Raw genomic sequence first — 56212 nt, forward strand, 5'->3', positions numbered from 1 at the left:
GCAGCCGTTGGAACAGCTTGTCGAATTCGCCGTCGGAGATGATCGGCGCATCGCGCACGTAGTACCGGAACTGATGTTCGCGGACCTCCTCGGCGAGGCGTTGCCATTCGGTGCGCTCGTCGGAGGTGGCCGCGTCGGCGGCATCGCTCGCCTCCGCGGCGCGTGCGCTGTCGATCCCGGGTTCACTCACAGGTGGCACAGTAGCTCAGCCCACCGACATCCCCGCGCACCGTTCGGGCACGTCGGAACGGTCATACCGCCGATCGGGCGGCGGTCTCCTCCGGCCATTCGGCCGGCGCCGCCTCGAAGGTGCGCCCGGCATTGGCGACCACCGCGCGGCCGAGGGCGTAGTTGCCGGTGCCGCCGATGATCGCGCCGATACCGGCGGGCAGCACCCGGCCGAACATCAGCGCACCGCGTTTCGCGATGAAACCGACGATGAATTTGCGGGCCATCGGATTGTCGATCGAGCGGACCACCGGAAGTTTGTCGGCGACCGCGGAGGCCCAGTCCTTGGCGGACTGCCCCGCGCCCTTGCCGAGCAGCTGGGCGCCGCCCTCACCCAGCACCACCGCGGCGACCAGCGCCCGCCGCTGCTGCGGGGCCATCGCCGGCATTGCGTGCAGCTCCCCCACCGATACCGCGTAGAAGGCCGAGGCCTCCAGGAAGAAGACCGATTCGACACCGCTGGCGAACAGACCGACCAGCGTGCCGATGCCGGGCACGGCCGCCGACAGCCCCGCGACGGTGCCACTGGTCGTCACCGCGGCCAGATACCGCCACTGCAGGCCGCGCTCGATGTCGGCCGGCGTCCGCTCCGGATGCCGCCGCCGCAACCGGGCCACGTATTTCGCCGCCAGCGGCGCCTGCGCGCCCGTTCCGGCGCGCACCATCGTCTCCACCGACTTCTGCACTACCCGCTCGAACATCTCGCCAGGCCCCTTTCGTCGACATCGGCGACCTTACGGACCCATACCCGCCGGAAGGCCGATCGACACGGGCAGGCGCTCGCGCGTCGGGTGGCGCGTGTCACGTGTCACCGAGGCCGGGCGGAGGCGAAATTCCTCCACCTGCTGTCGCGGCCGGGCCCGGCCCACGGCAGGATGGCTCGGGTGCTGCGTAGTTTCCAGGTGACCAACCATCGATCCCTCGCCGAACCCCAGGAACTCCGCCTGATCTCGAACCGGGCCGGGGCGCTGCCCGCTCCGGTCACCGCGATCCACGGCGCGGCCGGTAGCGGCAAATCCGGGCTCGTCGACGCGCTGGCGCATATGCGCGATGCGGTACTGCATTCGGTGACCGGCTGGGATCCGTACGCGGGACCGGTGCGCGCCCCGCACCTCGGATTCGCCGATCAGCCTTCGGAATTCGTCGCCACCTTCGTGGCCGAGGGCGTGCCCTACACCTACGGGTTCCGCCTCGACAATGCCGACGTCACCGCGGAATGGCTACATACGCACCCGCACAACCGCAAGCGGATCGTGTTCGAGCGCGAGGGTGAGCAGATCCGGATCGGGCCGATGTTCGAACCGGTGCGCTTCGGCATCACCGCGCTGGCACCGTTGGTACGGCCGAATGCGTTGCTGCTCAGCCTCGCCGGGCAGATGTATGCCGAGGCGCTGGTGCCCGCCCACCGCTGGTTCTCGGCTCAACTGGACATCCAGCGCGGCCCCGCCGACCCGCACGGCATCGCCGAACGCCTCGGCGCGCACATCTCCCGATCCGCCGATAACGCCGCCCGGTTGCTGATGCTGCTGCGTTCGGCCGAACTGGGCATCGAGGACCTGCTGCTGGCCGAGAACGACCCGATGTACGCCGACTATCTGCGTGATTTGGACGGCGAAATAGCCGGTCTGACAAAGGAATTGGACGCGTGCGCCGCCTCCCCCGCGCATGCCCGGCAGGTGCGCGAGACGCTCGGCGTGGAACCGATCGCGCTGGAGCGCGAACTGAGCAATCTGCGCGCGGCACGGGACACGCTCTACACCCGGATGGTCGCGCGCCGCGGCACCGGGCTGGGACTGGTGCACACGGGTATCGACGCGACCTTCGACATCGCCGACGAGTCGACCGCCACGCTCGCGCTGCTGCGCCTGCTGCCGACCGTCCTCGATGCCCTCGACACCGGCCGGGTACTGGCGGTCGACGATATCGACACTCATCTCACCGGCGACACCGCCGACCGGCTGATCCAGCTGTTCCAGAATCCGGAGACCAATGCCCGGGGTGCGCAACTGATCTTCACCACCCGCAATCGCGTTCTCATCGACCGCGGCAACGGCCGGTCGCAGTCGCGGCGCACCAGAGTGTGGCAGGTACGGCGCACGCCCGCCGGCACCAGCGAGCTCACCTCGAACTGAGGTCGCGCCGACCACAGCCGCGGCACCCGGCAGGTGACCGCGCACTCCGGACCGGTGCGACCCGGGTGTCCAGTTTGTCCGCCTAGCATGGAGGCATGCTGCTGCAGATCGTGTTCATCGTGTTGATCGCCGGCGCGCTGGTCGCGCTGTTGATGAACTTCCGGCGCGGCCGCGGCGGGTTCGGCGGCCTCCAGCGCGCCCAGCTGGAGGCCGGGACCCTGCGCATCACCGGTGTGAGCCCGCGTCCGGCCGGCCAGGGCGAGCAGTTCGTTACGATCACCGGCACGCTGTCCGGCCCGAGTGTCCCCGGCGAAACCGTGTACGGCCGTTTCGCCTGGGACGTCAACCAGTGGCCGTTCCCCGGCGAAGACCTTCCGGTGAGCTATCCGCCGGGCAAACCGCAGCACTGGCGGATCGGCCATCCGAGTCCGGGGCCGGAGGCCGGTTACTGAGCCGCCTCCTCGGCGACCGGTCCCCGGCCCGCCTCAGTCGAAGCTGAGGGAATCCGGATCGTCGGCGTAGGCGCGGGCCACCTCCGAGCACAGGTCGAGGGCGCGGCGAGCCCAGGTCAGCGGGGCGGCGGCCAGTCCACACGCCGGGGTCACCAGGATGCGGTCGGTGAGAGTGCGACGCGCGAATCCGAGGCGGTCGACGAGCCGCACACCCGGCTCGGCGAGTTCGCGCCAGGTCGGCGGCGTGGACGGGGCACTCGTCGGGATCAGGCCCAGTGCGAGATAGCTCCCCGCGTCGAGGAGCTCCCCGACCGCGTCGAGATCGCCGGTCCCGATGGTGGTCAGATCGAAACCGATTGCGGCGGCGGCAGTTCCGCGCAGGAACGACAACGGCGGCGGTGCGGCGCACGTGTGGATCAGCACGGGTCCGGGCTGCGCGGTGACGACGGTGTCGAGGATGTGCAGGGCCTCCGGTTCGGGCACCGCCCGCACGGTGTTCAGGATGCTCGCACCCCGCAAGCTGCCCTCGAGTACCGCCGTCAGCGACGGCTCGTCCAGTTGGACGACGACCTCGGCGCCCAGCCGCTTACCGACCTCGGCGGCGTGATCGCGCAACCCCTCGGCCAGCGAGTCCGAAAGATCGCGCACGGCACCGGGGTCGGTGAGCACACGATGACCGTTCGCGAGTTCGACCTGCGCCGCGAGGGTCAGCGGCCCGACCGACTGCACCTTGAGCGGGCGCCCGGCGCCGCCGAGACCCGCTGTCTCCCAGACCTCTTCGAGCGCGTCGAGATCGGTGCGGAGCAGATCGTGAGCGCGGCGGGCCACGGCGCCGGGGCGGGCGCCGAGCCGGTAGCCGCGAGTCGTGGTGTCGAACTGCATATCGACCAGCAGGGCCGAGGCCCGCCCGACCATATCCGAACCCGCGCCACGGGCCGGCAATTCGGGGAGGTGGGCGAGATCGGGCAGCTCTCCCACCAGGGTGGCGGCTGCCTCCCGGGGGTCGGTGCCCGGCCAGGAACCGACGCCCGTCGCGATCCCTCCCCGCAGGCTCGGCCGCGCGTCGGACCGGTTCTCGCTCGTCATAGTTCACCCATCTCGATCACGCTGCCGTATTCCGCGGACCGATCGTAGTGGTGATACCGGCGCGACCGGATGCATCCATGCACGGCCGGACGTACTGCTCGCCTGCGGACGACCCCGGCTCACCGCACGGAATCCGCGACCAGCTCCCCGGCGGCGTCCACGCGCTCGCGTCCGGTGCCGCTGATGGTGCCGCTGCCGACCACCCGGTCCCCCAGCGGGTCCGGCAGGTAGGCGACCACGGCCTGTCCCCGGGCCACCCCCGTCAGCGGCTCGCGCAGCCGGGCGATGAGCCCGCCGTCGACCGCCTCGACGACCGCGGGCGCGAGCCCGCCGTGTGCCCGCACCTGGACGACACAGTCGAACGGCTCGGCCGGTACCTCACCCGAGGTCCAGACCGCCCGATCCGCCCGCACGGTCCAGACGTTCAGGTCCTCGGCGGGGCCGACGTGCACGGTGCCGGAATCCGGGTCGATCTCGGTCACGTAGCGCGGACGCCCGTCGGCGGCGGGACCGGGCAGGCCGAGCCCCTTGCGCTGACCGATCGTGAAACCGTGGACACCTTCGTGTTCGGCCAGTTTCCGGCCGTCGCTGTCGACGATGGCCCCCGGGCGCACCCCGATCGACGCCCCGAGAAAGGCCCGCGTGTCGCCGGAGGGAATGAAGCAGATGTCGTGCGAGTCCGGCTTGTTCGCCACGGCCAGGCCGCGTTCGGCGGCCTCTTCGCGGATGCGCGGCTTCGGGGTGTCACCGACCGGGAACATCGCCCGGGACAGCTGTTCGGCGGTGAGGACCGCGAGCACGTACGACTGATCCTTGTCCGCGTCGACCGCCCGGCGCAGCACGCCGTCGGACAGCTGCGCGTAGTGACCGGTGACCACGGCGTCGAAGCCCAGGGCCACCGCACGATCGGCGAGCGCCGAGAACTTGATCTTCTCGTTGCAGCGCAGGCACGGGTTCGGGGTCTCGCCGGCGGCGTACGCGGCGACGAAGTCGTCGATCACGTCCTCTTTGAAGCGATCCGCGAAATCCCAGACGTAGAAAGGGATCCCGAGGACGTCGGCGGCTCGCCGGGCATCACCGGCATCCTCCTTGGAGCAGCAGCCGCGCGACCCGGTACGCAGAGTTCCGGGGGTGGCCGACAGGGCCAGGTGCACCCCGACCACCTCGTGGCCGGCGTCGACCGCACGCGCGGCGGCCACGGCGGAATCGACGCCGCCGCTCATCGCTGCCAGCACTCTCATCGCGTACCTCCTTTCGCACCGGCCAGTCCGGCCGCTTCGGCCCGTTCCACCACCGAGGGCAGAACGTCCAGCAATCTGTCGATATCCGCGCGCGTCGAGGTATGCCCCAGCGAGAAACGCAGCGACCCGCGCGCCTGTCGCGGTTCGACACCCATCGCCAACAGGACGTGGCTGGGCGCGGCCACCCCCGCATTGCACGCCGACCCGGTCGAACATTCGATTCCGGCGGCGTCGAGCAGCATCAGCAGCGAGTCGCCCTCACACCCGGGAAACGTGAAATGCGCGTTACCGGGCAACCGATGGATGCCGTCGGCACCGTTGAGCACCGCGCTCGGAATCCGTTCCCGCACACCGTCGATCAGCTGATCGCGTAGCTCGGTCAGCTCGGCGGTGCGCTGGGGCAGCTCGCGGACCGTCTCGCGCAGCGCCGCGGCCAATCCGACCGCCGCCGGCACATCCGAGGTTCCCGAACGCAGATCGCGTTCGTGGCCGCCACCGTGCAGCAGCGGCACACAGCCCACCTGCCGGCCGAGCAACAGCACGCCCGCACCGTGCGGCCCGCCCACCTTGTGCCCGGCGAAGCTGGCCGCCGCCAGGCCACTGGCGGCGAAATCGATCGGCAGCTGCGCCGCGGCCTGCACCGCGTCGCTGTGCATCGGAACATCGAATTCCTGTGCGATGGAAGCCAATTCGACGATCGGCTCGATGGTGCCGACCTCGTTGTTCGCCCACATCACACTGACCAGAGCGGTGTCGGCGGCGTGCGCGGCCAGCGCCTCGCGCAGCACGCGCGGAGAGACGGTGCCGTCGGCCTCGACGTCGAGCAGGGTGACCTGGGCGCCCTCGTGTTCCTGCAACCAGTCCACCGCGTCGAGGACCGCGTGGTGCTCGATCGCGCTCACCAGGATGCGGGTGCGGCGCGGATCGGCATCGCGGCGGGCCCAGTAGATGCCCTTGACGGCGAGGTTGTCGCTTTCCGTACCGCCCGAGGTGAACAGGATCTCCGAGGGCCGCGCCCCCAGGTCGGCGGCGATGGACTCGCGCGCTTCCTCCAGCAGCCGGCGTGCGGTCCGGCCCGAGCCGTGCAGCGACGAGGCATTACCGACCGTGCCGAGCACAGCCGTCATCGCCTCGACGGCGGCCGGGAACATGGGTGTCGTGGCCGCGTGATCGAGGTAGACCGTCTTGGGCGCCGCTGCGACCGGACCCGGGAAAGCCGACATCATGACCGATCCAGCCTATCCCACCGTTGACCTGCACACCTTGGGGGTATCCTTCCGCGTTCCGCGCACCACCGACGATTCGCCCTCGTATCGCCAACCGGACGACCCGGGTCACTATTCCCGGACCGCCGGTCCGAACCCGCTCCCCCAGGCGAGCCGATCGCGGCCCAATCCAACAGTCTACCGGTGTGCTGAATGTTTGCTGATTTCTCCGGCGGGCAGCGCCCTCGAATCCAGAGCCTCCAGAGGGCGGTAATTACCATTCGAAAAAGACTTGTTTTCAGGTGAATTCGATATGCCACCCGCGCTGCGCACGGTTTGCTATTCGGCGGTTTGCTGGCTAGGATGATTGCTGAACAATTACCGCGGCTAATGGTCGCGTGCCACGCCTGATGGTCGCGGAGTCCGATCGAATGGGGGCGATCGTGCGGTCGACCGGTTCGTGGTTGTGCTGGGGGTTATTCGCAGGGATGTGACGGTTGAGCCCGGATGCGGTGAGTCGTGCCCGGGCGCGAGGGAGAGGAGAACGGTGAGCGGCAAACTGATCACGGCAACTCCGTCGGCGACCCTGCTGGTGGAGGAGATCATCGATCGTTACGGCTCGGTCGAGCAGTTCTGCAATCTGCTTCGCCGAGATCTGGACGATCCCACCGTGCAGCTGCCGCGCATCACGCCCGCCGAATCGTCGAACGGTACCGCGAGCCGCTATCTCGCCTGGTCGGAAAGTCCGGAGCGCGCTGATCCGGCCGCCCCCGCCGCGGCGGTCGCGGTGCGGGACACCGGTCCCGCCCCGGCGCAACCGGCCGATTCCGACGACTCCGACGACTCCGACGACTCCGACCGCCGAGAGGCGGACCGGCGACGCGGACTGTGGCGTCGGTTGATGTCCTGGTTCTGACCGGTCCGGCTCGCGGGTAGTTTCCCGGCGGCATCGACGAGGTAGGTGGCAGGGTGAGGGGCGTGACCACGATCGGCCCCTCGACGCCGGCCTTCACGATCGGCGACCGTTACGCGATGTATCGAGGGCCGGTCGCCGACAGTACATTTCACCGGCACGCCGCATTTCAGATCGTCATCGCGGTGCGCGGCGAGGCCGAGATGGTGGACAGGGCCGGCGGTCGGCATCGGGCACCGGCACTGCTCGTCGCGCCCATGTGCCGCCACCGGCTGCTCGCCGCCCCGGAGTTGGTGATCTATTTCGTCGAACCGCACTGTGGATTCGCCGACCGGCTGCGGTCCCGCGCTGCTATCGCGCCCGCGCCCGACCTGGCGGGTGTGCATGCGGACGAGATCGCCGTGCACCGGCCCTCCGCCGAGTTGGATCCCCGTCTACTTCAGGCGCTGGATCTCTTGCGGGACAACAGCTTCGCCATACCCGAGCTCGCCGCGACGGTCGGGCTGTCCGCGCAGCGGTTGCGCGCACTGGCGCGTACTCAGCTGGATATGCCGCTGGCCCGGTGGCGGATATGGGCGCGACTGCGCCGGGCCGCCGCGGCGATGCAGGCCGGCCGGTCGGTGGCCGACGCCGCGGCCGCGGGCGGATTCGCCGATCAAGCGCATTTCACCCGACAACTACGCGAAATGCTGGGTCTGACACCGGCCGCCGTTCAACGGCTGCTGTGCGCCGAGTCCCGGCGCGCGACATAGATCGAGATCGATCCGGTGATCGTCGGCACCACGTCCGCCTCACGCACGTCGCGGAATCCGGCGGCGCCGATCAGCTCCGGCAGCACACCGTCGGCATTGGGTCCGGTGTCCTCGACTCCGTCGGCCAGCTGCACGATCCGAAAGGCGTTGCGCATCAACCTGGTTCGCTGCCGGCCGTAGTCGGCGATCACGAGTTTCCCACCCGGTCGCAGCACCGCGAACATCGACGCCAGAATCGCGCGCTTCATCTCGAGCGGACACTGATGCAGGACCAGACTCGACACCACGGTGTCCACCGTCGCGGCGCCGAACGATTCCACCAGCCGATCGCCCATCCCCCGTTCCCACCGCACGGCGACACCCGCCGCGTTCGCCTTGCGCCTCGCGATCGCCAGCACCTCCGGATCCGGGTCCACCCCGACGATGCGCGCCGCCGGCTCCACTCGCGCCACCAGCACGGCGGTCGACCCGGTCCCGCATCCCACATCGAGAACGATCTGGCCCGGCTGCGGCGCCGCATACATCACGGCCAGCGCCCGCCACAGGCGCTCACGGGTCGAAGCGATCACGAAGTCGTAGAACCGGGTCGGCGCGAACCGTCCCAGCGCCGGAGTGAAGGGTGCGTCGGGCATGTGTTCAGCATCGGCCGCGGACCGTCCTACGGTCTTGAACGAACCGCTCGCCGGGCCCGCACCGATCTCGATGCGGGCCGGCCTCGCGGCGTCGAGTACCCCGGAAGTGACCGCTCGTTCCCCTCGGTCGATGATCGACGTGGCGGTCCGGCCGAACGACGGCCGAAGGAAGGAGCTCGGCATATGGAGGGCGCGTTCTTCCGCGTGCAGCACGGCGACACCGAGGAACTACATCCCGAACCCCGGGCGAGCAGCGGCTGGGGTGCGGATCAGATGCGCGGGCCCGCGGTCGGTGCGGCCCTGGCGCGAAAGGTCGAGCAGACGATCGAGACCCTGGGCAGACACGACCTGCAACCCGTGCGGTGGACGGTGGATCTGTTCCGGGCCGTGCGGATGAAACCCTCGGTCACCACCGCGACGGTGGTCCGCGAAGGGCCACGGTTGTGCCTGATCGATGCCGTGCTGAGTCAGGACGGCATCCCGGCCGCCCGGGCGAGCGCGCTGTTTCTGCGACCGAGCGAGGCACCGCCCGGCGAGGTGTGGTCCGGCGGCACGACCCCCACACCGCCACCGGTGGGTCGCCGGCCTCCGGAGCGCGATCCGGAGCGGCTGTACTTCACCGAGCGGGACGGCTGGGGCGAGTGGACCGACGCCTTCCGGGACGCCGACCGAAAACGGATCTGGCACTTGCCGATTCCGGTGGTCGAAGGCGAGGAACCGACCCCGTTCCAGATCGCCGCGGCCGTCGCCGATGTCACGAATCTGGTGTCCAATCTCGGCAGCGCCGGTCTGGAATTCATCAATCCGGATGTGACGATGGCGATCACCCGGCTGCCGAACGGGCCGGAGGTCGGGCTCGCGTTGACCGAACGCGTCCAGCAGGCGGGAATCGCCGTCGGCACCGCGGTGATCTTCGACCGCGACGGCGTTCTCGGCACCACCACCGTGACGGCCGTCGCCAACGCCCGTCGCGCCGTGCGCATCGACCACGGTCGCGATTGAGCAGTCCCGGCCTGCCACACCGATGCCGGGAATCCACGGAGTCGGCGCTACCGGAGATCGCGGCGTGCTCGGCGTATCGTCACGACATGCGCCTGAGCACCCGGAACCAACTCGACGGAACCGTCACCTCGGTCACCCGCGGCGAGGCCATGGCCGTGGTCCGGGTCCGGCTGTCGGGCGGGGACGAGATCACCTCGTCCATCACCCGCGACGCGGCCGACGATCTCGGCCTCACCGAGGGGTCGGTGGTCAAGGTGCTGATCAAATCCACGGAGGTCACGCTCGGTATCGAGTAGGTCGCGGTGATTCCCGCGGCGTCGCGATCGATGGAGGGAAACGCCATGGCATGGACGGCCGCCCAGCTCGATCGGATCGGAAGTTCCGAGGAGCTGCAGATCACCAGCTACTACGAGAGCGGCGCGCTGCGCCCCTGGACGACCGTCTGGGTGGTACGCGTCGACGACGATCTCTACATTCGTTCCGCCTACGGGGAATCCGGCGGGTGGTATCGGCACGCCATGCACACCCGGGGCGCCCGGGTCCGAGCCCGCGGCGTCGAGACCGACGTGACGCTGCACCCCGCCACCGACCCGGTCATCAACGACCGCGTCAGCCGGGCCTACGAGGCGAAATATCGTGATCACCCCACCGCGCTGGAGCCGATGCTCGCCCCGGCCGCCGCCAACACCACCTTGCGCATGGACGCGGTCGGTTGATTCGCGGGCACGCCGTTCGACGAATGCGGCGGCGGCTTCGGTGAGCCGAGGGCGGATCAGGATTCGCCGGCGTCGGTGAAGTAGTGTCCGTCCTCGAGATCCTCGATGAGGTTGGGGTGTACGGGTTTCCAGCCGAGCAGGGCCGCGGTGGCCGCGGCGGTGGTGGGGTTGTCCAGCTGGACCATCGGGGCGAGGAAGCCGAAGTGAGTGGGTGCTTCTTCGGGGGCGATGGAGACCACCGGGACATTCAGGTGGCGGCCGATGATCTCGGCGATCGTGCGTAGCGTGACGCCCTCGTCGTCGACGGCGTGCAGGCGACTGCCGGCGGGGGCCGATTCGAGAGCCAGCCGATACAGGTGCGCCGCGTCCAGGGTGTGACCGGCGGGCCAGCGATTCTGCCCGTCGCCGACGTAGGCCGAGACGCCCTTGGCGCGGGCCGTCGCGATGAGGGTCGGCACGAAACCGTGCCGATCGAGGCGACTGTGCACAGTCGGTGGCAGGCGGACCACGCTGGACCGGACGCCACGGTCGGCGAAGCCGACGATCGCGTTCTCGGAGTCGATGCGAGGGCCGCCCGGCAGCGAATCCGCCTCGGTACCGGTGCGCCCGAGCGCAGCCAGCAGACCGGTGCCGGAGGTCGCGACCAGCGGCTTACCCGTCCCGGCCAGTACGTCGCCGAACATCCGCACCACCCGGAGATCGGCCTCGGCCGCGCCGAGGAAATCGCCGGCGATCATGTTCTCGTGTTTGAAGGCCAGGTGGATCACGCCGTCCGCGGCGGCCACCGCCTCGGCCAGCCCGTCCGGATCGTCGAGATTCCCCCGGTACACCTGCGCCCCCGCGGCCAGTAAGGCCGCGGCGGAGGCATCCGAACGAGCCAGTCCGACGACCTCGTGCCCGGCGGCGAGCAGTTCGGGAACGACCGCCGATCCCACATGTCCCGACGCTCCGGTGACGAATACGCGCATGGAAACCTCCTGCGATGGGTGAGCCACATCCGACTGATGTCAGCGACTGACATCAGTGTAGCGCCGATGACAGCCACTGTCATCAACGACATGTGTCCGAGGACGGTCGAGTCAGGCCGACGCCGAGGCCCGGCGTTGGATTTCCGCCGTGCTCCACGCACCGATCATGCGGGCCGTCATCTCGATCGCCTCGCGGCGTTCGTCCGGTCCGACTTCCAGCGCGGAGGCCCGCAGGACGGCCGAGAAACCCGTGTTCACCAGCACGAAGGCCATGACATCGAGTTCGTGATCATCGCTGGGCCCGAGGATCTGGATGAGCAGCACCTTCACCAGCAGACGCAGGCGCGGTTCGAACTCCGGGATGCCGCTGTTGTAGAACTGCACGCCGGCGGCGAGAGCGCGCACCAGCTTCGCGTTGGCGACCAGTTCGTCGCAGATGGCGGCAAGGATTTCGGCGGTCAGTTCCTCCACCGACTCTTCCGAAAGATCCAGCCGTTCGGTGAAGCGCCGCTCGATACTTTCCAGCAGTCGTTCCAGCAATTCCTCGACGATCACCGTGCGGTCGGCGAAGTATCGATAGACGGTGCCGATACTCAGCCCGGCCTCGGCCGCGATCCGATTCGTCGAGGTGTTCTCGATGCCTCGCTCCCCGAACAACCGCCCCGCGGTGTCGAGGATGTGCTGACGGGTTTCCTTCGCACGCTCCTGCGTCGGGCGTCGACGCTGACCGACCGCCTTGGACGGCATCACCCACTCCTACCTGATATCGGCTGAAGATCGGTTGATCATCCTAGGACGCCACCCGCCCGGGATCCGGCTGTTCCACGCCCGCGCTGCCCGAATTGGCCGAGTCCACAAAATGGCAGGTCCTCCGCTATTACATTTGCGCCCTCCGGATTTCGCCGGGAGGCGGGCCGTGTGTCGGATCGGGTCGCGACCGCCGTCGGCAGCGGGATCCGGAGTACCGGCGGTTAACATCCACCCGTGGCGAAACTGAAAGTGTCGGTCGACGTACCGATTTCCCCCGACCGCGCCTGGTCGCACGCGGCGAATCTGCGCGAACTCGATCAGTGGCTGATCATGCACGAGGCCTGGCGCGGCCGCGTGCCCGAGGAGCTGACCCCGGGCACCGAGCTGGTCGGTATCGCCTCGGTGAAAGGCCTGCGAAACCGTGTGCGCTGGACCGTCCGCACGGCCGAACCGCCGCGCCGGCTGGAGCTGACCGGCGCCGGAAAGGGCGGAACGAAACTGGGATTGGACCTGCTCGTCGAGCCCAAGGACGACGGGTCGTCGGTCACCGTCGACATCGAGCTGGGCGGGCGGGCGCTGTTCGGCCCGATCGGGGCGACGGTCGCCCGGGCGCTGAAGGGCGATATCGAACGCTCACTGGATCGTTTCATCGAGCTGTACTGCTGACCGCCGGTCCCGTCATGTGCCGGCCGGCGAGCGGTCGAGCACGACGATCGGAATTGCGCGCCCGCCGGCCTTGCCGCCGATAGCACTCGTAGTCCGGCAGGCTCGTCGCGAAACCCCGCCACAGCTGCGGATATTCGGCCTCGGCCGCAATCCTTGCCCGAGCCGGTGTGATCCCGCAACAGAATCCGCGTGCCGGGCCGTCCTGGCATATGCCCGCCGATGCGCCGGTTCGTCCGGCGATACAGCCACACCTCTGCGCTGCCGTCGATCTGCGGCGTGAACCCGGCGGTTGGCTATCCGCATTCGCGGAAATATGCTAGCTGTCGTGACGAATTTGCGGATCAGCGAGGCGGCGGCGCTGCTGGGAGTCAGCGACGACACCGTGCGGCGCTGGATCGATCAGGACCGACTGCCGCAGGTGCGGCTCGACAGCGGACGCAAGGGGGTGCGCGGCGAGGACCTGGCGCAGCTGCTGCGCGCCCAGCACGCCGAGGCACGCGAGCCCGGGGTCACCGTCGCGGCGTCGGCGCGCAATCGGATGCGCGGCATCGTGACCCGCATCGTCAAGGACACGGTGATGGCGCAGGTCGAGATGCAGGCCGGACCGTTCCGGCTGGTCTCGCTGATCAGTCGCGAGTCGGTGGACGAACTCGGCCTCGAGGTGGGCAGCGTGGCCGTGGCCTCGGTCAAGTCCACCCATGTCGTGGTCGAGATTCCGGAAGGTTGACGAGCATGCGGCTCCCCCGCCACCACGGCGCCGCGACGAAGCGCCGGGCAGCGATCCGGGCGCTGACCGGGAGCAGTACCGCGCGGTTCCGCGCCGCGGATACCGTCGCCGTCGTCTCCGTGCTGGCGATGGCCGCGGCCCTGACCGGCTGCGGCTCCGGCGCTACGAAAACCACGGGATCGGGGGAAATCTCCGGCACGATAACCGTTTTCGCGGCGGCCTCGCTCACCGAAACCTTCACGACCCTCGGCCACGATTTCGAGGCCGCCCATCCCGGGACGAAGGTGATCTACAGCTTCGGCGCCAGTTCGGCACTGGCCCAGCAGATTCGGCAGGGCGCACCGGCGGACGTCTTCGCCTCCGCCGCGCCGGCCAATATGCAGCAGGTCGTCGACAGCGGCGACGTCACCGCGAACCCCGCGACCTTCGCGAGCAATCGCCTGGAAATCGCTGTGCCCCGGGGCAATCCGGGCAAGATCACTGGACTGGCGGACTTCGGCCGGCCGGAACCGCGGATCGCGCTGTGCGCGGTGCAGGTTCCGTGCGGCGCGGCCGCCGACAAGGTCTTCCAACTCGCCGGTATCACCCCGCAGCCCGACACCCGGGAGCAGGATGTGAAGGCGGCGGTGACCAAGGTGACCCTGGACGAGGTCGACGCGGCGCTCGTCTATCGGACCGATGTGCGGTCGGCGGGCGGCAAGTTGGAGGGAATCGACTTTCCCGAATCGTCGAAGGTGATCAACACCTACCCCATCGCACCGCTGGCGAAGGCGCCCAATGCCGCCGCGGCCACCGTCTTCGTCGACTTCGTCCGCTCCGACCGAGCGAAGCGGGTCTTCGCCGAGGCGGGATTCGACACACCGTGAGCAGCCGTCGACGTCCCGGCGGGGCCGCGCGATGAGCGGGCTCGCGGCGCGGCGCCGCCCGCTCGTCCTGGTGCTGCCCGCCCTCGTCGCCCTCGCATTCCTGGTGGTCCCGCCCATCGGCCTGCTGGTGCGGACACCCTGGGCGACGCTGCCGGACCGCCTGTTCTCCGCCGAAGTCGGTACCGCGCTGCGGCTTTCGCTGATCTGCGCAACCCTCGCGACCGTGATCTGTCTCCTCACCGGCGTCCCGCTGGCCTGGCTGCTGGCCCGGGCCCGGATCCCCGGACGGGCCGTGATCCGGGCGCTGGTCACGGTGCCGCTGGTGCTGCCACCCGTCGTCGGCGGCGTTGCGTTGCTGCTGGTCTTCGGCCGCCGCGGACTGCTGGGCCAGTACCTCTACGACTGGTTCGGGGTCTCGCTGCCGTTCACCACGGCCGGTGTGGTCGTCGCCGAGGCGTTCGTCGCCATGCCGTTCCTGGTCATCTCGGTCGAGGGCGCGTTGCGCGGTGCCGATACCCGCTACGAGGAGGCCGCCGCCACGCTCGGCGCCTCGCCCTGGTACACCTTTCGCCGGGTCACGCTACCGGCGATCGCGCCCGGCGTGCTCGCCGGCGGCGTGCTGTGCTGGGCGCGGGCGCTGGGGGAATTCGGCGCGACCATCACCTTTGCCGGCAACTTCCCGGGCCGCACCACCACCATGCCGCTGTCGGTGTATCTGGCCCTGGAGACCGATCCGGAGGCCGCGATCGTGCTCAGTCTGGTCCTGTTGCTGGTCTCGGTCGTCGTACTGGTGTCGTTGCGCGAGCGCTGGATTCGAGGTGCGGCGTGACGCTGCGGGCCGAACTGGAGATCCGGCGGGACCGATTCCACCTCGATATCGCGATCACCGCCGAACCGGGCGAGGTGGTGGCCCTGCTCGGACCCAACGGCGCGGGTAAGACGACCGCACTGCGGGCACTGGCCGGACTCGTGCCGCTGACCGGCGGCCGACTCGCCGTCGCCGATCAGGTGTGGAACGAGCCGCCCCGCGTCTTCGTGCCCACCGAGCATCGGCGGGTCGGCGTCGTCTTTCAGGATTATCTACTGTTCCAGCATCTTTCGGCGCTCGAGAACGTCGCCTTCGGCCTGCGCGCCCGCGGTATGCGGCGCACCGAGGCGCGTCGCCACGCGGCCGCATGGCTCGACCGGGTGGGACTGGGCGAACACCTGCGCACGATGCCGCGGGCGCTGTCGGGCGGGCAGGCGCAACGCGTGGCCCTGGCCCGCGCGCTGGCCACCGATCCGCAGGTGCTGCTGCTCGACGAACCGCTGGCCGCGCTCGACGCCGGCACCCGCCTGCAGGTGCGCGCCGACCTGGCGCACCATCTGCGCGACTACCGCGGCCACACCGTGCTGGTCACCCATGATCCGCTCGACGCCCTGGTGCTCGCCGACCGACTGGTCATCGTCGAACACGGCAATGTCGTCCAGCACGGCGCACCCGCCGAGGTGGCGCGGCGACCACGCACCGAGTACGTCGCGAACCTGTTGGGGCTCAACCTGTTTCGCGGCACCGCCGCCGGCAGGGCGGTCGAGGTGGACAACGGCGGCCGCCTCACCGTCCCCGACCCGGCGGCGGGCCGGGTGTTTCTGGCCTTCCCACCCAGCGCGGTCAGCCTGCATCCGGAACAACCGTCCGGCAGTCCCCGCAACGCCTGGCCGGTGACGGTCACCGGACTGGAACAACATGCCAATCTGACCCGGGTCCGCCTCGACGGCGCTCCGACGGTCCTCGCCGACATCACCTCGGCCGCCGTCGCCGAGCTGCGCCTCCACCCCGGCATGCGACTCTGGGCCGCGGTCAAGGCAACCGAGATCCACGTCTATCCGGCGTAGTGGCGCGACCGACCCCAGGCCTCCACCCGCCCCGTCCTCGCGCGGCCACGGCCATGGCCCCTGGTGGCTTCGTCGGATCACACAGGGCCATCTGCCGCCCGTGATCGGTGTCGAACTGATCGCGACCGAGGGTTGGCTGGGGTTCAACCCGCCGCAGTCGCTGCGCCCGCTGCTGAAGCTCGCAGACCGCTACAGCGACTGGGATGCCAACCGAACCGCCACGCCTTCGGAGCTTGCTACCGACATCGTTACCGCGGCGCAGGAGCTCCTGAACGGCTCGTGGGCCTACTGATTCACTCGGGGGCAAGCGAATAGCGACCGAAGCGACAACGCTGATGTGCTTGATGCTCACTCCGGCTCACCGCGCCGGGGTGTGCACCAAGTCGATATATTCCTGCGGCAGATCGGCATACGACAGTTTCGTGATGCTCGCGGGTCCGGAATGGTAGGAATCCTCGCCCTGGATCAGCCCGTCCGCGTCGACCGGCCACAGGATCAGCTGCCGCATCACCACCAGATAGTCGGCGGTCTCGTCGTCGACGGGTAATCCCGCCTGGGCGGCGAAGGAACCAGGGTAGATCATCTTCAGGAAGCCCTCGGTCACTACGCAGTGGTTGTCCACGACCAAGCGGTCGATGGCGAATTCCAGGATGTTGGTGCGGGTGGCGAGAAAGTCGATGTAGTACTGGCGGACTCCGTCGGTGCCCGTCGGGCCCACATCGTGGCCGTCGTGCCAGAAGTGGTAATCGGGCGCGGGCGCCAGGGTCGCCATCAGCCGATCCAGGTCGGGGGCGGCCTCGGCCTTCATATGTTCGACGACGGCACCGAGCACGACGCGGTGCCGTTCGTCGGTGGTGACGGCGAGGCGCTGTTCGAGCGTTTCCCAGGTGCGACGGGGGTCGATGACCGGCATATCCGAAACCTCTCTGCGGACGGGCGAGTTCGTCCTGCGATAGTGACTCGAACCACATCCCGTCCTCAGCCGACACCTGTCGGCGGATTCGGCCGGAAGGTCCGCCGCGCGTCGGGGGCCACTCATCCGGGCCGGCCGAAGACCTCGGCCGCGGCCAGTTCGGTGGAGGTCAGCGCCAGGCGGCGGACCATCAGGACCAGCGTGGCCATGAACCGGTCGACCGAATCGTCGAGATTCCACCCCATCTCCGATGCCAGTCGTGCCAGCCGGGCGGCGACGGTGCTGTGATGGATGTGCAGTTCGGCGGCCGTGCGGCGCAGCGATCCGAAGACACAGAACGCCTCCAGGGTCGCGACCTCCTGTTCGCCGCCGGCCGAGGTCGCAATGGCGTTGAGCCGCGCGACGCCCGGATCGTTGAGTAGGCGTTCGACCGGGAGTTCGGCCAGTAAGGCTAGTGAGCCGAGCAGTTCGGCGGCGACCGCGCGGCGACCGTAGGGCGTGGCGGAGGTGAAGCGCAGCGCCCGCCGGGCCTTCTTCCACGATGCCGGTGCGGCGTAGACGCTCATCCGCTCCCCCACCCCGATCCACGGTCCGCGGTCGCCGCCGTCGCGCGGCGCCGGATACCGGGCCACGATGGCCTCGTGCAGGCGTAGGGCCAGTTCACCACTGTCGCTGCTGTCCTGCAGGATCACCGCGGTCAGATTTCCGGCCGCTATCGAGCGCACCATCCGTCCCGGGCAGACCCGCGAAATCAGTTCCAGCGCCGCGGTATTCGTCGTCGCCGAGACCGCCAGAACCCGGATGTCGCGGGCCGGATCCAGCCCGAGCAGCCCGACCGCGCGCAACCGGTCCTCACGGCGTTCCTTGTCCGAGAGCACCACCTCGAGCAGGGTGGGATCACCCATATGCGGATCGCTGCGCGCCCTCGCCTGCTGCACGGCCGCCACCCGCAGCGTGTGCCGCAGCCGGTCCAGCAGCACCGGGTCGAGCGGCCGCGGCGGGCCCTCGCGGCGCAACCAGACCTGTGGGTCGTCGCCGGTGGCGGCGCGCGGGTCGACCGTGACCGGAGCACCGTGGGCGTCGTAGGCGATGATCGGCCCGACCCCCCACTGCGCGGCGACGGGGCACTCCGCCAGCAACGCCGCCGACCGCACCACGGTATCGGCGTTGGCGGCGCTTTCGCCCAGCGCGTCGAAGTAGGAGATGATCCGCAGCACCGACACCGAATCCGAACCCAGCTCCGACATGCGTAGCTGCTCAGCGCTCACGGCGGCACCACCCACCGATCACGATCGAGCCCGGTGCGGAATCGGTGAACGCCCGTACCGCTCGTATTCGGCCAGGAGCCGGGCCCGGTACTCGGCGGTCGCCGGCACGTAGCGGGTCGACCTCGGCTCGGCGACGAACAACGGATCGTCGACCAACCAGGACGCGTCGGCCAGCACCGGTTTGTTGATCTTGCGGGTGGCCGTCACCGGCATCTCGGCGACGATCCGGACGAATCGCGGCGCCCATTTGGTGCCCAGATCGGCTTGGGCGGCAAGGAATTCACCGAACCGCTCCGGATCGAAATCGGTCCCGTCGGTCATCTGGATACTCGCCATCACCTGGTCGCCGGTGCGCGGATCCGGCACCGGATAGACCGCCACCAGCGCCACCCCGGGAAATCGCGCCAGAATCCGTTCCACCGGAGCGGCGGCGAAATTCTCGCTGTCGACCCGGATCCGATCCCCGGCGCGCCCGGCGAAATAGAAGAATCCGGCCTCGTCGCGATATCCCAGATCACCGGTCCGGAAAACCGGTCCCGCTATCCGCTCCGCGGTGGCCACCGGATTGTCGTAATACCCCTCGAACATTGCGGCGCCGGTGGTGTTGACGATCTCTCCGATGGCCTCCGCCGCATTGATCAGTCGGCCGTCGGAGTCGAATCGTGCGGGGGGACAGGGTTTTCCGTTGCTGTCGTGAATCGCCACCGACATGTAGTCGGGACCGCGGCCGAGTGAACCGACCGGGGTGTCCGGTGTCACCCGGATCACGACTCCGCCTTCGCTGGAGCCGTAACTCTCCATCGGCCGGACCCCGAATCGTCGCTCGAATTCGTCCCGGTCGAGCGGCGCGGCCTCGGTACCGAAGACGATGCGCAGCCGGGTGTCGCGTTCCAGCGGCGATTCCGGAGCCGAGAGCAGATACGCCAGCGAGCGGCCCACATAGTTGAAATAGGTGGCCCCGAAGCGGCGGATATCGGGCAGGAATCCCGAGACCGAGAACCGCCGGCGCATGGTGAAGGTCGCACCGGTGAAAACCGAGGGCGCCCAGCACGCCATGATCGCGTTGCCATGGAACAGCGGCATCGCGTTGTAGGTGACGTCGGCGCGGGTCAGGCCGAACGGGTTGACGGCGGCCAACGCGGCCAGTCGCCCGGTCGAACAGATCACGGCCTTCGGCGCGCCGGTGGAACCGGAGGTGAAGGTGAGCAGCAGGCGAGTCGCGGGATCCCGGGCCGGCTCGGGGACCTCGGCCGAGATCGCCGCGCGGGCAACGGCTTCCGCCCATCGCGGCGTATCGATCAGCAGAATCCGGTCGGCCTCGACACCGGTGTCGAGGCCGTCGAGCTGCGCGCGGCCGTCGCGATCGGTGAGAATCACGTCGCAGTGCACACCCCGGATGTCGGCGGCCAGTTCGCTGCCGCGCCGGGTCGGGTTGATGCCGATGACCGTCGCCCCGCACAGTGCCGCGCCGCCGAGCGCGAAGATGTACTCGGGCACGTTCTCGAGCAGCACACCCAGATGGAACGGTCGTCCCGCCCGCCGCAGCTCGGCGAATACCGCTGCGCGCCGGAAGCATTCGGTGACGACCTCGCCCCAGCTGTAACGCTCGTCCTCGAACAGCAGGCCGGGGTGGTCGTCGCCGGCCCGCGCGAGCAGCAGATCGGCGAAGGTGAGCCGCCGGCGCGCGACCTCGTCGGGCGGCAGCTGCGGGGCGGGCGGAAAGGCGGGAGCGGCGCTGTCGACCATGGCACCAACTTTCTGTGGAACTCGATCCGTCGCGCAGTCGCGACCGATGCCGCCGATACTGTGACCGGCGTCTCATGGGGATCGAGTCAACATTGTTGACTCCGCCTTGTCAACAGTGTTGACATAGACTGTGTCCGCCCAGCCACATCGCCTCGAAAGGTGCGGCACATGCCGACGAGCCCGACCCGGACCGCACGGTCGGCCCAGGACACCCGGGCGGCGGTCCACCGGGCCGCCACCGACCTGTTCTCGCGCCACGGCTACACCGCGACCGGGGTGCGCGATATCGCCGCCCGCGCCGGGGTCGACCCGGCTCTGGTCATCCGCTACTTCGGTTCCAAGGAGAAACTGTTCCTGGACACGATGACGATGCGAGATGCCTTCGCGCCCATAGCCGACGAGCCGGCCGATCGTTTCGGCGCCGCCCTGGTCGGCTTCCTCGTCGACCGCGTCCGCGACGAGTCCGGCAATACGCACGTGTTCACCGCGCTGCTGCGCGCCTCGGATCTGCCGGCCGTGCGCGACCGCCTGCGGCAACAGATCAGCGAGATGGTCGATCGGGTCCTCGCCCCACGATTGCGGGGCCCGGAGCTCGCCCTGCGCAGCCGGCTCATCGGCGCCCAGGTCACCGGCCTGCTCACCGCCCTGTGCGTGCTCGACGACCCGGTCCTCACCGCCGCCCCGCGCGAGCAGCTGGTCGAGCATTACGGGCGCGCGATCCAGGAACTCGTCGACTCGTAGGGCGGCGGCCCGCGACGAGGGCGGGTCGTGGGCGAGGCCTCAACGCCGGGACCGGCCAGTCGTGCCAGGATACGAACACACCCACCCGTGAGGAGTTCGGCATGAGCTACGCCGTGGATTTCGAGACCGTCTCGACCGTCGGCCTGGAGTCGTCACCGGTCGCGGACGCGCTGGCCGGTCTGCGCGCCAACGAGGCCCGGTACTTCAAGAACAAGTACGACCACGTCTTCACCGTCGAACCGGCCGAGAAGGCGCAGTCGATCATCGACTGGGTGCATCGGATCCTCGCCGACGAACGCGGGATCGTCATCTCCGCGCGGCCGCTCGAAGCCACGGAGTTCCAGGTCGAGGACATCCGCTGGGCCTACGTGTTCTACGAGAACGGCCTGTCGATCAACGTGCTGTACCCGCTCGACAACCCGAAGAAGCGAGCCGTCGGGTTCAAGCTCTCCGACGGCATGGAGGTCCCGCCCGAGCTCTCCTCCTTCAAGTTCGCCAGGCAGAAGTCGAAGCTGGCCGGCACCATCCGCGGCTCGTACTTCGTCATCAAGAACGAGTACTGAGCCACGAGGTCAGCGCCGCAGCTGATCCTGCGGGACGAGGACGGTGGTGCGCTCGTCGATCGGCTCCATCGGCTCCAGCCGCGGCTGGGTGTTGAGCCGATCCGACAACTTCTGCCGGCTGACCTGAACCAGCTTGCGGGTGACCGGACTGGCGGCGACGGCGCGGGTAGTCTTGCTGATCTGCTCGTATCGAGCGCGCCCCGCCTTGGCCCCCAGCACATAACCGGCTGCGACGCCGATGATCAACCGCAGCATTCTTTCGGGCTCCTCCCAGTAGCTGTCCGCGCCGTACATCCTGCCCGACACCGAGCCGGACTGTCGATCCGGCACCACCTTGCCAGACCCCACCGACAATTTCGGCCTTCGCTCGCCGCGTGCGCCAATTCCCGTCCCGCGCACCCGGTTCGGACCACGATCGACCACCCCGCCACATCCGTCCGCCTTATCCGAACCGTTCCGGCGAACTCCGGCGTTTGCCCAGCTCCCGGCCCGATTTGGGCAGCGGAGCGGACATAGGCTAAAGTTTGTCCTCGGTCGGCCCGCACGGGCAGACCGGAGCAATCCCCTATAGCTCAATTGGCAGAGCAGCCGACTGTTAATCGGCAGGTTTCTGGTTCGAGTCCAGATGGGGGAGCAAGCAAACAACCCCCTACCAGGTAAAACGGGTAGGGGGTTGACTTCTTTTCAACGCATATGTGTCGGAGAGATCCCGTACTTTCCCGGATACGGATCGGCCGCGCGGGCATCCGGCCGGGGTCCGGCGCGCGACGTCATGCCTGTGCGGTCGTCGCCGGGGGTGTGGGCAGTCGGTGCTGAGCCTCGCCCGACTCGGCTCGCCCGTGGTCACGGCCTCGACAACCACCGGAAGGAGTGCGGCGGACCGACCCGAGACTGCTCCTTCTCTCGGCGCGCGGCGAGCTTCCGGGGCCGAGCTAGCCGGGCCGGTACTCACGATGCGGGGTCGAAAGTTCCCACACTGCCTCGAATGCGTTGCGGCACAGCGCGATAACGTGCAGATCGCTGGACATGGTCTTCGCGGTGGCGAGTCCGTCTCCGGCATAGTGCAGAAATACGACGAGCCGGTCGTCGAACAGATAGAAGTCGTTGCCGGGTATGCCGATCGAGGACACCAACCGGCGCGGCGTCCATCGAATGTCCTCCCCGGCCTCGACCATCGGCGCGGCAATACTGTGCGCCCAGCGTTGATACTCGCTCAGCGGTTCGGACACGATTCGCGCTCGCCGCACCCTTCGCCCGGCCGCCGCATGCTCACGCAGTGCGGTGCACCAGCCGTGCAACCATTCCAGGTCGTCGGGCTCGCCCGCGGCCCATTTCGCCAGATGCGGTAGCTCGACCGCGGTGCCGTAGGCGTCCCGGGTTTCCAGGTGGTCGGAAGTGTGCTCGAATTCGTTGAGCAGCCGGTCGAATTCGGCGTCGCTGATCTCGTTCACTGCCCTCCCTGCCGCGTGAAGAACGATACGAGCCGGCCCGCAATCTCGAGGCCCGACTCACCCTCGGAAATCTACGCGCCGATCGCCGCCCCCGAGCGACGACGTACCGACGCACTCCGAGGTCCGCACCTTCCCGGTATGAACGCTGTCGAATCCACCCGGACCGCCCTGGACAGCACGCACCGAGAATCAGCCGTAACCGTGGGCGCCGTCGTCCGAGGACCCGTACCGAGGGATTCGAACGGGCCGGACCGGCCGAACGTTCACCGGCAGGGTCCGGTTCGAGTCGGGACGGGAGTACGTGGACGTCCCGCGACCGGCTCGGGTAGCGGGACGTGCCGGCTACCGCCGGGTGGCGGTAGCGTCCAGCGCTGCCGCGATGTGCCGGGCGAGCAGGTCGGGCGCCGACGCGTGGGCCAGATGGCCCTGCCCCGGTAGCCGATCGATCCGGGCCTGCGGCAGGGCGGCGGCGATGCGGTCGAAGGCCGTGCCGTACGGTTCGGCGTTCGCGTTGAGTTCGCCCAGGATCAGGGTGACCGGGACGGTCAGTGCGCGATAACGCCGCAGGCTCGCCGGGTAGCCGTCGATCGCCGCGAGTTCGGCGGGCAGCGGTGCGGCCAGCGGGCGCAGCACCTCCCACACCGGCGATTCCCGCAGCGCGGCAACATATTCCGCGGAGAATCCGGAGACATCCGTATTGACCAGCCGTACCGCGGCATCCAGATCACCGCGGTCGACCGCGGCGCGCAGCGCGGGAATCGCGCCGGGGGCGAAGGGTGCCGACACCGGTTCGTACGCGATCAGCGAGCGCAGATCGGTCCGTTCGCAGGCCGCCTCCAACGCGATGAGCCCGCCGTAGCTCCACCCGAACAACTCGACGCCGCCGCCGAGGGTGTCGAGGATGTGATGCAGGTCGTCGATTTCGGTGCGCACGGAGTAGTCGTCGCCCAGCGGGCCGCTCGGCACCCGGCCTCGACGATTGATCGTCACCACCGGATTGGTCACCCCGAGCCGCTCGACCACCGGTCGCCAGCCCGCGGCATCGGACATGACGCCGGGAACGATCACCAGCGGCGGTCCGTCACCGTCGACGACCTCTGCGGTCAACTCGGCCCCGGCACGATGAAAGTGTGTCGATCTCATTCCGGATGGAACGATCAGACCACCGTGAAATCATCCGAGTTGCCCATGGCCTGCGTGAGCAGGCTCTTGCGGTACTGCTCGAGCGCTACCAGATCGCCGAACAGCGCCATATAGGCGTCGGGCTGCTCGGTCGAGGAGACCCGTTGCAGCTTCGACTTCAGCTCCGCCACCTGACGGCCGACCCACGCCTCCTGCACCCGCGCCAGGACCCCGGAGATGAAGCGCGGAATATCGTCCATCGACTTCACCGGCAGCGGCTCGGCGGCCAGTTCCGAGACCAGCGCCCGCAGGGTGAGGTCGTCGGTGTGATCGGCCACCCGCGAAACCCATTCCGCGCCACCGATTCCGGCCGCGGTACCACCGGCGGCGGCCACCGCGGAACGAACGGCGGCGTAGGCGGGATGGGTGAACGCCTCGGACTCGAGACTGTCGAACAGAGGGCCCGCCGTCGCCGGATACTGCAGGGCCGCGGCCAGCACCTGCCGCTGCGGCAGCAGCACCGGGTCGCCCGGGTGCGGGCGGGCGGCCGCCGACTCGGCAGGCGCGGCCGCCGGTTCGCGGGCGGGTACCCCCTTCATCGGCTTCCCGCGCCGGGCATGGTCGCCGACCCGGCGGACCACGAGCTGGATATCGTCCCAGCCGACCCAGCCGGCCAATTTGGTCGCGTACGCCTTGCGCAGCGCGTTGTCCTTGATCTGCGCCACCACCGGCACCGCGCGCCGCAGGGCCTCGACCTGTCCCTCCGGGGTGTCGAGATTGTGGTCGGCGAGCAGACCACGAATCACGAACTCGTACAACGGGACCCGGCGTGCGACCAGATCGCGTACCGCCCCGTCCCCGGACCGCTGCCGCAGCTCGCAGGGATCCTGACCGTCCGGTGCGACCGCGATGTAGGTTTGCCCGGCCAATTTCTGATCACCCGAGAAGGCCTTCAGCGCGGCGGCCTGACCGGCCGCGTCGCCGTCGAAGGTGTAGATGATCTCCCCGCGCCAGAAATTGTCGTCCATCAGCAGCCGGCGCAGCATCGACAGATGTTCGTCGCCGAACGCCGTGCCGCAGGCGGCGACAGCGGTGGTCACCCCGGCCAGATGCATCGCCATCACGTCGGTGTAGCCCTCGACCACGACCGCCTGATGGCTCTTGGCGATCTCACGCTTGGCGTGGTCGAGACCGAACAGCACCTGGGACTTCTTGTACAGCACGGTTTCCGGCGTATTGATGTACTTGGCCGTCATCTGGTCGTCGTCGTACAACCGCCGCGCGCCGAAGCCGATCACATCGCCGCTCAGATTCCGGATCGGCCACAGCAGCCGCCGGTGGAATCGGTCGATCGGCCCGTGCCGGCCCGGTTTGGACAGTCCGGCCGCTTCCAGTTCCTTGATGTCGAAACCCTTGCGCAGCAGGTATTTCGTCAGTGTGTCCCAGCCCGCCGGGGCATATCCGCAGCCGAAGTGCCGGGCGGCGTTGGCGTCGAAATTGCGATCGGTGAGATATTTGCGGGCCGCCTCGGCGCCCGGTTCGCGCAATTGCGCCTGATAGAACTCGTGCGCGGCGGCATTGGCGGCGACCAGCCGGGAGCGGGTGCCGCGATCGCGCTGCACCGAGGTCCCGCCGCCCTCGTAGTTGATCTTGTAACCGATCCGGTCGGCGAGCTGCTCGACCGCCTCGACGAAGCCGACGTGTTCGATCTTCTGCAGGAACGCGAAGACGTCACCGCTCTCACCACAGCCGAAGCAGTGGAAATGGCTGTGATTGGGCCGCACGTGGAACGACGGCGACTTCTCGTCGTGAAACGGGCACAGCCCCTTCAGCGAATCCGCGCCGGCACGTTTGAGCGATACATATTCACCCACGACATCCTCGATGCGTACGCGTTCACGTATTGCCGCGATATCGCGATCCGGAAGTCGACCTGCCACGGCAATCGAGTCTAGCCGCGTGCCGGTCGGGGCATGTCGACGACCGCGTTCAGGCCGCCGCGATGCGCTCGAGCCGGCTCTCGGTGTAGGAGGCGATCTGGTCGGTGATCACCCGGACCCGCTCGGTGTCGTCGTCGGCGGCCTCCCACCACGGCAGCAGGATCGGGTCCAGACCATGAGGGGCCTCGGCCAGCAGCCGGTCGGCCACCGCGTGAATGCGCTCACGCTGGGCGGCCTGGCGGCGGTGGTGTTCGGGATCCGACATCACATACCGCAGCGCGACCGTCTTCAGCAGGGCCACCTCGGCCGCCACCACCGCGGGAATCTCCAGGTCGGCGGCGTACCGGCACAGCGACTGCCCGGTCCAGGCCGCCCGGGTGGCCTCGACCGCGGCCGTGGCGAATCGCCCGACCAGATCGCTGGTGAGCCGCTTCAACGCGACCGAGGCGCGCAGGCTGCCGTCGTAGCCGGCCGCGTCGGCGATCACCTGGAGCCGGGACAGCCGCTGCCCCGCCGCGATCAGATCGTCGGCCGAGAGGTCCCGGTGCTGACGCCGGCCGAGTTCGGCGAGTGCGGTCCGCTCGACCGGATCGGCGAGTGCGCGCAGATCGATCCGCCCGGCGATCACGCCGTCCTCCACGTCGTGCACCGAATACGCGACATCGTCGGCCCAGTCCATCACCTGTGATTCCAGCGACTGCCGCCGCTCGGGCGCACCCTTGCGCACCCAGTTCAGCCGGTCGAGATCGGCCTCGTAGGCGCCGAACTTGGTGCCGGAACCCGTTCTGCCCCAGGGGTATTTGACGGTGGCGTCCAGGGCCGCGCGGGTGAGGTTCAAGCCGAAACTCTCCCCCGCCGCATCGAACACCTTGGGCTCCAGCCGGGTCAGAATGCGCAGGTTCTGGGCGTTGCCCTCGAAACCGCCGTAGGCGTCGGCGAACTCGTCGAGGGCCCGCTCTCCGTTGTGTCCGTAGGGCGGATGGCCGATATCGTGCGCCAGCCCGGCGAGATCGACCAGATCCGCGTCACAGCCCAGCCCCTCCGCGATACTGCGGCCGATCTGCGCGACCTCCAGCGAATGGGTGAGCCGGGTGCGCGGGGTGTCGCCGTCGCGCGGGCCCATCACCTGCGTCTTGTCGGCCAGCCGGCGCAGCGCCGCCGAATGCAGGACCCGGGCTCGGTCGCGGGCGAAATCGCTGCGCCGCGCCGGAGCGGGCGACCAGCGCAACCCGGCCGTGGGCGAGGTTTCGGGCACCATCCGCTCGCGGTCGGTGCCGACGTACGGGCATTCGGGCATCGGGTCGGGGCTCATGAGGGGTACCGCCTGATTCTCACTGCTCCGCGGTGTATTTGAAGTCGGCGGAGAAATGGGTGAGCTGGTACCACAGCAGCGCGCCGGTCTCGCGGGCGATGCCGTGGAACTGGGATTCCCGGGTGTAGACGGCCGGGCCCGTGCGGGTGGGCGCGGTCCAGGCGTCCAGCCCGGCGTCACGCGCCATGGTCCGGGTGCGCAGCGAATGCCACGGGTCGCTGACCAGCACCGCGGAGGACAGGTCGCGGGCGCGCATCGCGGTGGCCACCGCCTCGATGCTCTGCAAGGTGTCGGATCCGGTCTCGACGGCGAGCACCCGGTCGGCGGGCACACCGCGATTCTTCAGGTAGTTCTTACCCGAGGCGGCCTCGGTGTAGTTGTCGCCCACCTGCTTGCCGCCGACCGTGATCACCAGTGGCGCAACACCTTTGCTGTACAAGTGGTAGGCCTGCCCGAGGCGCGCCTCGAACACCGAGGAGGGCGTGCCGTCGTACTGCGCGGCACCCAGCACCACGATCGCGTCGGCGTGGGTGTAGTCGTCGATCCGCGCGACCTGCCACACCCGGAACGCGGTCCCCCCGACCAGCACCACTGCGATCACGATCGTCCCGGCGACCACCCGGCGCAGCCAGCGCGCGACCGACGACCCGCGCGGATGGCGGCTCGCCGGGGACGGCGGGTGGGCGCGGGGTGGGTGACGGCGGACGGCATGACCCGAGTGTGCCAGTGCTCGGTCACGTCACGATTGCGGAGCGATGGGCGGCATACCCGCGGACCGGATCACTTCACCACCCGCGTTCGCGCCACTGCGCCAGCTGCGGACGCTCGTCGCCCAGAGTGGTGTCGTCCCCGTGACCGGGATAGACCACGGTTTCGTCGCCGAAGCGGTCGAACACCTTCGTGGTCACATCGTGGAACAGCGAATCGAAATCGGCCGGCGAGGTGGTCCGGCCGACGCCCCCGGGAAACAGGCAGTCACCGGTGAACAGATGGGTGCGGCCGTCGCCGTCGGTGAAGGCCAGCGCCACCGACCCGGGCGTGTGGCCGCGCAGATGGAGGACCTCGAATTCCAGTTCGCCGATCGTGACGGTATCCCCGTCGGCGAGCAGCCGGTCCGGACGCACCGGCAGTGGGTCGGCGTCGAGGGCGTGCGCGGCGGTCGGCACACCGGTGTCCGAGACGACCGCACTCAGTGCCTGCCAGTGATCGGGATGCTGGTGCGTGGTGACGATCAGGCGCAGGTGGTCCGGCACCTCCTGATCGACCAGCGCTTGGATGCGCTCGGATTCGTTGGCGGCGTCGATCAGCACGGCATCACCGGTGGCGGTGTCCTGCACGAGGTAGACGTTGTTGTCCATGCCGCCGACCGACATCTTCACGATCCGGGCGCCCGGGACGTCGCGCTGCTGCGGATTCGTACCCGGTGCGACATGACCCGTATAGGGGATATCCAGCGTGATCATCCTGCCGATGGTAATCACCGCGACCGACACGGGTCGGCCGGAATACCGTCCTCGCCGCCGTGGTGGCGGATACATTCGTGCTATGCCGCCGCTCTCGCGTCTTCGCCGATCACAGCCGCCGACGCTGCTCGCGGTGCTGCTGTCGATCGTGTTCGGGTTCGTGCTCGGCTGCTGCGGCCCGGCGGTGGCCGACCAGCCGATGCGGCTCAACGAATACGTGACCGATTCGGCACAGGCGCTCGACGGACCGCAACGCGATACCGTGCGCGCCTCGGTGGACGCGTTGTACACCGCGCACCGGGAGCGGCTGTGGGTGGTCTATGTCCACGACTTCGGCGGCGTCGACCCGCAGACCTGGGGTGAGCGCACCGCAACGGCGTCCGGGTTCGGTGACCGCGATGTGCTGCTGTCGATCGCCACCGCCGACCGGTCCTATGCCTTCACGGGCGCACTGCCGCCGTCGGTGAGCGATTCGGAACTGGATTCGCTGCTCCGGGACCAGGTGGAGCCGCGCTTGCACAACGGGCAGTGGGCGGAGGCGGCGGTGGCCGCGGCGGACGGATTGTCCACGGCCATGGGCGATTCCGGTGGCGTCGGAATCTGGCCGCTGATCGTGATCACCCTGATCGTGCTGGGCGTGATCGGCCTGGTGCTGGGTGCTTCACAGGTGCGCCGGCGGGCCCGCGGGCGAGCCGAGGCGGCGGCCGCCCGCGCGGTGGATCCGACCGACGCGGCGGCGCTGAGCCGGTTGCGCCCGGATCTGCTCGAGGCCCGCGCCGGTGAGATGTTGGTCGACACCGACAACGCGATCCGCGCCAGTGCGGAGGAACTGCGCCTGGCCACCGACGAATTCGGCGCCACCGCGACCGCGCCGTTCGCGGCTGCCGTCGAAGCGGCGAAACAGGCGATGGCGCACGCGTTTTCGATTCGGCAGCGGCTCGACGACGACATTCCCGAAACTCCGGAACAACGAAACGATCTGCTGATCGAGTTGATCACCACCTGCGGGCGCGCCGACGCCGAGCTCGACGACAAGGTGGCCGAGTTCGACGCCATGCGCAATCTGCTGATCGACGCGCCGCAACGATTGGACGCGCTCACCCGCGACATCGTGGATCTGACCGTGCGACTACCGCGTTCGGAGCAGACGCTGCGCGATCTGGTGGCCGCGCAGCCGGAATCGGTCACCGCACCGGTGCGGGACAACGTGACGATGGCGCGGGAACGGATCGCCTTCGCCGAACAGACCGTCGAACAGGGGCGTAGCGCCGTCGCACAGCCGGTCGGCCGGCAAGGTGGCGCGGTCGCGGCGATCCGTGGCGCCGAGGCGGCGGTGGCGGCCGCCCGCAGGCTGCTCGACGCCGTCGACACCGCCGAAACGGATATCGCCCAGGCGCGGGCCGGATTGCCCGCTGCCCTGGCCGAATTGGGCCGCGATCTCGAGTCCGCCGCGACACTGACCGAGCACGGTGGCCCCGAACTGGCCGAGGCGATGTCCGGCGCCCGGGCGGCGTGGGAGACGGCCGAAACCACCGGCGAGGCCGATCCCCTGGGCACCTTCCAGCGGGCGGTCGCGGCCGATACCGCACTCGACCGCGCCGTGACGGTGGCCGGCGAACGCAAGCTCGCGGCCGATCAGCTGCGCCGGCGACTGGAACAGGCCACGGCCGCGGCGCAGGCGCAGGTCCGCGCGGCGGCGGACTTCATCGACACCCGCCGCGGCGGGATCGAGGCGACCGCACGCACCAGATTGGCCGAGGCCCAGCGCAATCTGGCCCGGGCACAGCAGCTTTCGGATACCGAGCCGCAGTCGGCCCTCGACAGCGCCCAGCGGGCCGCCGATCTGGTTACCCGCGCGCTGCATGCGGCACAGGCCGATGTGCGGAACTGGCAAGCCCGGCAACCGATTTCGGGCGGCTCGCAGGCAGGTGCGGTACTGGGTGGAATACTGATCGACAGCCTGTTGCGCGGCGCGGCCGGTGGGTACCGCGGTCGGCGCACCGGTGGGTCGGGTTGGGGCCCGGCCTCTTTCGGTGGGTCGGACAGCTCCCGCCGGATCAGCCGCGGTGGCCGGTTCTGATTCGCGGCCGCCTCAGCCCGCCGGCGGTACCGGCTCCCCGCTCCGGGTGGCGAGCCACTGCTGCAGCTCGATCAGATTGCCGTCCGGATCACGCAGATACGCGCAGCGAATGCGGCCGTCGTAGTCGATCGGCCCGGCCAGGATCTCGGCGCCGCGGCCGCCGATCTCGGTCAGATACTCGGTCAGATCGTCGACGCGCAGCGACACCATCGTCGTATCCGTCGCGGTAGCCGATTCCGGGCGCAACGTATCGCCCAGCGCCGCTGCCAGATTCGAGCGGTCGTGCAGGGCCAGCGTGCTGCCCAGTTCCGGTTTGAATGCGGCATAGGGCGGTCGCGGATCATCGGTTTGCGGGGTGAGGCCGAGGACGTCGCGGTAGAACGACACACAGCCGGCGAAATCGGACACGATCAGGCGAATCTGAGTCAGGTGCACGAACCGGAATCTACGCTCACCCACCGTGCGCGCACCGGCGACTCAGAGCCAGCCGAGGCGCTCCGCCGCACGGACCGCCTCGGCTCGGGTCCGCGTTCCGGTTTTCCCGATGGCCGCCGAGAGGTGATTGCGAACCGTCCCCTCGGACAGATGCAACCGGCTCGCGATCACCGCCGCAGTGGAACCGTCCGCCGCGGCGGCCAGCACCTCCCGCTCGCGCGCCGTCAGCGGCGATGTTCCCGCGGTGAGGGTTTCGGTGGCCAGCGCCGGATCCACCACCCGCAAGCCCATCTGCACTCGACGAACCGCATCCGCCAATTCACGTGCGGGCGTATCCTTCACGACGAAGCCGTCGGCGCCGGCATCGATGGCACGTCGCAGATAGCCGGGCCGGCCGAAGGTCGTCACCATCAGAATGCGCACCTGCGGAAAGGCCGCATGCACCTGCCCGGCGACCGAAATGCCGTCCAGTCCGGGCATTTCCACATCGAGCAGTACGACGTCCGGATTGCTGCGCCGGACCGCCGCCAGCACCTCGTCGCCCCGGCCGACCTCGGCCACCACCTCGAGATCTGTTTCCAGGCCCAGTAGCGCCGCCAGCGCGCCGCGCACCAACGCCTGATCGTCGGCGAGCAGCAGGCGGATCATCGCCCGCACCTCGGCGCGGCCCCGCACCGGTCGATCCCCGTCATCCCTCGCACACCAGCGACCCTAACCGGCGGGGTGATCAGCCGTCGCCGACCGGCCGAGCGCGGCGCGGGGTGGTACCACCGGAGGCGATCCGCCGGGCCCCGATCGACCGCAGTCAGTTCCGGCCGCCGACCTCGGGAAATTCCGCGCGGACCAGGGTGCCTCCGGCGGGCGGCGTGGCGACGACGAGGTGGCCGCCGGCGGCGCGAACCCGCTCGCGCAAGCCGGACAGCCCCGACCCGAACACCGCGCCGCAGACTCCTCGACCGTCGTCGGTGATCTCGATCATCCGATCATCGACCCGCACCCGGCAGTGGCGGGCGCCGCTGTGGCGCACCACATTGGTCACGGCCTCGCGTAATACCCAGCCGAAAGCCACCACGTGTCGCTCGGGCAGATCGGCGGGATCGGGAAGCTCGGCCTCGATTCCGGCGGCTCGCAGCGCGGTGCGGGCATTGGCGAGTTCGCCGGCCAGCGAGACCTCCCGCAGTCCGCCGACGGTGTCGCGCACCCCGGCCAGCGCCTCACGGGCGAGTCGCTCCACGTCGGCGAGTTCCTGCCGGGCGCGACCCGGGTCGTCGTCCAGCAGCCGTTGCGCCAGTTCGGTTTTCACGGTGATCACGGTGAGCGAGTGGCCGAGGATGTCGTGCACGTCGCGGGCCACCCGGTTGCGTTCCTCGACGATCGCGAGCTCACCCTGCTGCCGGCGAGTGATCTCGCGCAGTTGGGCGCGACGCGCACTGACCTCCCGGCCGATCCACATCAGGACCGGAATGAAGGCGAAATAGAGCGGTGCGCTACCGAAATGCAGCGGTGTGGCGAGCGACAGCGCGATCAGCACGGCCGCCACGGTCGCGACCACCACACCCGATTTCGCCGTCGGCAGCACGAATACCGCCGCGGCGGCGACATAGATCGCGGTTCCCAGCCCGGTGACGCCCAGCAGTGCGGTCAATGCTCCGGACAGCCCGGCCAAGGCCCCCAGCACGAGCCAACGCGGCCATTCGGGCGAAACCGGCGCCGTGGGCGCCTCGTCCCAGTCCGGCCGGCGGAAGGGGCCGAAGCACGAGGCCGTCAGGACCCAGAACAGCGCGAGGCAGAACGCCGCGGCGACCGCTCGCGGATGCCGGCCGTCGTGCCACTGCGACACGATGGGCCCGACCAGATACAGCAGCCACACCAGAGCCAAGATCGCGCCGAAGATCAACCGGCGCTGCTGGATCGCCGACTCCGGAGTGTCGTCGCCACCGGCCACCCCGCGCGCCACCCGGTCCAGGGCGCCGGTGACCGGGCGGGCGATGCCGGATCCGCCCCATCGCACCTTCCGCCTCCCACCGTGGTCGACGCCGTCGGGACCCGACGCTACCGCACCACCCGCCGGGACGGACGGTGCGGCGTCGCGGTCAGCGAGCGGTGTCACGGCGGAACAGCACCGCGGATCCGAGAGCGAACAATACCGCCCAGACGACCACGTTCAGGACCGCGAGCGCGGCCGACGCGGCGCCGGTATCGCCGAGCGGCAGCCGAGCCAGCGTCGCCACCCCGTTGGTGGGAAACACCTTCGACACCGTCTCGAACCAGCCGTGCAGCGGCATGAACAGCCCACCGGCGAACGACAGCAGTGCCAGCGCCGGGCCGAGGATCTGCATCACGTTCTCCGACGGCAACAGATATCCCATGAACAGACCGAAGGCCGCGAAGACGATCGAGGTGAGCCACGCGATCAGGAAGCACCCGACCCAAGCCGCCGCGGTCAGGTGCGCACCGGTCACGGCGCCGGCGACGAATACCACGGCGACCGCGCACAATCCGAGCAGCATCGCGCCGGTCACCTTGGTGGCGACGTAGGCGGCCGGACTCAGCGGGGTCAACCGCAGCTGGCGCACCCACCCGGCGGCACGCTCGACCGCCACCATCGCGCCACCGCTGGTGGTGGCCAGCATCGCGCCGTAGACGGCCATCGAAACCATCACGTACGCAGTGACATTGGCCGATCCGTAGGACTCGTGGCGGTACGACGACTGGGCGCCGAAGACGACGAAGAACACCACCGGCATCACCAGCGCGAGGATGACGGTGCGCCGATTGCGCATCATCCGGCGCAGTTCGAGCAGCAGGAAACCCCGGCTGAAACCTCCGAGGCGGGCGACGCCGGGAATCGGCGCGGTCATGGTGGTCATATCAGTGGTCTCCGGTCAGGGCGAGGAAGGCGTCTTCGAGATTGCGGCCGGTGATTTCGAGGTCGGTGGCCGAGGTCCTGGTCAGCAGGTAACGGGCAACGGCGTCGGAATCCTTGCCGTGCACGAGCACTCGGTCCCCGCGCTGCTCCACACCGTCCACCCCGGCGATCGCGCGCAACGGGGCCGGGTCGGCGTCGGGCAGGGTCGCGGAGACCGTCCGCCCGGCGGCCAGATTCTTCACCGCGGCCGCGCTGCCGTCGGCGACGACGGCGCCGTTGCGCACCAGGACGATGCGGTCGGCGTAGGCGTCCGCCTCGTCGAGGTAGTGGGTGGCGAAGACGACGGTGCGTCCGCGCCGGGCGTCGGCGCGGATGGCGTTCCAGAAGTCGCGCCGGCCCTCGACATCCATGCCGGTGGTGGGTTCGTCGAGAATCAGCAGATCGGGATCGGGCAGCAGGGCGAGCGCGAACCGCAACCGCTGCTGTTGACCACCGGAACACTTACCGACCATCCGATCGGCGATGCCGTCGATGCCGGCGCGCGCGAGCACCTCGTCGGCGGGCCGCGGGTGCCGGTGCAGGGCCGCCACCACCCGCACCGTTTCGCCGACGGACAGATCCGGCAGCAGGCCACCCGATTGCAGGACGGCCGAAATACGCCCGCCCGCAACGGCTTCGGCCGGGGTACGGCCGAGGATCCGGACCGTTCCGGCGTCCGGGCGCAGCAGGCCCAGCATCATGTCGATACTGGTGGATTTGCCGGCACCGTTGGGTCCGAGGAAAGCGACGACCTCGCCCGCCGAGACGGTGAGGTCGAGGCCGTCGACCGCGCGCACCGGACCGGCGGACGTGCGGAAGGATTTGGTGAGTCCGCGAAGCTCGATCACCGGCGCGGCGGCGACCCGTTCCGCCGCGCCGGAGGTCATTGCTGTTGTCATACCTCCACTGTCGCCGGGCGCCGGGCACCGTGCCTGGGCCGAGCGTCACGACTGCACCATGACAGATGTCATGGTGCGTCCCGGGTTCCGCCGCGGCGACGGCGGCCCGGATCAGGGCAACAGCACGATCTTGCCTCGGGTGTGGCCGCGTTCGAGTTCGGCGAACGCCTCGCGCACCTCCGCCAGTGGATAGGTGGCGGCGATCGGGATCCGCAGAGTGCCGGCGGCGGCCAGTTCGGCGAGCTGGGCGAGAACGTCGATGGTGTCGGCCGCGGCATTGCCCTCCGCCTTGACGCCGTAGCGCTCGACCGCCGCGAAGTCGATGATGGTGTCGATCCGCTCCGGTTTCACGCCCAACTCCAGCGCCAGCTCCACATAGCCGTTGCCGTGGGTGTCGATGAAGGCGTCGAGACCGCCCGGCGCCAGCGTCCGAATGCGTTCGGCGAGACCGTCACCGTACTCGACGGGCTGCACACCCAGCTCACGCAGATAGTCCTGGTTGTCCGGCCCGGCGATCCCGATCACCGTCACGTCACGGGCCCGGAGCAGTTGCACCACAATGCTTCCCACCCCGCCGGCCGCCCCGGAGACCGCGATCGTATCGCCGGCTTCCGGGCTCACCGCGCGCACCGCGGCGAAGGCCGTGGTGCCCGCGACGTACAGCGAGCCCGCGACCTCCCACGGCAGGCCGGCGGGCTTGGGCGTCACCTGGTCGACCGGAACCACGACCCGGCTGGCGTGGCTGGAACGCTCGTTGCTGAACCCCAGGACCTCGTCGCCGACCGCGATCCCGCTCACCCCCTCCCCCAGTGCCGCGACGCGACCGGCGAAATCGGTGCCCTCGCCGGAGGGGAATGTCGCCGGCCACCGCTCGTGCAGGGCGCCGGTGCGGATCTTGGACTCGCCCGGATTGATCCCCGCGGCGACCACCTCGACGGCCACCTGTCCGGGACCCGGCTGCGGATCCGGTACCTCGCGTACCTCCAGCACGTCGCGATCGCCGTATCGATCGAACTTGACCGCCTGCGCCATGACAGCACCTTTCGTCGGAACCGTGGACCCTGACCCGGCCACGAACCGGCCGGATCTCGGAGTGTTCAGTGCCCGGAACGGCGCGGACCACCACGATATTTCCGCGGCGCGCGGATTCCCGTACGAATTATCTCGCCGCCGCCCGGGTATTCGGTTTTGCCCGATTTTCGGTGCCGATATACCCGCCAACGACCCGACGTGAACGTCTGCACATGGTCCAGCCGGACGAATGCCGGCCCGGGCGCGACAGCGGCGACCGCCGGGCGGAGCGGTTCCAGCCCGCCGGTGTCGCGGGCCGGTTCACCGAGCGGGTAGTCGACATCGTCCCAATGGGTCGGCAGCACGTACCGCATCGGGAGACGTTCCCGGACAAGGGATTTGCGCTCGGGAACCCGCCGCCGAATGCAGCGAGCGTGGCATCCGGGCGTTGCAGCCGTCGAAGCGGAAGTCCCCGGCGGTGACGACCGCCGGTCACCACGATGAGATCGGCGCGCAACCGCCCGGGACGCCGTCGGCGTCCCGGGCCGGGAACTCAGGCGCCGAGCAGGCGCTGCGCGAGGTACCCCTCGACCTGGTCGAGCGCGATCCGCTCCTGGGTCATCGAATCGCGTTCGCGGACGGTGACGGCCTGGTCCTCGAGGGTGTCGAAATCGACGGTGATGCAGAAGGGGGTGCCGATCTCGTCCTGGCGGCGATAGCGACGGCCGATCGCACCGGCATCGTCGAAATCGACGTTCCAGTTCTTCCGCAGTTGCGCGGCAAGGTCTTTCGCCTTCGGCGACAGATCGGCGTTGCGCGACAACGGAAGTACCGCGGCCTTCACCGGGGCGAGGCGACGATCCAGACGCAGGACGGTGCGCTTTTCCATGACGCCCTTGGCATTCGGCGCCTCGTCCTCGGTGTAGGCGTCGATCAGGAAGGCCATCAGCGAGCGGGTCAGACCGGCCGCGGGCTCGATGACGTAGGGCGTGTAGCGCTCGTTGGTGCTCTGGTCGAAGAAGCTCAGATCCGTACCGGAGTGCTTCGAGTGGGTCGACAGGTCGTAGTCGGTGCGGTTGGCGATGCCCTCGAGCTCACCCCATTCGCTGCCCTGGAAGTGGAAGCGGTACTCGATGTCGACCGTGCGGGTCGAGTAGTGCGAGAGCTTCTCCTTCGGGTGCTCGTACAGGCGCAGATTCTCCGCATCGATGCCGAGGTCCGTGTACCAGGCCAGGCGGGTGTCGATCCAGTACTGATGCCACTGCTCGTCCTCACCCGGCTTGACGAAGAATTCCATCTCCATCTGCTCGAATTCGCGGGTGCGGAAGATGAAGTTGCCCGGGGTGATCTCGTTGCGGAAGCTCTTGCCGATCTGCGCGATACCGAACGGCGGCTTCTTGCGCGCGGTGGTCATCACGTTCGCGAAATTGACGAAGATGCCCTGCGCGGTCTCCGGACGCAGGTAGTGCAGGCCCTCTTCGGATTCGATCGGTCCGAGGTAGGTCTTGAGCATCATGTTGAAATCGCGCGGTTCGGTCCACTTGCCGACGGTGCCGCAGTCCGGGCAGCCGATCAGATCCATCGACACGGTCTCCGGATCGTCGATCTTGTGCTTCTCGGCGTACGCCTCCTGCAAGTGGTCCTGCCGGTGCCGCTTGTGGCAGTTCAGGCATTCGACCAACGGGTCGTTGAACACGCTGACGTGCCCCGAGGCCACCCAGACCGGGCGCGGCAGGATGATCGAGGAGTCCAGACCCACCACATCGTCGCGACTGGTGACCATGGCCCGCCACCACTGCTTCTTGATGTTCTCCTTCAGCTCCACACCCAGCGGGCCGTAATCCCACGCCGACCGGGTCCCTCCGTAGATCTCGCCGCTGGGGTAGACCAAGCCCCGGCGCTTGGCGAGATTCGCGACGGTGTCGATCTTCGACTTGGGTGCCACGGTACGAGCTCTCCCTCTGGATGATGGGGCTGAACGATTCGCCCCAGCCTAGCGACATCCGAAGGACCGGCGCCAAGCAGTATCGACGGCGAGCCGCGCTTGACATGCGCACGTGTGCATACCAATAATGGCATCGGTTTCCAATAAGGAGTTGGTTCGATGACCGCCGACAGCGGTGTGCCCGCACGTCGAAGCCGCGTCGCCGTCGAGGCGCCCACCCCGATCCCGCACGACCCGTACCCGTATCGCGCCCCGACCGCTCCGGCTGTGCCGGCTCGCACCACGCTGGACAATGCGGGTGAGCTGCTGCGGGCACTGGCGGCGCCGGTGCGGATCGCAATCGTGCTGCAGCTGCGGGAATCGCCGCGCTGCGTGCACGAACTGGTGGATACGCTGGGCGTGACGCAACCTCTGGTCAGCCAGCACCTGCGCATTCTGAAGTCCGCGGGAGTGGTGCGTGGCGAACGCACCGGCCGCGAGGTGATCTACGAATTGGTCGACGACCATCTGGCACGCATCGTCGTCGACGCCGTCGCACACGCCGAGGAAGGATGACCGTGCCGGAGAAGACGGGCACAGCCGAGAAGGTCGGTATTCGCAGCACCCGCCAGCGCAGCGCGATCACCGCGCTGCTCGGCGATATCGAGGAGTTCCGGTCGGCGCAGGAACTGCACGACGAATTGCGCCGCCGCGGCGAGGGCATCGGCCTGACCACGGTGTACCGCACGCTGCAATCCCTGGCCGACGCGGGCAAGGTCGACGTGTTGCGCACCGACACGGGCGAGTCCGTGTACCGGCAGTGCTCGAAGGGCCACCACCACCATCTGGTGTGCCGGCGGTGCGGTCGCACCGTCGAGGTGGAGGGGCCGACGGTGGAGGCCTGGGCCGAGACGATCGCGGGCGAGCACGGCTTCACCGACATCAGTCACACCATGGAGGTGTTCGGCACCTGCCGCGAGTGCGCGCGCATCGCGCACTGACCCGGTTCCACAGCGAATCACCTACTGCGACAGAGGTTTCCGTCCCTCGCCGAGCCGATCCGCCAGTGCGAGGAGCCCCTCGGCGATATCGCGCTCGGTCGGCGCGTGTTCCGGGTCGAGGGTCCACTGCATGAGCACACCGGACATCAGCGCCATCTGCAGCGCGCCGATCGTGCGCACGGCTCGATCGTCGACGGCCTCCTCGGGGACACCGAGCAGCCCGGCGGCGAGCCCGCTGCGCCCCTCTCGCAGCGCATGCGTCATGAGCTCGCGCACGCGCGGTGAGCGTTCCGCTTCCACCCCGGCCTCGATCGATGCCAGCCACAGCTGCCGGTTCTCGCTGTAGGACGCGATCGTGTGCCGCCAGAACGCCTCGTAGCGCTGCCGGGGATCGGCGGCGGAATCGAGTGCGGCGAGGGTCGCCTCCTGGATCCGCTGCCCCCACTCCTCCATAGCTCGGGAGAACGCCTCGATCAGCAGGGCGTCCCGGGATCCGAAGTGATAGCCGATGGCGGCGTGATTGACCCCCGCCGCGGCGGCGATATCGCGCACCGTGGTGCGTGCCCACCCCTTCTCCTTCAGACAGGCCAGTGCTCCGGCCAGCAGATCCTCGCGGTTTCCCATGGTGGCGATGCTAACCAACCGCTTCTCCAAGCGTTTTATCCAATTGGATTGACCATTTGGATAAGACGATTGTATGGTCTCGGTGACCGCATCGAACGAAGGAGTACTCATGAGCCTGTCCATCCTGATTTCCGGCGCCGGGATCGGCGGGCCGTCACTGGCGTACTGGCTGGGCCGTCTCGGCCACCGGGTGACCGTGGTCGAGCAATCGCCCGTCCTCCGAGCCGGCGGCGGTGCGGCGGTCGACTTCCGTGGCGACCAGATGACCCTGCTGGAACGCATGGGCGTACTCGCCGATATCCGGTCCAACGCGACCGGCATGGGTGATCAGCTGGTGGTCGACGCCGCGAGCCGCACCCGCACCCGGTTCCCGTCCGCGCTGTTCAGCGGCGAGGTCGAGATCGACCGCGGCGATCTGGCGCGAATCCTCTACGAGCACAGCGCAACCCACGCCGACTACGTCTTCGGCGACCGCATCACCGCGATCGATCAGAGCAGCGAGGACGGCGTCACCGTCCGTTTCGCCCACGCCGGAACCCGCGACTACGACCTCGTCGTCGGCGCCGACGGGTTGCATTCCGGGGTGCGGCAGTTGGTGTTCGGCGCGGAACAGCGGTTCCGGCGCGACCTGGGCTATTACGTGGCCGCGTTCAGCACGCCCAACACCTTCGGCCTGGACCACCGCGGTCTGATCTACAACGAGCCGGGCCGCTACCTGTCCGTCGCCAGCGCCCGGGACCGCGCTCGTGCCCAGGTGGGCTTCGTATTCGCTGCTCCCCCAGCGGAATTGGACCGCCACGATATCGAGGCACAGAAGCGTTTCATCCACCGGCACTACGCCGAAACCGGATGGAAGGCGCCGGAACTGCTCGCGGCGCTGGCCGACGCCACCGATCTCTACCTCGACTCGCTGAGCCAGATCCGGCTCGATCGCTGGTCCGCCGGGCGGGTAGCCCTGCTGGGTGACGCCGCGTGGTGCGCCGGCCCCGGCGGCAACGGGACCGGGCACGCGATGCTGGGCGCCTACACGCTGGCGGGTGAGCTCGCGGCCGCGGACGGGGATCATCGCCGGGCCTTCGCCCGCTACGAGCAGATCATGCGACCGGCGGTCGAGAAGTCACAGCGGTTCGCCACCGGCGCGGGCGCCTTTCTGGCCCCTGCCACCCGGTGGCGCATCCGGCGTCGCGACCTCACCTATCGGGTGCTGTCGACCTCGGTGATGTCCGGCGTCTTCACCTGGTTGAGCGGCCGGTCGGCGGCCACCGGCGCACTCGCCGAGTATCCGCTGCCCGCCGCGCTCACCCGGTGACCGAGTCGGCGGCGGATATCGCGGATATCAGGGCACCAAGCCCTGCCGCGCCCGGCCCGCCCCCGACAGCACCAGCAACAGCATGGTCGCGAGCGCGTCGTTGTCGAGCCCGGCCGCCGGGAAGGTGTAGCGCAGCAGCACGTCGGCCTGCTTCTCGCGGTCGATGATCGTCAGGGAGCCGAACTGCAGCGCGTTGTTACGGTCCGCGACGCGCTTGTGCAGTTGCGGTTTCAGCGGCCGATCCCAGGCCAGCACGCAGGTCAGGGTGAGCACGTCCAGGCCGGGGGCCAGCGTCACCCCGCGCAGCGAGCACAGCGCACCCTCGTATTCGAAGCCGAGGGCGCCGCCCTCCTCCTCGCGCACCGCGATATTGCAGCTGCGCAGGCAGGCGGCGGCCTGGTCCTGGAGCTGCCGGGCAATGGTCAGATCGTTGCTCACTTGACGCCACCGAACCGGCGATCGCGCTTGGCGTACTCCACACAGGCCTCCCACAGGTCGCGCCGGTCGAAATCCGGGAACAAGGTGTGCTGAAAGACGAATTCGGCATAGGCCGACTGCCAGATCAGGAAATTGGAACTGCGCAATTCGCCCGACGGACGCAGGAACAGATCCACATCCGGCATATCCGGTTCATCCAGATATTTGGCGAAGGTCGACTCGGTGATCTTCTCCGGATCGAGCTCCCCGGCCGCCGCCCGCCGCGCGATTTCCCGTGCCGCGTCGGCGATTTCGGCGCGGCCACCGTAGTTGACACACATCGTCAGGGTCATCACCGTGTTGTCCTTGGTGAGCTCCTCGGCGATCTCCAATTCCTTGATCACGCTGCGCCACAGGCGCGGGCGCCGACCGGCCCAGCGCACCCGCACGCCCATCTCGTGCATCTCGTCGCGACGGCGGCGGATCACGTCGCGGTTGAAGCCCATCAGGAAGCGCACCTCGTCGGGGCTACGCCGCCAGTTCTCGGTCGAAAAGGCGTAGGCGGACAGCCATTTCACGCCGATCTCGATGCAGCCCTCGACGGTATCCATCAGCACCGCCTCGCCGCGCTCGTGTCCGGCGGTGCGCGGCAGACCGCGATCCTGCGCCCAGCGACCGTTACCGTCCATCACCAGGGCCACATGCTTGGGCACGAACTCCGGCGGCAGGGCGGGCGGGGTCGCGCCCGACGGGTGCGGTGACGGCGGACGAATCGTGCGAGTGGACTGGGAGCGGTTACCGATCACGCCACCTATCCTGCAACACCGCGGTGAGCGAGTCGGCCGGGGCTCTCGATCACCGTTCGACGCCGACGCCCGCCCAGACCCCGAAGGCCTTGTCGGCCGGCTCGAGATCGCGCACAGCCGACGGATGAATTCCGGTGCGGCCCGCCTCGGAGCCGACCGTCGAAGCCCGGGCGGAAAGACTTGACTTGGAGTGCGCTCCAGCACATAGCGTGGGGACTACATGTCAGTCACTGACCAGGAGATTCGATGGAGCTCGGATTCCACATTCCCATCTTCGATATCGACGGAGGCACGACCGCCATCGCCGGCGAACTGGCGCGGGTCGGGCAGGCGGCGGAGGCGGCGGGAGCCACCTGGCTGTCGTTCATGGATCACTACTTCCAGATCGAGCCGACCGGACTGCCGGCCGAGGCGAACATGCTGGAGGGCTACACCACGCTCGGCTACCTGGCCGCGCACACCACCACGATCGATCTCGGACTTCTGGTCACCGGCGTGACCTATCGGCACCCGGGGCTGCTGGCCAAGATCGTCACCACCCTCGACGTCCTGTCCGGCGGGCGGGCGACGCTCGGCATCGGCGCGGCCTGGTTCGAACGTGAACATCGCGGGCTCGGCGTGGACTTCCCGCCGATCGCCGAGCGGTTCGAGCGACTCGAGGAGACGCTGCGGATCTGTGCGCAGATGTGGGATCCGCAGAACAACGGACCGTTCGAGGGTAAGTACTACCGGCTGGCGGAGACCCTGTGCTCGCCGCAGCCGATCAACCGGCCGAAGGTCCTCATCGGTGGTGGCGGCGAGAAGAAGACGCTGCGCCTGGTCGCACAGTACGGCGACGCGTGCAATCTGTTCGGCTCCTCGCCCGAGGACGTCGCGCACAAGCTCGATGTGCTCCGCCGCCACTGCGACGACGTGGGCCGCGACTTCGGCACCATCCGCACCACGATCATGGCCAACAACCCGCGCCCGACACCCGATACGCGCGACGAATTCGTCCGGGCCATGGCCGATTACGCGAAACTGGGGATCGACGCGGTGATCATCACCCCGACCTCCGGATCCCCCGCGGCCTGGATCGAGCAGATGGCGCCCGCGGTGGGGCAACTGGCCGAGCTCGGCTAGGACGAATCAGCCGACTCGCGAATCCATCCGTTCCAGCACCTCGTGCGGACGCGACCGCTCGATCAGCGGCAAGGTTCGCAGCTGCCGTTCCAGATGCCACTGCAGATGGGCGGCGGTGAGGCCGCTGGCCTGGCGGCGGACGGAGTCGGCGACCGCGTCGAGTCCGGCCCACTCGCCGCGGTAGAGCGCACTCATCAGTTCCAGCACACCGACCGCCGGTGTCGCCGAACCGGGTGGGCGGCAGTGCACGCACACCGCTCCCCCGGCGGCGACATGGAAGGCGCGATGCGGGCCGGGGGTGGCACAGCGGGCACATTCGTCCAGCGCCGGCGCCCAGCCGGCGAAGCCCATGGCGCGCAACAGAAATGCGTCCAGGATCAGTTCGGGGGGCCGATGGGCGGCGGCGATCGCGCGCAAGGCGCCGGCGGTCAGGGTGTGCAACCGCGGCGCGGGCGCCCGTTCCTCACCGGCGAGCCGCTCGGCGGTTTCGAGCACCGCGCAGGCGGTGGTGTAGCGCCCGTAGTCGGCGACGATATCGGCGGCGAACGCCTCGACGGTATGCACCTGGGTGACGGTGTCGAGATTGCGCCCGGGATACAGCTGCACATCGATGTAGGCGAACGGCTCGAGCCGAGCACCGAATTTCGACCGGGTCCGGCGCACACCCTTGGCCACGGCCCGCACCAGCCCGTGCTGACGGGTGAGCAGCGTGACGATGCGATCGGCCTCCCCCAGCTTGTGCTGGCGCAGCACAATCGCCTGGTCCCGATACAACAACACGCCAACAGTCTCCCACGCCGGGCCGACCGTCCGGCACGGCCACACCCGAGATTCGCCCCCGCGCCCGCTCAGACGCTGCGCGGCAGCCCTTCCGCGTAGAGCTGCGCGATGCGCGGGGCGTGGATCGTGCGCAGCAGCAAGGTGGTCCAGCCGGTGCGGATCGGGTCGATGGCGCCGCGATCGGCCTCGACGAGCATCCGCTCGGGCCCCTGCAATTCCATGGTGACGGCGGGATGGCCCAGCCAGACATCGACCAGAGCCTCGCGATTACCCCAGATGACCAGCCGCTTCCGGCTCATCCCGATGGTTCCGCCGACGATATTCTCCCAACTGGAAGAACCGTAGTGCAGTGGGGTCCGATAATTGCGTCTGGCCAGCGATCCACTCACCGGGCCGAATACGACGATCCCTTCCGATTCCAGATCCGAACGCACTTGCGGCGGCAACTCTTTCGAGCCGAACGCCCGGGACATCCACTTCACGCCAGGATCGTAGGCCCGCAACACAATGTGCGTGCGCACACAGTTCGCGCGCTCCTGCGGAAATACCGGATCCGCACATCACAATTCGACTACGACGACGCCGACGCGCACCGTCGGACGAACCATCCCGGTTGCGGCGCAACAGCGGATCGAGACGTCAGAAACCCAGCTTGCCCAGCTGTTTCGGATCGCGTTGCCAATCCTTGGCCACCTTCACGTGCAGATGCAGATAGATGCGGGTGCCGAGAATGTGTTCGATCTGTTTCCGCGCCGCGGTACCGACCTCTTTCAGCCGCGCGCCGCCCTTACCGATGATGATCGCCTTCTGGCTCGGCCGCTCCACATACAGCAGGGCGTGCACATCGAGCATGCCCTCGTGCTCCTCACGCGGCAGCACCTCCTCGATCACCACCGCCAGTGAATGCGGAAGTTCGTCGCGGACACCCTCGAGCGCGGCCTCGCGAATCAGCTCGGCCATCAGGGTTTCCTCGGGCTCGTCGGTCAACTCACCGTCGGGATAGAAAGCGGGACCCTCGGGCATCTTCGCCGCGATCACATCGATCAGCAGCTCGACCTGCTCCCCCTTGGCCGCCGAGACCGGTACCACCTCGGCCTCCGGGCCCAGCAACTGCGAGACCGCCAGCAGCTGCTCGGCGATCTGCGGCTTGTCCACCTTGTCGATCTTGGTGACCACACCGATCAGCGTCGTCTTCGGCGCCATCTGCTTGACCTGCTGCACGATCCAACGGTCGCCCGGCCCGATCTTCTCGTCGGCCGGAATACAGAGCGCGATGACATCGACCTCGGAGTAGGTGTCGCGCACCAGATCGTTGAGCCGCTGCCCCAGCAGCGTGCGGGGCCGATGCAGTCCCGGCGTATCCACCAGGATCAGCTGGGCGTGGTCGCGGTGCACGATGCCGCGGATGGTGTGGCGGGTGGTCTGCGGCCGCGACGAGGTGATCGCGATCTTCTGCCCGACCATCGCGTTGGTCAGCGTGGACTTGCCGGTATTCGGCCGGCCGACGAAACAGACGAAGCCGGAACGGAATTCGCCGCCGGACTGTTCGGCCCCGCTCATCGCGCGGCCTCGGTCGACGAATCGAGAGTGCGGTAGGTCGCGCCCTTGCGGTCGGTGACGATGATCGCCGCCGCGGCGCTCACCTCGCGCACGGCCGCCACCCCGGCATCGGCTTCCTGGCCGCCCACCAGAACGGCTGCCTCGAAGCCCTCGGCGCCGCTGGAGATCGCGGCCGCGACCGCGGCCTGCAAGGCGGTCAGCGACAGCGCGTTCAACTCGACCGCGCCGGCCGCGTAGGTGCGGCCGTCGGTATCGCGGACCGCCGCGCCCGACCCACCGCCGGTGCGTCCCATCGCACCGCGGGCCAGGACCAGCAGCTTGTTGTCCTCGGCATTCAGTTCGGCGGTATCACGATCGCTCATCGCCAGCTCCATCCTCGATTTTCGATGTCTCGTCCCGCCCCCGATGTTTCGAATCCCCCGCCGCGTCCGACGCCCCGGCCTCGTCCTCGGATTCGGCCGCGCGCCGCGCGAGGACGGTATGCACCCGTACCCGGCCGCGGGCATCGGCGCCACCCTCGCCCTGCAGCAGCAATCCGTGCACCACCACCTCCGAACCCGGCAGCGGCACCCGGCCCAGGGTGTGCGCGAGCATGCCGCCGACGGTATCGACGTCCTCGTCCTCGATCTGCAAACCGAACAGCTCGCCCAGATCCTCCACCGGCAGCCGGGTGGAAACCCGGAACACCCCGTCGCCCAGATTCTCCACCGGAGCGATCTCATCGGTGTCGTACTCGTCGGCGATCTCGCCCACGATCTCCTCGAGCACGTCCTCGATGGTGACCAGACCGGCGATCCCGCCGTACTCGTCGACCAGTAGCGCCATATGGTTGCGCCGCCGCTGCATCTCGTCGAGCAGAGCGTCGAGCGGTTTGGAATCGGGGATGAACACGGCCGGGCGCATCACCGACCGAACCCGCACGGCGCGGCCCCGATCCGCATACGGCACAAGATCTTTCAGATAGACCACGCCGAGGATGTCGTCGACGTTCTCGCCGATCACGGGGATGCGCGAATGACCGGACCGCACCGCCAGCGACATCGCCTGCGCCACCGTCTTGTCCGCCTCGATCCACACCATCTCGGTGCGCGGGACCATCACCGCGCGGGCCGCGGTGTCACCCAGTTCGAACACCGACTGGATCATCCGGCGTTCTTCGGAATCGACCACCCCACTCTGCTGCGCCATATCGACGATCTCGCGCAGCTCCACCTCGGAAGCGAACGGGCCGTTGCGAAAACCCCGTCCCGGCGTGATGGCGTTACCGATCATGATCAGCAGCCGGCTGACCGGGCCGAGCAGAGCACCGATCGCCTGCACCGGCAGCGCCGCGGCCAACGAAATCGAATAGGCGTGCTGCCGGCCCAGAGTGCGCGGGCCGACACCGATGACGACATAGTCGACCACCACCATCACCACCGCCGTGACCGCCAGCGCCCACCCCCAGCTCAGCACCTCGCTGAGCGCGGCCACCAGCAGCACCGTCGCCGCGATCTCGCAGGTCAGCCGCAGCAGGACCATGAGGTTCACATAGCGCGGCCGGTCGACCGTCACCCTGGCCAGCCGACGCGCGCCGGGACGATCGGCGCGAACCAGATCGTCGACCCGGGCCGCGGATACCGTCATCAACGCCGAATCGATCGCCGCGAAAACACCGCCGACCGGCACCAGTAGGATCGCCAGCAGCAGTGGAACCAGCGAATTCACGCTCTGCCCTCGACACGAAGATCCCCCGAACAGCGCTGCCGCCTCCGGCCCTGACCGCTCATGCTGTATCCAACCGCGGCACGAGCGGGGGCCTGCGTGGTGACGCTACGCTGCCGCCTCCGGCCCTGACCGCTCATGCCGGGCCCAAGGGGTCGCCCGGGGCGGTGAAGCCCGTCTTGCCGAGCAGGCGACGGTCACGTTCGGCCAGTTCGGCGCGGCGGGCTGCCTCGCGCAGGCTCTCGTACCATTCGGCCAGCAACCGGTTCTGCAGGCCGAACATCACCTTCTCCTCCTCCGGCTCGGCGTGGTCGTAGCCGAGTAGATGCAGGACTCCGTGCACGGTGAGCAGGGCCAGTTCGTGATCCAGGGAATGCCCGGCCTTGGCGGCCTGGGCCGCGGCGAATTCCGGGCACAGCACGATATCGCCGAGCATCGACGGCCCCGGTTCGGCGCCGTCGGGACGACCGCCCGGTTCCAGTTCGTCCATCGGGAACGACATCACATCGGTCGGTCCGGGCAGGTCCATCCAGCGCATGTGCAGGTCGGCCATGGTGTCGAGATCGACCAGCACCATCGACAACTCGGCGGCCGGATGAACATCCATCCGTTCGATCGCGAACCGCGCGACGCTCACCAGATCCTGCTCGGATACGTCGATGCCCGACTCGTTGGCGATCTCGATACTCACCCTGCCAGCCTAATGGGGTACCTACCGGGGCTCGTCATCAGCACAGCGGCGAGCCGCTCAGACCGACACAGCGGCGAGCCGCTCGGCATGCCAGCCGCGAGCCACCTCCGGGACAGCGAGCCGGATGCTTCCGCTCAGCGGCGAGCCGCTCGATCCGCGGCCCGGCGTTGCGCGCGGTTGCCGCCCGGATAGTGCCGAGTCATCTGCGGGCGCGCATCCGATTCGTAGCGGTCGTAAGCGTCGACGATCTCCGAGACCAGCCGGTGCCGGACCACATCACTAGAGGTCAGCTCGGCGAAGTGGATATCGTCGATATCGGTGAGGATGTCGCTGACCACCCGCAGTCCGGATCGGGTACCGCCGGGCAGATCCACCTGCGTGATATCGCCGGTCACCACGATCTTGGAGCCGAAGCCCAGCCGGGTGAGGAACATCTTCATCTGTTCCGGGGTGGTGTTCTGCGCCTCGTCGAGAATGATGAACGAATCGTTCAGGCTGCGACCGCGCATATACGCCAGCGGCGCGACTTCGATCACGCCCGAGGCCATCAGCTTCGGAATCGCCTCCGGATCCATCATGTCGTGCAGGGCGTCGTAGAGGGGACGCAGATACGGGTCGATCTTCTCGTTCAGCGTGCCCGGCAGGAAACCCAGCCGCTCTCCGGCCTCCACCGCCGGCCGCGTGAGGATGATGCGGGTGACCTGCTTGCTCTGCAGCGCCTGCACCGCCTTGGCGACGGCGAGGTAGGTCTTACCGGTACCGGCCGGACCGATCCCGAAGACGATCGTGTGCTCGTCGATCGCGTCGACGTAGCGCTTCTGATTCAGCGTCTTGGGCCGGATGGTCTTGCCGCGGCGCGCGATGATGTCCAGGCTCAGCACCTCGGCCGGCGAATCCGAGGAGCCCTCGGTAAGCATCGATACGGTGTGCCGCACCGCCTCGGGGGTCACCACCCGGTTGTGCGCGGTCAACGCGACCAGCTGCTCGACCACCCGTTCGGCCAACGCGACATCGGCGGCCTTACCGGTGAGGGTGACGGAGTTCCCGCGGACGTGGATGTCGGCATCGAGGAGACCTTCGAGTTCCCGCAGGTTCGCATCGGCGGAGCCGAGAAAACCGAAGACGGATTCCGGGGCGAGTTCGATGCTGGAACGCACCATCCGGGCCGCTGGTCCCGAGCCGTTACCGTTGCCGCCGGCACCGGCTCCGATGCCGGTCGTGGGTGTTGTCGGGTCGCCGATATCGCCTGATGTTCGCAAAAGGGGCTATAGCCTACTTTCCGGTCTCGAACGAATGGTCTCGATGTATACAAAGTCTATCGCGCGGCACCGACACCGCCCAGTGAATTGATCTCCCGCCCCAGCTCAGCGGGCGGTAACCGAGCGGAGTGACCGCTGTCACCCGCCGTTCACCGAGCGGGTCCGGTCCGCCCACTCCACGGCGAAATCCCGGAAGGTGCGCACGGCCGCACCCGGTGCCGCATCGGCCGACCAGATCAGCCCGACCGCGCGCGCGGCGCCCGGATCGGACAGCGGCACCAGGACCGGACCCGGTTGCGGTCCGCGGACAGCGGGTTCTTCCAAGGGCAGCAAAGCCACTCCCAGACCCGCCGCGACCAATCCGGAGACGGTGACCAGATCGCTGGATTCCAACGCGATCCGCGGGCGGAAACCGGCTGTGGCGCAGAGGTCTTCGAGAATTCGCCGCATACCGTAACCGGTTGGCATGGCGATGAATTCGGCGTCCGCGGCCTCGGCGAGCCGGATCTGCCGCCGCCCCGCCAGGCGGTGGTCGACCGGTACGCCCAGGGCGAGGCGCTGGCGGAACAGGGGCCGCCATCCGAGCCCGGGCAGCACCGGCTGCGGCGAGGTCAGACCGAGGTCCGCGGTGCCGTCGAGCACTTCGGCGGCGACGAGATTCGCCGGCCCCTGGTCCAGGCGGAAGGTGATCCGGCCCGACATCCGGCGGAAGCCCGCGATCAGTTCGGGAACCACCCGGCCGCCGAAGGAGTGCAGGAACGCCAGCCGCACCGTGCCGCGCGCCGGATTGGACAGGTCGGCGAGCGCCCGCCCGGCCGCATCCAGTTCGGCCTGGGCGCGGCGGGCGTGTTCGTAGAAGATGCGCCCGGATTCGTTGAGGGTCAGCCGCTTTCCGTGCCGATCGAACAGTTGGGTGCCGAGGCGGCGTTCCAGCCGGGCGAGCATCCGCGACAGGGTCGGCTGAGCGAGGCGCAGCCGGTCGGCCGCCGCGCCGACCCGCTCGAGTTCGGCGAGGGTCAGAAACCAGTGCAAATCGTCACTCGGCACGGCGCACCTCCCCGGGCTCAGCTCTGCTAATGCCGCATGAGCATCAACTTACCGATCATTATGCATTTCATTTCTTAGCGATTCGGGGCCACCGTGGTTGTCGTGACCGCGACCGTGACCACCGCACCCGCCCGTTCCGCCGAGACCGCGCGCCGTGAGCGGCGGATCACCCTCGCCCTGTTCGCGGCCGGGCTGACCACCTTCGGATCGATGTACAGCGCGCAGGCGCTGTTGCCGAGCCTGTCCGCGGCCTTCGGCGCCTCACCTGCCCGGGCGGCGCTCGCGGTCTCCTTGACGACGGGCCTGCTCGCCGTGGCCATCGTTCCGGTGAGCGTGCTCTCGGGACGCTTCGGACGCACCCGGGTGATGATCGTGTCCGCGGTGACCACCAGCGTCCTGGGGCTGTTGCTGCCGTTCAGCCCGAATCTGGAACTGCTCCTGGCCGGCCGGGCGGTCGAGGGCATCGCCGTCGCCGGCGTTCCGGCCGTGGCAATGGCCTACCTGGCCGAGGAGATCGGCTCCGCCGGCCTCGGCGCCGCCATGGGTGTGTACGTCGCGGGGACGACGGTGGGCGGGCTCACCGGCCGCCTGATTCCCGCATTCGTCCTGGAGTTGGCGTCGTGGCGCTGGGGCGCGGCCGTTTTCGCGGTGGCCGCGGCCGGGTGCACCCTGTGGTTCGTTCGATTGCTGCCGCCCTCACGGCATTTCGAACCGCAGCCGCTGGGTATCCGCGTCCTGGCCGCGGATCTCGCCGGACACCTGCGCAACCGCGCGCTGCTCCCGCTGTTCGGTCTGGGTTTCGTCCTGATGGGCGGCTTCGTCGCCGTCTACAACTTCCTCGGTTACCGGCTGACCCAATCGCCGTTCGGATTGTCGGCTGCCACAGCGGGTTCGGTCTTCCTGATGTATCTGTCGGGCACCATGTCGTCCACCGCCGCCGGGCGGCTGGCCGATCGGCTCGGCCGGCTGCCCGTGCTGGCGATCTCGATCGCGACGATGGGTACCGGCCTGCTGCTCACCGTTCCGGACCACCTGCCGGTCCTGCTGGCCGGACTGCTGTTGTTCACCGCCGGCTTCTTCGGCGCGCACGCGGTGGCGAGCGCGTGGGTGGGCGCGACGGCCGCCGGCAATCGCGCGGCCGCATCGTCGCTGTACCTGTTCGCCTACTACGTCGGCAGTTCGATCGTGGGAGCGCTGGCCGGCCTGGCCTACAGCGGCCACGGATGGGCGGGGCTGGCGGTGTACGTGGGCGTGCTGATCGCCGCCGCGGCCGCGCTCACGGCAACGCTCGCCCGCACCGGGACGGCCGAGCCGGAGGCGGCGACGGCTACCAGCGCGGGGTGAGGGCGCCCAGGGCGCCGAGGGCGACCGCCGCCGCGGTGGATGTGCGCAGCACGGTCGGGCCGAGCAAGGCGATGTGCGCGCCGGCCGCCTCGAGCGCCGTGAGCTCGTCGTCGGCGAGGCCCCCCTCGGGCCCGACGATCAACACGATGCGGTCCGCGTCGAACGGCAGGCCGGCGAACCGCGCGGTGCCGGACTCGTGCAGCGCGATCGCGATGCCGTTGTCCGCCACGGTCCGGCGCACCAGATCCAGCACGTCACCGGTCCGATGCAGGTCGGCGACCGCGGGGATGTAGGCCCGTCGCGACTGCCGGGCGGCCGCACGCGCGGCCGCACGCCACTTCTCGACCCCCTTGCGCGCCTTGGCCTCCCAGTTCGCGACGCAGCGCGCGGCCTGCCACGGCACGATCACGTCGGCACCGGCCTCGGTCATCAGCTCCACCGCGAGTTCGGACCGATCCGATTTCGGCAGCGCCTGCACGACCGTCACCGCGGGCGACACCGGCGGCGCGACCACCCGATCGCGAACCTTCAGCTCCAGCCGATCCCGCCCGGCGGCCACGACCTCGGATTCGGCGAGCAGGCCGGCACCGTCCGAGAGCGTGATCGGCTCCCCGACCCGGATCCGGCGCACGGTCGCGGCATGCCGGCCCTCCGGGCCGTCGAGCACCGCGACCGCACCGACCTGCGGGATCTCGTCGAGATAGAAAACCGTTGCGGCCACGGTGTTTTCAGCGGCCGCTGAACGACGCCCGCAGGCGCGCGAACAGCCCGCTGTTGTGTTCGGACTGCGCCGACAGCACCTCGGTCCGTTCCCCGTTGCGCGTCGCCTGATACTTGCGCAGCAGGTCGAACTGCTTGTTGTCCAGCTTCGTCGGGATCACGATGTCCAGATGCGCGACCAGATCACCCCGCGAGCTGGACCGCAGCTTGGGCATCCCGTGCCCGCGCAGTACCGACACCTCCCCGGGCTGCGTGCCCGGCGGAATGGTCAGCTCGGTCGGGCCGTCCAGAATGGTGTCGATCACCACGGTCGTGCCGAGCGCGGCGTCGACCATCGGAACCCGGATGGTGCAGTGCAGATCGTCACCGTCACGCACGAAGGTGTCGTGCGGCTGTTCCACGATTTCGACGTAGAGGTCGCCGGCCGGGCCGCCACCGGGACCGATCTCACCCTGCGCGGCCAGCCGCACGCGCATGCCGTTGGCGACACCGGCCGGAATCGGCGCCGCGATCTCCCGGCGCGCCCGCACCCGGCCGTCGCCACCGCATTTGCGGCAGGGGTCCGGAATCGTCTCGCCGGTGCCGCGGCAGGTCGGACACGGCCGCGAGGTCATCACCTGACCCAGGAACGAGCGCTGCACGGTCTGCACCTCGCCGGCACCGCCGCAGGTCTCACAGCGAACCGGCTTGGAATTGCCGTTGGTGCCCGAGCCCTGACACAGATCGCACAGCACCGCAGTGTCGACGGTCAGGTGTTTGGTGACACCGACCGCGCATTCGGCCAGCGAAAGTCGCGTCCGCAGTAGCGAATCCGCGCCCGGCTGCACCCGTCCCCGCGGCTTGCGCGCACTGGTGGCGTTCATGCCGCCGAAGAAGGCCTCGAAGACATCGCCCAGACCACCGAAGCCGGCCCCGGAGAAGCCGCCGCCCGCGCCGGCCGACTCCATCGGGTCGCCGCCCAAATCCACGATTCGCCGCTTCTCGGCGTCGGTCAGGACCTCGTAAGCGGTGGAGACCTCGCGGAACCGTTCCTGGGCATCCGGATCCGGGTTGACGTCGGGGTGCAGCTCCCGCGCCAGCTTGCGGTAGGCGCGCTTGATCTCCTGATCGGACGCGTTACGCCCGACGCCGAGAATTCCGTAGTAGTCCCGTGCCACTTGAGTCTCTAGTCCTGTTCCGAATGGTTGGTTCAGCATCCCCGGTCGCAGGCGATGCTGCCGTGTTCACTTTGGCCAACCGGCGAACTGCGGTGCCGGCCGGTGCGGATCCCGGTCGTCGGGCGGGCTCATCGTTCCGCGAGCACCTCACCGATATAGCGGGCGACCGCGGCGACCGAAGCGATCGTGCCGGGGTAGTCCATCCGGGTCGGGCCGACCACTCCCATACCTCCCAGCACGGTACCCGGCATACCGTACCCGGTGGATACCACGGCGGTACCGCGCATCTGTTCGACCCTGGTCTCCTCCCCGATCTGCACGGTCACCGTGCCCGGCTGCTGCGCGGCGGCCAGCAGTTTCAGCACGATCACCTGCTCCTCGAGTGCTTCGAGCACCGCGCGCAGCGAACCCGGGAAGCCGAAGTCCGCGGCGTTGCGGGTGAGATTGGCGGTGCCGCCCAGCACCAGGCGTTCCTCGGGGTGTTCGACGAGCGTCTCCACCAGGACGGTCGACACCCGGACCAGGACGTCGCGCAGCCGGGCCGGGGCGTTCTCCGGCAGTTCGGCGACCGCGGTGGAGGCGGCCGCGAGCCGCTTGCCGTCCATCGCCTTGCCGAGCATGCCGCGCAGCGCGGCCAGATCCTCGTCGTCGATGACCGCGCCCAGGTCGACCAGGCGCTGATCCACCCGGCCGGTATCGGTGATCACCACCAGCAGCAACCGCGCGGGATTGAGCGCCACGACCTCGATGTGCCGCACGGTGGAGGCCGACACCGTCGGGTACTGCACCATCGCGACCTGACGGGTCAGCTGCGCCAGCAGCCGCACCCCGCGGCGCAGCACATCATCGAGATCCACGCCGCTTTCCAGGAATTCCATGATCGCCCGGCGCTCGGCGTTCGACAGCGGCTTCACCTCGGCGATGTTGTCGACGAATTGCCGATAGCCCTTGTCGGTCGGGATACGGCCGGAACTGGTGTGCGGCTGGGTGATATAGCCCTCCGCCTCCAGTACCGCCATATCGTTGCGCACGGTCGCGCTGGACACGCCCAGGTTGTGCTTGTCGACCAGGGTTTTCGAGCCGATCGGCTCCTTGGTCGCGATATAGTCCGCGACGATCGCCCGCAGGACCTCGAGCCGCCGCTTCTCGGTGCTCGACATCGGGCCCCACCTCCTCGCTCGCCATCGGGTTCCACACGGCCGCACACGGGCAGCAGCGATCACGCGGATACCCGGTTGATCCGACTCCAGTTTAATTCCTGTGCGTCGGACTTCCCGAGTGTGCGGTCACACAGTGTCTGCGCGCGGCGAAGAAGAGCGCAGGGACGATGGCGAGTCGGATCGCGGTCAGTCGACCGCGACGCCCAGTTTGCCGGCGGTCGCGTCCAACCCCAGCATCGACAACAGGGCGCGGCAGTCGTCGACCCCGGTGGAATGGCTGGCAACAGCCCGGGCGGCCAGCGCACCGCGGCGGGCGGCCTCGGCCTTCTCTGCGGCACGCGTTTCGGCGAACTCGCTCTGCTCGTGGACAAGTGTGATGTGGCGTGCCTGTGACATGTGTCTCCTTGCGTTGCCTCGAACCCTACGCTGTCGACCGCGGCCACCGCTCGGCAGTGGCGATTTCCGGTCGGATCGAACAGCGCCGGAGGCCATTACGCGAGCAGATCGCGAACCACCGCGTCGGCGAGCAGCCGTCCGCGCGCGGTGAGCACCAGCCGGTCCCCGTCGAGCACGACCAGACCGTCGGAGACCAGCCGCTCACCGGCGGACCGCCCGTCGGGATCGAGTTCCCGCACCGGCAGGCCGGTGCGCAGCCGCACCGCCAGCATCACCCGCTCGGTGTACCGCTCGGCCGCCGTGAGCTGCTCCCAGCCGGCCGCGGGCAGACCGCCCCGGGCCACCCGCTCGGCATAGCGGCCCGGATGCTTCACATTCCACCAGCGCACCCCGCCGAGATGACTGTGCGCGCCGGGGCCCGCGCCGAGCCAGTCGCCGCCGTCCCAGTAGCCGAGGTTGTGCCGACACCGCGCGGAAGTGGTTGTGGCCCAGTTCGATACCTCGTACCAGTCGAATCCGGCGGCGGCCAGCCGCGCGTCGATGCGTTCGTAGCGGGCGGCGAGGGTGTCCTCGTCGGGAGCCGGCAGTTCACCGCGGCGAACCTTGCGGGCCATCGCGGTGCCGTCCTCGACGATCAAGGAGTACGCCGAGACGTGGTCGACGCCGGCCGCCAGAACGGCGTCGAGGCTGGCATCGAGATCGGCATCCGATTCTCCCGGGGTGCCGTAGATGAGGTCGAGGTTGACGTGGTCGAACCCGGCGGCGCGGGCCTCGCGGGCCGCGGCGACCGCACGACCGGGCGTGTGCGTGCGATCGAGGATGCGCAGCACGTGCGTGGCCGCCGACTGCATGCCCAGCGAGACCCGGGTGTAGCCCGCGGCGCGGATGCGGTCGAAGAAGTGCGGCGAGGTCGATTCCGGATTGGATTCGGTGGTCACCTCGGCCCCGGGGGCGAGGGTGAAGTTGGCGCGGATCGCCGCGAGGACCTCGGCGAGCCCGTCGCCACCCAGCAGCGAGGGGGTGCCGCCGCCGACGAAAACCGTGGACACCGGCGGTTGAGCCGTCGGCAGCGCGTCGAAAGCCGCTGCCGCCGTTGCCAGTTCTCCGCGCAGCGCCGCGAGCCACGAT

At 69.0% G+C, this 56212-nt stretch carries 62 protein-coding genes and 1 tRNA gene (2 of these 63 only partly in view); 22 read left to right on the plus strand and 41 right to left on the minus strand.

Annotated elements, in window-relative coordinates:
- Nucleotides 1–175 carry the 5' end (the start) of an NAD-dependent DNA ligase LigA gene (ligA, locus tag ON37_RS17340; RefSeq protein ID WP_040720720.1) on the minus strand. The gene continues 1952 nt to the left of window position 1, outside the view, so only the first 175 of its 2127 coding nucleotides appear in the window; its start codon is at nt 173–175; its stop codon lies off the left edge, out of view.
- A 76-nt stretch (nt 176–251) separates the two neighbouring features.
- On the minus strand, nt 252–929 hold the full coding sequence (locus ON37_RS17345; RefSeq protein WP_051031703.1) for a hypothetical protein: 678 nt from the start codon (nt 927–929) through the stop codon (nt 252–254).
- A gap of 174 nt (nt 930–1103) precedes the next feature.
- Between ON37_RS17345 and ON37_RS17350 the strand changes: the two genes are divergently transcribed.
- Entirely contained in the window at nt 1104–2360 is a 1257-nt protein-coding gene (locus tag ON37_RS17350; protein WP_210741106.1) for an AAA family ATPase, read from the plus strand.
- A gap of 95 nt (nt 2361–2455) precedes the next feature.
- Complete coding sequence (locus ON37_RS17355) at nt 2456–2812, plus strand: hypothetical protein (RefSeq protein ID WP_051031704.1); 357 nt, start codon at nt 2456–2458, stop codon at nt 2810–2812.
- A gap of 33 nt (nt 2813–2845) precedes the next feature.
- On the opposite strand, the gene ON37_RS17360 is transcribed toward ON37_RS17355, so the two are convergent.
- From ON37_RS17360 to ON37_RS17370, 3 genes are all read right to left on the minus strand, one after another.
- A complete protein-coding gene (locus tag ON37_RS17360) occupies nt 2846–3898 on the minus strand; it encodes a methionine synthase (protein WP_040720642.1) in 1053 nt (350 codons plus the stop codon).
- 119 nt (nt 3899–4017) lie between these two features.
- Nucleotides 4018–5139: a tRNA 2-thiouridine(34) synthase MnmA gene (gene mnmA, locus ON37_RS17365; RefSeq protein WP_040720643.1), complete on the minus strand. Its 1122-nt coding sequence runs from the start codon at nt 5137–5139 to the stop codon at nt 4018–4020.
- Entirely contained in the window at nt 5136–6365 is a 1230-nt protein-coding gene (locus tag ON37_RS17370) for a cysteine desulfurase family protein (RefSeq protein ID WP_040720644.1), read from the minus strand. Before ON37_RS17370 ends, mnmA begins: the two co-directional genes overlap by 4 nt.
- 526 nt (nt 6366–6891) lie before the next feature.
- Here ON37_RS17370 and ON37_RS17375 point away from each other — a divergent pair.
- Together ON37_RS17375 and ON37_RS17380 are read left to right on the plus strand one after the other, a co-directional pair.
- On the plus strand, nt 6892–7260 hold the full coding sequence (locus ON37_RS17375) for a hypothetical protein (protein WP_040720645.1): 369 nt from the start codon (nt 6892–6894) through the stop codon (nt 7258–7260).
- Nucleotides 7261–7322: 62 nt separating this feature from the next.
- A complete protein-coding gene (locus ON37_RS17380; RefSeq protein ID WP_040720646.1) occupies nt 7323–8009 on the plus strand; it encodes a helix-turn-helix domain-containing protein in 687 nt (228 codons plus the stop codon).
- On the opposite strand, the gene ON37_RS17385 is transcribed toward ON37_RS17380, so the two are convergent.
- Complete coding sequence (locus ON37_RS17385; protein WP_040720724.1) at nt 7970–8641, minus strand: class I SAM-dependent methyltransferase; 672 nt, start codon at nt 8639–8641, stop codon at nt 7970–7972. The genes ON37_RS17380 and ON37_RS17385 overlap by 40 nt on opposite strands.
- 183 nt (nt 8642–8824) lie before the next feature.
- Here ON37_RS17385 and ON37_RS17390 point away from each other — a divergent pair, with 183 nt between their 5' ends.
- The 3 genes from ON37_RS17390 (at nt 8825) to ON37_RS17400 (ending at nt 10359) form a co-directional block, all read left to right on the plus strand.
- Complete coding sequence (locus ON37_RS17390; protein WP_040720647.1) at nt 8825–9643, plus strand: acyl-CoA thioesterase domain-containing protein; 819 nt, start codon at nt 8825–8827, stop codon at nt 9641–9643.
- Between the two features lie 86 nt (nt 9644–9729).
- Nucleotides 9730–9939 (plus strand): TOBE domain-containing protein, encoded by a 210-nt coding sequence (locus ON37_RS17395; RefSeq protein WP_040720648.1) that lies wholly within the window; start codon nt 9730–9732, stop codon nt 9937–9939.
- Nucleotides 9940–9984: 45 nt separating this feature from the next.
- The gene (locus tag ON37_RS17400) at nt 9985–10359 is read left to right on the plus strand and encodes a DUF2255 family protein (RefSeq protein ID WP_051031705.1); all 375 of its coding nucleotides are present in this window, start codon (nt 9985–9987) and stop codon (nt 10357–10359) included.
- Between the two features lie 56 nt (nt 10360–10415).
- On the opposite strand, the gene ON37_RS17405 is transcribed toward ON37_RS17400, so the two are convergent.
- Both ON37_RS17405 and ON37_RS17410 read right to left on the minus strand, forming a co-directional pair.
- Nucleotides 10416–11327, minus strand: coding sequence for an SDR family oxidoreductase (locus ON37_RS17405; RefSeq protein WP_040720649.1), 912 nt, complete (start codon nt 11325–11327; stop codon nt 10416–10418).
- A 111-nt stretch (nt 11328–11438) separates the two neighbouring features.
- Nucleotides 11439–12074, minus strand: coding sequence for a TetR family transcriptional regulator (locus ON37_RS17410; RefSeq protein WP_040720650.1), 636 nt, complete (start codon nt 12072–12074; stop codon nt 11439–11441).
- A 237-nt stretch (nt 12075–12311) separates the two neighbouring features.
- Here ON37_RS17410 and ON37_RS17415 point away from each other — a divergent pair, with 237 nt between their 5' ends.
- The 6 genes from ON37_RS17415 to ON37_RS17440 all read left to right on the plus strand — a co-directional run bounded on the left by ON37_RS17415 (nt 12312) and on the right by ON37_RS17440 (nt 16503).
- Nucleotides 12312–12743 carry a type II toxin-antitoxin system Rv0910 family toxin gene (locus ON37_RS17415; protein ID WP_040720651.1) on the plus strand — a complete coding sequence of 144 codons (432 nt, stop codon included), beginning with the start codon at nt 12312–12314 and terminating at the stop codon, nt 12741–12743.
- 325 nt (nt 12744–13068) lie between these two features.
- On the plus strand, nt 13069–13470 hold the full coding sequence (locus ON37_RS17420; protein ID WP_040720652.1) for a TOBE domain-containing protein: 402 nt from the start codon (nt 13069–13071) through the stop codon (nt 13468–13470).
- 5 nt (nt 13471–13475) lie between these two features.
- Nucleotides 13476–14336 (plus strand): molybdate ABC transporter substrate-binding protein, encoded by an 861-nt coding sequence (modA, locus tag ON37_RS17425; protein WP_083893066.1) that lies wholly within the window; start codon nt 13476–13478, stop codon nt 14334–14336.
- A 31-nt stretch (nt 14337–14367) separates the two neighbouring features.
- Nucleotides 14368–15165 (plus strand): molybdate ABC transporter permease subunit, encoded by a 798-nt coding sequence (gene modB / locus ON37_RS17430; protein WP_040720653.1) that lies wholly within the window; start codon nt 14368–14370, stop codon nt 15163–15165.
- The gene (locus tag ON37_RS17435) at nt 15162–16211 is read left to right on the plus strand and encodes an ABC transporter ATP-binding protein (RefSeq protein ID WP_040720654.1); all 1050 of its coding nucleotides are present in this window, start codon (nt 15162–15164) and stop codon (nt 16209–16211) included. The genes modB and ON37_RS17435 overlap by 4 nt, the downstream gene beginning before the upstream one ends.
- A 100-nt stretch (nt 16212–16311) precedes the next feature.
- Nucleotides 16312–16503 (plus strand): hypothetical protein, encoded by a 192-nt coding sequence (locus ON37_RS17440; protein WP_040720656.1) that lies wholly within the window; start codon nt 16312–16314, stop codon nt 16501–16503.
- Between the two features lie 66 nt (nt 16504–16569).
- Here ON37_RS17440 and ON37_RS17445 read toward each other — a convergent pair whose 3' ends face one another.
- The 3 genes from ON37_RS17445 to ON37_RS17455 all read right to left on the minus strand — a co-directional run bounded on the left by ON37_RS17445 (nt 16570) and on the right by ON37_RS17455 (nt 20138).
- Nucleotides 16570–17124: a nuclear transport factor 2 family protein gene (locus ON37_RS17445; RefSeq protein ID WP_040720657.1), complete on the minus strand. Its 555-nt coding sequence runs from the start codon at nt 17122–17124 to the stop codon at nt 16570–16572.
- Nucleotides 17125–17246: 122 nt separating this feature from the next.
- On the minus strand, nt 17247–18392 hold the full coding sequence (locus ON37_RS17450) for a PucR family transcriptional regulator (protein ID WP_040720727.1): 1146 nt from the start codon (nt 18390–18392) through the stop codon (nt 17247–17249).
- Nucleotides 18393–18410: 18 nt separating this feature from the next.
- Nucleotides 18411–20138, minus strand: coding sequence for an AMP-binding protein (locus ON37_RS17455; protein ID WP_083893068.1), 1728 nt, complete (start codon nt 20136–20138; stop codon nt 18411–18413).
- A 168-nt stretch (nt 20139–20306) separates the two neighbouring features.
- Between ON37_RS17455 and ON37_RS17460 the strand changes: the two genes are divergently transcribed.
- Together ON37_RS17460 and ON37_RS17465 are read left to right on the plus strand one after the other, a co-directional pair.
- Entirely contained in the window at nt 20307–20879 is a 573-nt protein-coding gene (locus ON37_RS17460; RefSeq protein WP_040720658.1) for a TetR/AcrR family transcriptional regulator, read from the plus strand.
- Nucleotides 20880–20980: 101 nt separating this feature from the next.
- Nucleotides 20981–21442 carry a DUF8821 family protein gene (locus ON37_RS17465; RefSeq protein WP_040720659.1) on the plus strand — a complete coding sequence of 154 codons (462 nt, stop codon included), beginning with the start codon at nt 20981–20983 and terminating at the stop codon, nt 21440–21442.
- Nucleotides 21443–21451: 9 nt separating this feature from the next.
- On the opposite strand, the gene ON37_RS17470 is transcribed toward ON37_RS17465, so the two are convergent.
- Complete coding sequence (locus ON37_RS17470) at nt 21452–21748, minus strand: hypothetical protein (RefSeq protein ID WP_157171479.1); 297 nt, start codon at nt 21746–21748, stop codon at nt 21452–21454.
- 255 nt (nt 21749–22003) lie between these two features.
- Here ON37_RS17470 and ON37_RS17475 point away from each other — a divergent pair.
- Nucleotides 22004–22076 (plus strand) — tRNA-Asn (locus tag ON37_RS17475).
- 298 nt (nt 22077–22374) lie between these two features.
- Here the strand turns inward: ON37_RS17475 and ON37_RS17480 are convergent.
- From ON37_RS17480 to ON37_RS17505, 6 genes are all read right to left on the minus strand, one after another.
- Nucleotides 22375–22893, minus strand: a complete 519-nt coding sequence (locus tag ON37_RS17480; RefSeq protein ID WP_040720660.1) for a DUF6879 family protein — start codon at nt 22891–22893, stop codon at nt 22375–22377.
- Between the two features lie 342 nt (nt 22894–23235).
- A complete protein-coding gene (locus ON37_RS17485; RefSeq protein ID WP_040720661.1) occupies nt 23236–24036 on the minus strand; it encodes an alpha/beta fold hydrolase in 801 nt (266 codons plus the stop codon).
- A 14-nt stretch (nt 24037–24050) separates the two neighbouring features.
- The gene (dnaG, locus tag ON37_RS17490; RefSeq protein ID WP_040720662.1) at nt 24051–25955 is read right to left on the minus strand and encodes a DNA primase; all 1905 of its coding nucleotides are present in this window, start codon (nt 25953–25955) and stop codon (nt 24051–24053) included.
- Nucleotides 25956–26004: 49 nt separating this feature from the next.
- Nucleotides 26005–27267, minus strand: coding sequence for a deoxyguanosinetriphosphate triphosphohydrolase (locus tag ON37_RS17495; protein ID WP_281004689.1), 1263 nt, complete (start codon nt 27265–27267; stop codon nt 26005–26007).
- A 19-nt stretch (nt 27268–27286) separates the two neighbouring features.
- Nucleotides 27287–27895: a YdcF family protein gene (locus ON37_RS17500; RefSeq protein WP_040720664.1), complete on the minus strand. Its 609-nt coding sequence runs from the start codon at nt 27893–27895 to the stop codon at nt 27287–27289.
- Between the two features lie 157 nt (nt 27896–28052).
- A complete protein-coding gene (locus tag ON37_RS17505) occupies nt 28053–28730 on the minus strand; it encodes an MBL fold metallo-hydrolase (RefSeq protein WP_040720731.1) in 678 nt (225 codons plus the stop codon).
- A gap of 82 nt (nt 28731–28812) precedes the next feature.
- Between ON37_RS17505 and ON37_RS17510 the strand changes: the two genes are divergently transcribed.
- On the plus strand, nt 28813–30810 hold the full coding sequence (locus tag ON37_RS17510; protein ID WP_040720665.1) for a TPM domain-containing protein: 1998 nt from the start codon (nt 28813–28815) through the stop codon (nt 30808–30810).
- A 12-nt stretch (nt 30811–30822) separates the two neighbouring features.
- Here ON37_RS17510 and ON37_RS17515 read toward each other — a convergent pair whose 3' ends face one another.
- From ON37_RS17515 to ON37_RS17550, 7 genes are all read right to left on the minus strand, one after another.
- Nucleotides 30823–31245: a VOC family protein gene (locus tag ON37_RS17515; protein ID WP_040720666.1), complete on the minus strand. Its 423-nt coding sequence runs from the start codon at nt 31243–31245 to the stop codon at nt 30823–30825.
- A 42-nt stretch (nt 31246–31287) separates the two neighbouring features.
- The gene (locus tag ON37_RS17520) at nt 31288–31893 is read right to left on the minus strand and encodes a response regulator transcription factor (RefSeq protein ID WP_040720732.1); all 606 of its coding nucleotides are present in this window, start codon (nt 31891–31893) and stop codon (nt 31288–31290) included.
- A 157-nt stretch (nt 31894–32050) separates the two neighbouring features.
- Nucleotides 32051–33256 (minus strand): sensor histidine kinase, encoded by a 1206-nt coding sequence (locus ON37_RS17525; protein ID WP_051031707.1) that lies wholly within the window; start codon nt 33254–33256, stop codon nt 32051–32053.
- 82 nt (nt 33257–33338) lie between these two features.
- The gene (locus tag ON37_RS17530) at nt 33339–34115 is read right to left on the minus strand and encodes an ABC transporter permease (protein ID WP_040720667.1); all 777 of its coding nucleotides are present in this window, start codon (nt 34113–34115) and stop codon (nt 33339–33341) included.
- Between the two features lies 1 nt (nt 34116).
- Nucleotides 34117–35052, minus strand: coding sequence for an ABC transporter ATP-binding protein (locus ON37_RS17535; protein ID WP_040720668.1), 936 nt, complete (start codon nt 35050–35052; stop codon nt 34117–34119).
- Nucleotides 35053–35163: 111 nt separating this feature from the next.
- Nucleotides 35164–36084 carry an NADP-dependent oxidoreductase gene (locus ON37_RS17540; protein ID WP_040720669.1) on the minus strand — a complete coding sequence of 307 codons (921 nt, stop codon included), beginning with the start codon at nt 36082–36084 and terminating at the stop codon, nt 35164–35166.
- 532 nt (nt 36085–36616) lie between these two features.
- On the minus strand, nt 36617–38008 hold the full coding sequence (locus ON37_RS17550) for a glycine--tRNA ligase (RefSeq protein ID WP_040720671.1): 1392 nt from the start codon (nt 38006–38008) through the stop codon (nt 36617–36619).
- 159 nt (nt 38009–38167) lie between these two features.
- Between ON37_RS17550 and ON37_RS17555 the strand changes: the two genes are divergently transcribed.
- Together ON37_RS17555 and ON37_RS17560 are read left to right on the plus strand one after the other, a co-directional pair.
- Nucleotides 38168–38563, plus strand: a complete 396-nt coding sequence (locus ON37_RS17555) for an ArsR/SmtB family transcription factor (RefSeq protein WP_025351935.1) — start codon at nt 38168–38170, stop codon at nt 38561–38563.
- Nucleotides 38560–38988 (plus strand): Fur family transcriptional regulator, encoded by a 429-nt coding sequence (locus ON37_RS17560; RefSeq protein ID WP_040720672.1) that lies wholly within the window; start codon nt 38560–38562, stop codon nt 38986–38988. Before ON37_RS17555 ends, ON37_RS17560 begins: the two co-directional genes overlap by 4 nt.
- Nucleotides 38989–39009: 21 nt before the next feature.
- Here the strand turns inward: ON37_RS17560 and ON37_RS17565 are convergent, their stop codons facing one another.
- Nucleotides 39010–39612 (minus strand): TetR/AcrR family transcriptional regulator, encoded by a 603-nt coding sequence (locus ON37_RS17565; protein ID WP_040720673.1) that lies wholly within the window; start codon nt 39610–39612, stop codon nt 39010–39012.
- A gap of 109 nt (nt 39613–39721) precedes the next feature.
- On the opposite strand from ON37_RS17565, the gene ON37_RS17570 reads away from it, so the two are divergent.
- Complete coding sequence (locus ON37_RS17570) at nt 39722–40921, plus strand: FAD-dependent monooxygenase (protein WP_040720674.1); 1200 nt, start codon at nt 39722–39724, stop codon at nt 40919–40921.
- A gap of 27 nt (nt 40922–40948) precedes the next feature.
- On the opposite strand, the gene ON37_RS17575 is transcribed toward ON37_RS17570, so the two are convergent.
- The gene (locus ON37_RS17575) at nt 40949–41341 is read right to left on the minus strand and encodes a hypothetical protein (RefSeq protein WP_373282045.1); all 393 of its coding nucleotides are present in this window, start codon (nt 41339–41341) and stop codon (nt 40949–40951) included.
- Between the two features lie 14 nt (nt 41342–41355).
- A complete protein-coding gene (locus ON37_RS17580; protein ID WP_040720677.1) occupies nt 41356–42144 on the minus strand; it encodes an isoprenyl transferase in 789 nt (262 codons plus the stop codon).
- A gap of 246 nt (nt 42145–42390) precedes the next feature.
- On the opposite strand from ON37_RS17580, the gene ON37_RS17585 reads away from it, so the two are divergent.
- Nucleotides 42391–43266: an LLM class F420-dependent oxidoreductase gene (locus tag ON37_RS17585; RefSeq protein WP_040720678.1), complete on the plus strand. Its 876-nt coding sequence runs from the start codon at nt 42391–42393 to the stop codon at nt 43264–43266.
- Nucleotides 43267–43272: 6 nt separating this feature from the next.
- Here the strand turns inward: ON37_RS17585 and recO are convergent, their stop codons facing one another.
- The 8 genes from recO to ON37_RS17625 all read right to left on the minus strand — a co-directional run bounded on the left by recO (nt 43273) and on the right by ON37_RS17625 (nt 50307).
- Nucleotides 43273–44046, minus strand: coding sequence for a DNA repair protein RecO (recO, locus tag ON37_RS17590; protein WP_040720679.1), 774 nt, complete (start codon nt 44044–44046; stop codon nt 43273–43275).
- Between the two features lie 68 nt (nt 44047–44114).
- Entirely contained in the window at nt 44115–44528 is a 414-nt protein-coding gene (locus ON37_RS17595; RefSeq protein ID WP_104394168.1) for a hypothetical protein, read from the minus strand.
- Between the two features lie 157 nt (nt 44529–44685).
- Entirely contained in the window at nt 44686–45606 is a 921-nt protein-coding gene (gene era, locus ON37_RS17600) for a GTPase Era (protein WP_040720681.1), read from the minus strand.
- Entirely contained in the window at nt 45603–45968 is a 366-nt protein-coding gene (locus tag ON37_RS17605; RefSeq protein WP_040720734.1) for a cytidine deaminase-like protein, read from the minus strand. Before ON37_RS17605 ends, era begins: the two co-directional genes overlap by 4 nt.
- Nucleotides 45955–47313, minus strand: a complete 1359-nt coding sequence (locus tag ON37_RS17610; protein ID WP_051031708.1) for a hemolysin family protein — start codon at nt 47311–47313, stop codon at nt 45955–45957. Before ON37_RS17610 ends, ON37_RS17605 begins: the two co-directional genes overlap by 14 nt.
- A 133-nt stretch (nt 47314–47446) precedes the next feature.
- Nucleotides 47447–48001, minus strand: coding sequence for an rRNA maturation RNase YbeY (ybeY, locus tag ON37_RS17615; protein WP_040720682.1), 555 nt, complete (start codon nt 47999–48001; stop codon nt 47447–47449).
- Nucleotides 48002–48135: 134 nt separating this feature from the next.
- Nucleotides 48136–49161 carry a PhoH family protein gene (locus ON37_RS17620; RefSeq protein WP_051031709.1) on the minus strand — a complete coding sequence of 342 codons (1026 nt, stop codon included), beginning with the start codon at nt 49159–49161 and terminating at the stop codon, nt 48136–48138.
- Nucleotides 49162–49398: 237 nt separating this feature from the next.
- Nucleotides 49399–50307 carry a LysR family transcriptional regulator gene (locus ON37_RS17625; protein WP_040720683.1) on the minus strand — a complete coding sequence of 303 codons (909 nt, stop codon included), beginning with the start codon at nt 50305–50307 and terminating at the stop codon, nt 49399–49401.
- A gap of 102 nt (nt 50308–50409) precedes the next feature.
- Here ON37_RS17625 and ON37_RS17630 point away from each other — a divergent pair, with 102 nt between their 5' ends.
- Nucleotides 50410–51651: an MFS transporter gene (locus ON37_RS17630; protein ID WP_245553243.1), complete on the plus strand. Its 1242-nt coding sequence runs from the start codon at nt 50410–50412 to the stop codon at nt 51649–51651.
- Here the strand turns inward: ON37_RS17630 and ON37_RS17635 are convergent.
- The 5 genes from ON37_RS17635 to hemW form a co-directional block, all read right to left on the minus strand.
- Nucleotides 51635–52372 carry a 16S rRNA (uracil(1498)-N(3))-methyltransferase gene (locus ON37_RS17635; protein WP_040720684.1) on the minus strand — a complete coding sequence of 246 codons (738 nt, stop codon included), beginning with the start codon at nt 52370–52372 and terminating at the stop codon, nt 51635–51637. The genes ON37_RS17630 and ON37_RS17635 overlap by 17 nt on opposite strands.
- Nucleotides 52373–52379: 7 nt before the next feature.
- Nucleotides 52380–53528, minus strand: coding sequence for a molecular chaperone DnaJ (gene dnaJ / locus ON37_RS17640; protein WP_040720685.1), 1149 nt, complete (start codon nt 53526–53528; stop codon nt 52380–52382).
- A gap of 128 nt (nt 53529–53656) precedes the next feature.
- On the minus strand, nt 53657–54688 hold the full coding sequence (hrcA, locus tag ON37_RS17645) for a heat-inducible transcriptional repressor HrcA (RefSeq protein WP_040720686.1): 1032 nt from the start codon (nt 54686–54688) through the stop codon (nt 53657–53659).
- Between the two features lie 186 nt (nt 54689–54874).
- On the minus strand, nt 54875–55084 hold the full coding sequence (locus tag ON37_RS17650) for a hypothetical protein (protein ID WP_040720687.1): 210 nt from the start codon (nt 55082–55084) through the stop codon (nt 54875–54877).
- Between the two features lie 95 nt (nt 55085–55179).
- Nucleotides 55180–56212 carry the 3' portion of a radical SAM family heme chaperone HemW gene (gene hemW, locus ON37_RS17655; RefSeq protein WP_040720738.1) on the minus strand. Its footprint extends 128 nt past the window's final position, so the window shows 1033 of its 1161 coding nt (coding positions 129–1161); its start codon lies off the right edge, out of view; it ends in the stop codon at nt 55180–55182.

This window comes from Nocardia veterana NBRC 100344 (assembly GCF_000308855.1).
In the GTDB taxonomy this organism is placed as follows: Bacteria; Actinomycetota; Actinomycetes; order Mycobacteriales; family Mycobacteriaceae; genus Nocardia; species Nocardia veterana.

Bases quoted from the DNA above. Each gene is read 5' to 3' on its own strand.
- ON37_RS17345 (WP_051031703.1), bottom strand. From the start codon at position 929: ATGTTCGAGCGGGTAGTGCAGAAGTCGGTGGAGACGATGGTGCGCGCC.
- ON37_RS17350 (WP_210741106.1), top strand. From the start codon at position 1,104: ATGGCTCGGGTGCTGCGTAGTTTCCAGGTGACCAACCATCGATCCCTC.
- ON37_RS17355 (WP_051031704.1), top strand. From the start codon at position 2,456: ATGCTGCTGCAGATCGTGTTCATCGTGTTGATCGCCGGCGCGCTGGTC.
- ON37_RS17360 (WP_040720642.1), bottom strand. From the start codon at position 3,898: ATGACGAGCGAGAACCGGTCCGACGCGCGGCCGAGCCTGCGGGGAGGG.
- mnmA (WP_040720643.1), bottom strand. From the start codon at position 5,139: ATGAGAGTGCTGGCAGCGATGAGCGGCGGCGTCGATTCCGCCGTGGCC.
- ON37_RS17370 (WP_040720644.1), bottom strand. From the start codon at position 6,365: ATGATGTCGGCTTTCCCGGGTCCGGTCGCAGCGGCGCCCAAGACGGTC.
- ON37_RS17385 (WP_040720724.1), bottom strand. From the start codon at position 8,641: ATGCCCGACGCACCCTTCACTCCGGCGCTGGGACGGTTCGCGCCGACC.
- ON37_RS17390 (WP_040720647.1), top strand. From the start codon at position 8,825: ATGGAGGGCGCGTTCTTCCGCGTGCAGCACGGCGACACCGAGGAACTA.
- ON37_RS17395 (WP_040720648.1), top strand. From the start codon at position 9,730: ATGCGCCTGAGCACCCGGAACCAACTCGACGGAACCGTCACCTCGGTC.
- ON37_RS17400 (WP_051031705.1), top strand. From the start codon at position 9,985: ATGGCATGGACGGCCGCCCAGCTCGATCGGATCGGAAGTTCCGAGGAG.
- ON37_RS17405 (WP_040720649.1), bottom strand. From the start codon at position 11,327: ATGCGCGTATTCGTCACCGGAGCGTCGGGACATGTGGGATCGGCGGTC.
- ON37_RS17410 (WP_040720650.1), bottom strand. From the start codon at position 12,074: ATGCCGTCCAAGGCGGTCGGTCAGCGTCGACGCCCGACGCAGGAGCGT.
- modA (WP_083893066.1), top strand. From the start codon at position 13,476: ATGCGGCTCCCCCGCCACCACGGCGCCGCGACGAAGCGCCGGGCAGCG.
- modB (WP_040720653.1), top strand. From the start codon at position 14,368: ATGAGCGGGCTCGCGGCGCGGCGCCGCCCGCTCGTCCTGGTGCTGCCC.
- ON37_RS17445 (WP_040720657.1), bottom strand. From the start codon at position 17,124: ATGCCGGTCATCGACCCCCGTCGCACCTGGGAAACGCTCGAACAGCGC.
- ON37_RS17455 (WP_083893068.1), bottom strand. From the start codon at position 20,138: ATGGTCGACAGCGCCGCTCCCGCCTTTCCGCCCGCCCCGCAGCTGCCG.
- ON37_RS17460 (WP_040720658.1), top strand. From the start codon at position 20,307: ATGCCGACGAGCCCGACCCGGACCGCACGGTCGGCCCAGGACACCCGG.
- ON37_RS17465 (WP_040720659.1), top strand. From the start codon at position 20,981: ATGAGCTACGCCGTGGATTTCGAGACCGTCTCGACCGTCGGCCTGGAG.
- ON37_RS17485 (WP_040720661.1), bottom strand. From the start codon at position 24,036: ATGAGATCGACACACTTTCATCGTGCCGGGGCCGAGTTGACCGCAGAG.
- ON37_RS17495 (WP_281004689.1), bottom strand. From the start codon at position 27,267: ATGAGCCCCGACCCGATGCCCGAATGCCCGTACGTCGGCACCGACCGC.
- ON37_RS17505 (WP_040720731.1), bottom strand. From the start codon at position 28,730: ATGATCACGCTGGATATCCCCTATACGGGTCATGTCGCACCGGGTACG.
- ON37_RS17510 (WP_040720665.1), top strand. From the start codon at position 28,813: ATGCCGCCGCTCTCGCGTCTTCGCCGATCACAGCCGCCGACGCTGCTC.
- ON37_RS17520 (WP_040720732.1), bottom strand. From the start codon at position 31,893: ATGATCCGCCTGCTGCTCGCCGACGATCAGGCGTTGGTGCGCGGCGCG.
- ON37_RS17530 (WP_040720667.1), bottom strand. From the start codon at position 34,115: ATGACCACCATGACCGCGCCGATTCCCGGCGTCGCCCGCCTCGGAGGT.
- ON37_RS17535 (WP_040720668.1), bottom strand. From the start codon at position 35,052: ATGACAACAGCAATGACCTCCGGCGCGGCGGAACGGGTCGCCGCCGCG.
- ON37_RS17540 (WP_040720669.1), bottom strand. From the start codon at position 36,084: ATGGCGCAGGCGGTCAAGTTCGATCGATACGGCGATCGCGACGTGCTG.
- ON37_RS17555 (WP_025351935.1), top strand. From the start codon at position 38,168: ATGACCGCCGACAGCGGTGTGCCCGCACGTCGAAGCCGCGTCGCCGTC.
- ON37_RS17560 (WP_040720672.1), top strand. From the start codon at position 38,560: ATGACCGTGCCGGAGAAGACGGGCACAGCCGAGAAGGTCGGTATTCGC.
- ON37_RS17565 (WP_040720673.1), bottom strand. From the start codon at position 39,612: ATGGGAAACCGCGAGGATCTGCTGGCCGGAGCACTGGCCTGTCTGAAG.
- ON37_RS17570 (WP_040720674.1), top strand. From the start codon at position 39,722: ATGAGCCTGTCCATCCTGATTTCCGGCGCCGGGATCGGCGGGCCGTCA.
- ON37_RS17585 (WP_040720678.1), top strand. From the start codon at position 42,391: ATGGAGCTCGGATTCCACATTCCCATCTTCGATATCGACGGAGGCACG.
- era (WP_040720681.1), bottom strand. From the start codon at position 45,606: ATGAGCGGGGCCGAACAGTCCGGCGGCGAATTCCGTTCCGGCTTCGTC.
- ON37_RS17605 (WP_040720734.1), bottom strand. From the start codon at position 45,968: ATGAGCGATCGTGATACCGCCGAACTGAATGCCGAGGACAACAAGCTG.
- ON37_RS17620 (WP_051031709.1), bottom strand. From the start codon at position 49,161: ATGGTGCGTTCCAGCATCGAACTCGCCCCGGAATCCGTCTTCGGTTTT.
- hrcA (WP_040720686.1), bottom strand. From the start codon at position 54,688: ATGTCGAGCACCGAGAAGCGGCGGCTCGAGGTCCTGCGGGCGATCGTC.
- ON37_RS17650 (WP_040720687.1), bottom strand. From the start codon at position 55,084: ATGTCACAGGCACGCCACATCACACTTGTCCACGAGCAGAGCGAGTTC.